Source organism: Corynebacterium sp. H128, from assembly GCF_037482625.1.
Taxonomy (GTDB): Bacteria; Actinomycetota; Actinomycetes; order Mycobacteriales; family Mycobacteriaceae; genus Corynebacterium.
The window spans coordinates 115,344-172,558 of the sequence record NZ_JBBHKW010000005.1 but is presented as its reverse complement, the minus strand read 5'-3'; the positions used below and the strand labels follow the sequence as shown (position 1 = coordinate 172,558).

53 protein-coding genes, 1 tRNA gene and 1 pseudogene (2 of these 55 cut by a window edge) are annotated in these 57,215 nt (G+C 60.0%); 21 read left to right on the top strand and 34 right to left on the bottom strand.

Annotated features, from left to right (window positions below; translation table 11 throughout):
• From WG915_RS06570 to WG915_RS06530, 9 genes are all read right to left on the bottom strand, one after another.
• A protein-coding gene (locus tag WG915_RS06570; protein WP_339564574.1) for an acetylornithine transaminase crosses the window boundary here: on the bottom strand, positions 1-999 show its 5' portion. It extends 186 nt beyond the left edge of the window; 999 of the gene's 1,185 nt are visible here — the first part of the coding sequence; its start codon is at positions 997-999; its stop codon lies off the left edge, out of view.
• Positions 1,000-1,929 carry an acetylglutamate kinase gene (gene argB / locus WG915_RS06565; protein ID WP_339564573.1) on the bottom strand — a complete coding sequence of 310 codons (930 nt, stop codon included), beginning with the start codon at positions 1,927-1,929 and terminating at the stop codon, positions 1,000-1,002.
• Positions 1,930-1,938: 9 nt separating this feature from the next.
• The gene (argJ, locus tag WG915_RS06560; protein WP_339564572.1) at positions 1,939-3,090 is read right to left on the bottom strand and encodes a bifunctional glutamate N-acetyltransferase/amino-acid acetyltransferase ArgJ; all 1,152 of its coding nucleotides are present in this window, start codon (positions 3,088-3,090) and stop codon (positions 1,939-1,941) included.
• 10 nt (positions 3,091-3,100) lie between these two features.
• Positions 3,101-4,135: an N-acetyl-gamma-glutamyl-phosphate reductase gene (gene argC, locus WG915_RS06555; RefSeq protein ID WP_339564571.1), complete on the bottom strand. Its 1,035-nt coding sequence runs from the start codon at positions 4,133-4,135 to the stop codon at positions 3,101-3,103.
• 59 nt (positions 4,136-4,194) lie between these two features.
• Positions 4,195-5,034: a formate/nitrite family transporter gene (locus tag WG915_RS06550; RefSeq protein ID WP_339564570.1), complete on the bottom strand. Its 840-nt coding sequence runs from the start codon at positions 5,032-5,034 to the stop codon at positions 4,195-4,197.
• Positions 5,035-7,527: a phenylalanine--tRNA ligase subunit beta gene (pheT, locus tag WG915_RS06545; RefSeq protein WP_339564569.1), complete on the bottom strand. Its 2,493-nt coding sequence runs from the start codon at positions 7,525-7,527 to the stop codon at positions 5,035-5,037.
• 13 nt (positions 7,528-7,540) lie between these two features.
• Complete coding sequence (gene pheS, locus WG915_RS06540) at positions 7,541-8,575, bottom strand: phenylalanine--tRNA ligase subunit alpha (RefSeq protein ID WP_339564568.1); 1,035 nt, start codon at positions 8,573-8,575, stop codon at positions 7,541-7,543.
• 101 nt (positions 8,576-8,676) lie between these two features.
• Positions 8,677-9,783, bottom strand: a complete 1,107-nt coding sequence (locus tag WG915_RS06535) for a pyridoxal phosphate-dependent aminotransferase (protein WP_339564567.1) — start codon at positions 9,781-9,783, stop codon at positions 8,677-8,679.
• Positions 9,780-10,589, bottom strand: coding sequence for a TrmH family RNA methyltransferase (locus tag WG915_RS06530; protein WP_339564566.1), 810 nt, complete (start codon positions 10,587-10,589; stop codon positions 9,780-9,782). Before WG915_RS06530 ends, WG915_RS06535 begins: the two co-directional genes overlap by 4 nt.
• Positions 10,590-10,838: 249 nt before the next feature.
• Between WG915_RS06530 and WG915_RS06525 the strand changes: the two genes are divergently transcribed.
• A complete protein-coding gene (locus WG915_RS06525; RefSeq protein WP_339564565.1) occupies positions 10,839-11,006 on the top strand; it encodes a hypothetical protein in 168 nt (55 codons plus the stop codon).
• On the opposite strand, the gene WG915_RS06520 is transcribed toward WG915_RS06525, so the two are convergent.
• Genes WG915_RS06520 through infC form a run of 4 tightly spaced genes read right to left on the bottom strand, consistent with a single transcriptional unit; the run spans position 10,981 to position 12,533 of the window.
• Complete coding sequence (locus tag WG915_RS06520; RefSeq protein WP_339564564.1) at positions 10,981-11,325, bottom strand: hypothetical protein; 345 nt, start codon at positions 11,323-11,325, stop codon at positions 10,981-10,983. The two genes, WG915_RS06525 and WG915_RS06520, sit on opposite strands and share 26 nt — an antisense overlap.
• A 48-nt stretch (positions 11,326-11,373) precedes the next feature.
• Positions 11,374-11,757, bottom strand: a complete 384-nt coding sequence (gene rplT, locus WG915_RS06515) for a 50S ribosomal protein L20 (RefSeq protein WP_339564563.1) — start codon at positions 11,755-11,757, stop codon at positions 11,374-11,376.
• A gap of 50 nt (positions 11,758-11,807) precedes the next feature.
• Positions 11,808-12,002 carry a 50S ribosomal protein L35 gene (gene rpmI, locus WG915_RS06510; protein WP_339564562.1) on the bottom strand — a complete coding sequence of 65 codons (195 nt, stop codon included), beginning with the start codon at positions 12,000-12,002 and terminating at the stop codon, positions 11,808-11,810.
• A 27-nt stretch (positions 12,003-12,029) separates the two neighbouring features.
• On the bottom strand, positions 12,030-12,533 hold the full coding sequence (infC, locus tag WG915_RS06505) for a translation initiation factor IF-3 (protein ID WP_339564592.1): 504 nt from the start codon (positions 12,531-12,533) through the stop codon (positions 12,030-12,032).
• Positions 12,534-12,832: 299 nt separating this feature from the next.
• Between infC and WG915_RS06500 the strand changes: the two genes are divergently transcribed.
• A complete protein-coding gene (locus tag WG915_RS06500; protein WP_339564561.1) occupies positions 12,833-14,554 on the top strand; it encodes a DUF2339 domain-containing protein in 1,722 nt (573 codons plus the stop codon).
• On the opposite strand, the gene uvrA is transcribed toward WG915_RS06500, so the two are convergent.
• The gene (gene uvrA / locus WG915_RS06495) at positions 14,551-17,382 is read right to left on the bottom strand and encodes an excinuclease ABC subunit UvrA (RefSeq protein WP_339564560.1); all 2,832 of its coding nucleotides are present in this window, start codon (positions 17,380-17,382) and stop codon (positions 14,551-14,553) included. The genes WG915_RS06500 and uvrA overlap by 4 nt on opposite strands.
• A 53-nt stretch (positions 17,383-17,435) precedes the next feature.
• Here uvrA and WG915_RS06490 point away from each other — a divergent pair, with 53 nt between their 5' ends.
• From WG915_RS06490 to WG915_RS06480, 3 genes are all read left to right on the top strand, one after another.
• Entirely contained in the window at positions 17,436-18,032 is a 597-nt protein-coding gene (locus tag WG915_RS06490) for an MBL fold metallo-hydrolase (protein WP_339564559.1), read from the top strand.
• A 90-nt stretch (positions 18,033-18,122) separates the two neighbouring features.
• A complete protein-coding gene (locus tag WG915_RS06485; protein WP_339564558.1) occupies positions 18,123-18,905 on the top strand; it encodes a DoxX family protein in 783 nt (260 codons plus the stop codon).
• 67 nt (positions 18,906-18,972) lie between these two features.
• Positions 18,973-21,093 carry a HelD family protein gene (locus WG915_RS06480; protein WP_339564557.1) on the top strand — a complete coding sequence of 707 codons (2,121 nt, stop codon included), beginning with the start codon at positions 18,973-18,975 and terminating at the stop codon, positions 21,091-21,093.
• Here the strand turns inward: WG915_RS06480 and WG915_RS06475 are convergent.
• Complete coding sequence (locus tag WG915_RS06475) at positions 21,090-21,533, bottom strand: universal stress protein (RefSeq protein ID WP_339564556.1); 444 nt, start codon at positions 21,531-21,533, stop codon at positions 21,090-21,092. The genes WG915_RS06480 and WG915_RS06475 overlap by 4 nt on opposite strands.
• 56 nt (positions 21,534-21,589) lie before the next feature.
• Positions 21,590-23,665, bottom strand: a complete 2,076-nt coding sequence (gene uvrB / locus WG915_RS06470; protein ID WP_339564555.1) for an excinuclease ABC subunit UvrB — start codon at positions 23,663-23,665, stop codon at positions 21,590-21,592.
• A gap of 97 nt (positions 23,666-23,762) precedes the next feature.
• Here uvrB and WG915_RS06465 point away from each other — a divergent pair, with 97 nt between their 5' ends.
• Positions 23,763-24,872, top strand: a complete 1,110-nt coding sequence (locus tag WG915_RS06465) for an HNH endonuclease signature motif containing protein (RefSeq protein WP_339564554.1) — start codon at positions 23,763-23,765, stop codon at positions 24,870-24,872.
• Here the strand turns inward: WG915_RS06465 and WG915_RS06460 are convergent.
• From WG915_RS06460 to rpsA, 3 genes and pseudogenes are all read right to left on the bottom strand, one after another.
• A complete protein-coding gene (locus tag WG915_RS06460) occupies positions 24,841-25,320 on the bottom strand; it encodes an FABP family protein (RefSeq protein ID WP_339564591.1) in 480 nt (159 codons plus the stop codon). The genes WG915_RS06465 and WG915_RS06460 overlap by 32 nt on opposite strands.
• Positions 25,315-25,869: pseudogene (coaE, locus tag WG915_RS06455) on the bottom strand (dephospho-CoA kinase); the annotation flags it as partial. The pseudogene coaE and the gene WG915_RS06460, both read right to left, overlap by 6 nt.
• A gap of 63 nt (positions 25,870-25,932) precedes the next feature.
• Positions 25,933-27,387 (bottom strand): 30S ribosomal protein S1, encoded by a 1,455-nt coding sequence (gene rpsA, locus WG915_RS06450; RefSeq protein ID WP_339564553.1) that lies wholly within the window; start codon positions 27,385-27,387, stop codon positions 25,933-25,935.
• 175 nt (positions 27,388-27,562) lie between these two features.
• On the opposite strand from rpsA, the gene WG915_RS06445 reads away from it, so the two are divergent.
• Positions 27,563-28,288 carry a class I SAM-dependent methyltransferase gene (locus WG915_RS06445; protein WP_339564552.1) on the top strand — a complete coding sequence of 242 codons (726 nt, stop codon included), beginning with the start codon at positions 27,563-27,565 and terminating at the stop codon, positions 28,286-28,288.
• Here WG915_RS06445 and WG915_RS06440 read toward each other — a convergent pair.
• Positions 28,285-28,872: a GNAT family N-acetyltransferase gene (locus tag WG915_RS06440; RefSeq protein WP_339564551.1), complete on the bottom strand. Its 588-nt coding sequence runs from the start codon at positions 28,870-28,872 to the stop codon at positions 28,285-28,287. The genes WG915_RS06445 and WG915_RS06440 overlap by 4 nt on opposite strands.
• 10 nt (positions 28,873-28,882) lie before the next feature.
• Positions 28,883-31,492, bottom strand: coding sequence for a DNA polymerase I (gene polA, locus WG915_RS06435; protein WP_339564590.1), 2,610 nt, complete (start codon positions 31,490-31,492; stop codon positions 28,883-28,885).
• Between the two features lie 78 nt (positions 31,493-31,570).
• Here polA and WG915_RS06430 point away from each other — a divergent pair.
• Positions 31,571-31,644 (top strand) — tRNA-Leu (locus WG915_RS06430).
• A gap of 305 nt (positions 31,645-31,949) precedes the next feature.
• Here WG915_RS06430 and WG915_RS06425 read toward each other — a convergent pair.
• Positions 31,950-33,551 (bottom strand): L-lactate permease, encoded by a 1,602-nt coding sequence (locus tag WG915_RS06425; RefSeq protein WP_339564550.1) that lies wholly within the window; start codon positions 33,549-33,551, stop codon positions 31,950-31,952.
• Between the two features lie 391 nt (positions 33,552-33,942).
• Between WG915_RS06425 and WG915_RS06420 the strand changes: the two genes are divergently transcribed.
• The 10 genes from WG915_RS06420 (at position 33,943) to WG915_RS06375 (ending at position 43,432) form a co-directional block, all read left to right on the top strand.
• Positions 33,943-34,728: a (Fe-S)-binding protein gene (locus WG915_RS06420; protein WP_339564549.1), complete on the top strand. Its 786-nt coding sequence runs from the start codon at positions 33,943-33,945 to the stop codon at positions 34,726-34,728.
• Positions 34,725-36,248: a lactate utilization protein B gene (locus WG915_RS06415; RefSeq protein WP_339564548.1), complete on the top strand. Its 1,524-nt coding sequence runs from the start codon at positions 34,725-34,727 to the stop codon at positions 36,246-36,248. The genes WG915_RS06420 and WG915_RS06415 overlap by 4 nt, the downstream gene beginning before the upstream one ends.
• Positions 36,245-36,889: a LutC/YkgG family protein gene (locus tag WG915_RS06410; protein ID WP_339564547.1), complete on the top strand. Its 645-nt coding sequence runs from the start codon at positions 36,245-36,247 to the stop codon at positions 36,887-36,889. Before WG915_RS06415 ends, WG915_RS06410 begins: the two co-directional genes overlap by 4 nt.
• Before the next feature lie 117 nt (positions 36,890-37,006).
• Positions 37,007-37,915: an ABC transporter substrate-binding protein gene (locus WG915_RS06405; protein ID WP_445227790.1), complete on the top strand. Its 909-nt coding sequence runs from the start codon at positions 37,007-37,009 to the stop codon at positions 37,913-37,915.
• A 3-nt stretch (positions 37,916-37,918) separates the two neighbouring features.
• Positions 37,919-38,827: an amino acid ABC transporter permease gene (locus WG915_RS06400; RefSeq protein WP_339564545.1), complete on the top strand. Its 909-nt coding sequence runs from the start codon at positions 37,919-37,921 to the stop codon at positions 38,825-38,827.
• Complete coding sequence (locus WG915_RS06395) at positions 38,824-39,588, top strand: amino acid ABC transporter ATP-binding protein (RefSeq protein ID WP_339564544.1); 765 nt, start codon at positions 38,824-38,826, stop codon at positions 39,586-39,588. The genes WG915_RS06400 and WG915_RS06395 overlap by 4 nt, the downstream gene beginning before the upstream one ends.
• 117 nt (positions 39,589-39,705) lie before the next feature.
• The gene (locus WG915_RS06390) at positions 39,706-40,638 is read left to right on the top strand and encodes an ABC transporter substrate-binding protein (protein WP_339564543.1); all 933 of its coding nucleotides are present in this window, start codon (positions 39,706-39,708) and stop codon (positions 40,636-40,638) included.
• Complete coding sequence (locus WG915_RS06385; RefSeq protein WP_339564542.1) at positions 40,639-41,655, top strand: FecCD family ABC transporter permease; 1,017 nt, start codon at positions 40,639-40,641, stop codon at positions 41,653-41,655.
• Entirely contained in the window at positions 41,652-42,638 is a 987-nt protein-coding gene (locus WG915_RS06380) for a FecCD family ABC transporter permease (RefSeq protein ID WP_339564541.1), read from the top strand. Before WG915_RS06385 ends, WG915_RS06380 begins: the two co-directional genes overlap by 4 nt.
• On the top strand, positions 42,635-43,432 hold the full coding sequence (locus tag WG915_RS06375; RefSeq protein ID WP_339564540.1) for an ABC transporter ATP-binding protein: 798 nt from the start codon (positions 42,635-42,637) through the stop codon (positions 43,430-43,432). The genes WG915_RS06380 and WG915_RS06375 overlap by 4 nt, the downstream gene beginning before the upstream one ends.
• Here WG915_RS06375 and WG915_RS06370 read toward each other — a convergent pair.
• From WG915_RS06370 to WG915_RS06330, 9 genes are all read right to left on the bottom strand, one after another.
• Positions 43,427-44,563, bottom strand: coding sequence for an HNH endonuclease signature motif containing protein (locus tag WG915_RS06370; protein WP_339564539.1), 1,137 nt, complete (start codon positions 44,561-44,563; stop codon positions 43,427-43,429). The genes WG915_RS06375 and WG915_RS06370 overlap by 6 nt on opposite strands.
• Before the next feature lie 62 nt (positions 44,564-44,625).
• Positions 44,626-45,366, bottom strand: coding sequence for a sulfite exporter TauE/SafE family protein (locus WG915_RS06365; RefSeq protein WP_339564538.1), 741 nt, complete (start codon positions 45,364-45,366; stop codon positions 44,626-44,628).
• Positions 45,367-45,406: 40 nt separating this feature from the next.
• The gene (coaD, locus tag WG915_RS06360; RefSeq protein ID WP_339564537.1) at positions 45,407-45,880 is read right to left on the bottom strand and encodes a pantetheine-phosphate adenylyltransferase; all 474 of its coding nucleotides are present in this window, start codon (positions 45,878-45,880) and stop codon (positions 45,407-45,409) included.
• A complete protein-coding gene (locus tag WG915_RS06355) occupies positions 45,871-46,449 on the bottom strand; it encodes an RsmD family RNA methyltransferase (RefSeq protein WP_339564536.1) in 579 nt (192 codons plus the stop codon). The genes coaD and WG915_RS06355 overlap by 10 nt, the downstream gene beginning before the upstream one ends.
• Entirely contained in the window at positions 46,446-46,658 is a 213-nt protein-coding gene (locus WG915_RS06350) for an acetyl-CoA carboxylase biotin carboxyl carrier protein subunit (RefSeq protein WP_339564535.1), read from the bottom strand. The genes WG915_RS06355 and WG915_RS06350 overlap by 4 nt, the downstream gene beginning before the upstream one ends.
• A gap of 10 nt (positions 46,659-46,668) precedes the next feature.
• Positions 46,669-48,783 carry an ATP-dependent DNA helicase RecG gene (locus WG915_RS06345; protein ID WP_339564534.1) on the bottom strand — a complete coding sequence of 705 codons (2,115 nt, stop codon included), beginning with the start codon at positions 48,781-48,783 and terminating at the stop codon, positions 46,669-46,671.
• A 3-nt stretch (positions 48,784-48,786) separates the two neighbouring features.
• Positions 48,787-50,343: a DAK2 domain-containing protein gene (locus WG915_RS06340; RefSeq protein ID WP_339564533.1), complete on the bottom strand. Its 1,557-nt coding sequence runs from the start codon at positions 50,341-50,343 to the stop codon at positions 48,787-48,789.
• Between the two features lie 121 nt (positions 50,344-50,464).
• Positions 50,465-51,094 carry a uracil-DNA glycosylase gene (locus WG915_RS06335; protein WP_339564532.1) on the bottom strand — a complete coding sequence of 210 codons (630 nt, stop codon included), beginning with the start codon at positions 51,092-51,094 and terminating at the stop codon, positions 50,465-50,467.
• A gap of 3 nt (positions 51,095-51,097) precedes the next feature.
• Positions 51,098-52,060, bottom strand: coding sequence for a thiamine-phosphate kinase (locus tag WG915_RS06330; RefSeq protein WP_445227789.1), 963 nt, complete (start codon positions 52,058-52,060; stop codon positions 51,098-51,100).
• Positions 52,061-52,103: 43 nt separating this feature from the next.
• On the opposite strand from WG915_RS06330, the gene WG915_RS06325 reads away from it, so the two are divergent.
• Positions 52,104-53,045, top strand: coding sequence for a DUF3515 domain-containing protein (locus tag WG915_RS06325; RefSeq protein ID WP_339564531.1), 942 nt, complete (start codon positions 52,104-52,106; stop codon positions 53,043-53,045).
• A gap of 186 nt (positions 53,046-53,231) precedes the next feature.
• Positions 53,232-53,654 (top strand): YjdF family protein, encoded by a 423-nt coding sequence (locus WG915_RS06320; RefSeq protein WP_339564530.1) that lies wholly within the window; start codon positions 53,232-53,234, stop codon positions 53,652-53,654.
• A 14-nt stretch (positions 53,655-53,668) separates the two neighbouring features.
• Here WG915_RS06320 and WG915_RS06315 read toward each other — a convergent pair whose 3' ends face one another.
• Together WG915_RS06315 and WG915_RS06310 are read right to left on the bottom strand one after the other, a co-directional pair.
• A complete protein-coding gene (locus WG915_RS06315) occupies positions 53,669-54,751 on the bottom strand; it encodes a D-alanine--D-alanine ligase family protein (RefSeq protein ID WP_339564588.1) in 1,083 nt (360 codons plus the stop codon).
• Between the two features lie 14 nt (positions 54,752-54,765).
• Positions 54,766-55,764, bottom strand: a complete 999-nt coding sequence (locus WG915_RS06310; RefSeq protein ID WP_339564529.1) for an NAD(P)H-dependent glycerol-3-phosphate dehydrogenase — start codon at positions 55,762-55,764, stop codon at positions 54,766-54,768.
• A gap of 141 nt (positions 55,765-55,905) precedes the next feature.
• On the opposite strand from WG915_RS06310, the gene WG915_RS06305 reads away from it, so the two are divergent.
• Positions 55,906-56,919 carry an NUDIX hydrolase gene (locus tag WG915_RS06305; RefSeq protein ID WP_339564528.1) on the top strand — a complete coding sequence of 338 codons (1,014 nt, stop codon included), beginning with the start codon at positions 55,906-55,908 and terminating at the stop codon, positions 56,917-56,919.
• 6 nt (positions 56,920-56,925) lie between these two features.
• Here the strand turns inward: WG915_RS06305 and leuD are convergent, their stop codons facing one another.
• Positions 56,926-57,215, bottom strand: the end of a protein-coding gene (gene leuD / locus WG915_RS06300; RefSeq protein WP_339564527.1) for a 3-isopropylmalate dehydratase small subunit. 298 nt of this gene lie beyond the right edge of the window; the window shows 290 of its 588 coding nt (coding positions 299-588); its start codon lies beyond the right edge, outside the window; its stop codon occupies positions 56,926-56,928.

Genomic DNA, 57,215 nt, shown 5'->3' with positions numbered 1-57,215 from the left:
GCCCAGCATCAGACCACGGCCTCGGACATAGTCTACCTGCTCGATCTTGCTCAGCTGCGCAGCGAAGGCGGTGCCTTTTCGATCCACCTCCGCAACAAAGTTGTCGTCGATGATGTCCAGCACCGCATTGCCGGCCGCGCAGGCAACCGGGTTGCCACCAAAAGTGGTGCCGTGGGTGCCAGGGGTAAACAGTTTCGCCGCCGCGCCGTGCGCCAAGCACGCCCCGATCGGTAGGCCACCGCCGAGTCCCTTCGCCATGGTCACTACATCTGGGATGACCCCATCATGTTGGTGCGCAAAGAAGTCACAGGTACGACCGATCCCGGTCTGTACCTCATCGACCACGAACAAAATCCCATGCTCATCACACAGTTGACGCACCTGGTACAGGAAACCTTCTGGAGCCGGGATCACACCGGTTTCCCCCTGAATTGGTTCCAGGATGATGGCTGCCACGTCGCTTGGGTTCATCTCGACTAGTCTGCGCAGGTAATCGATGTCCCCGAAGGGGTAGAACTCTACGCCAGCAGGCAGTGGCTCGAAGGCCTTGCGTTTATCTGGTTGACCAGTCATCGCGAGCGAGCCCATCGTGCGGCCGTGGAAGCCGTGCTCGGCCGCGAGGATACGACGCTTTCCGGTGAGACGTGCCAGCTTGAAGGCCGCTTCATTAGCCTCCGCACCCGAGTTGCAGAAGAACACGCGTGTTTGGGCAGCCAGCTCGGTGTCCTCGGCGGCAAAACGTTGGATGAGCTTAGCCCCCAGTTCCAGGACGGGATCGGTCTGGAAGAGATTCGAGGTGTGCGCAAAGTTGGCCACCTGCTCCGAGACTGCCTTGACCACTGCGGGGTGGCCGTAGCCGAGGGAGTTCACCGCAATTCCGGCTAGCAAATCCAGGTGCGTGCGCCCTTCAGAATCGCTCAGGGTGGAACCCGCAGCGCTCACGATCTTCAGCGCCGGGGTGCCGTAGTTGTCCATCAGCGTGCTTGACCATTGCGTCATTTACTTGTCCTTCCTGAACACGGTGCCATCCGGGTAGTTTTCGCGGTCGTAGCCATCCGGCAGCACCATCGTTCCGATACCACCCATAGTCAGCAGCTCAAGCAGGACCGAGTGCGCAATGCGCCCGTCAATGACGTGCGATGCCGCCACGCCCTTATCGACGGCGGCCAAACACGACTCCATCTTAGGGATCATGCCGGAATCCAACCCCGGCAAAATCTCCCGCAGCTTGGAGGACTTGATCGCACTGACCAGTGAATCCTTGTTCGGCCAGTTGGTGTACAGGCCTTCCACATTGGTCAGGATCACGAGGCGTTCCGCCCCGAGGGCGCCGGCGAGAGCTCCTGCTGCGGTATCGGCATTGATGTTGTACACCTCGCCGTCATCACCTGGTGCCACGGTGGAGACCACGGGGATCCTGCCGGCGTCGATGATGTCCATGATCGTGTTGGCGTTGACTTCGGTGATGTTGCCGACGAGTCCGATGTCGGTGGCAACGCCGTTGACGTCGACAAGCCGCTTTTCGGCGCGGAACAGCCCGCCGTCCTCACCGGACGTGCCGACTGCGTAGGGGCCATGCGAGTTGATCAGGTTGACCAGATCCCGGCCTACCTGGCCAAAGAGCACCATGCGGACCACTTCCATGACCTCCGGAGTGGTCACACGGAAACCGCCCTTGAATTCGCCGTCCAGGTCGAGCCTTCGCAACATCGCGGAGATCTGGGGGCCACCGCCGTGCACCACCACCGGTTTTACCCCAACGGTGCGCAGGAATACCATGTCAGCTGCAAACGCAGCCTTGAGGTTGTCATCCACCATGGCGTTGCCGCCGTATTTCACCACCACGATCTTGTCGCGGTAGTGCTGCAGCCAGGGCAATGCCTCGGCGAGGACGTGCGCCCGCTCAGCAGGGTTGAGATCGGTAGTCATGACTAGCTCCTAGCTGGAGTATGCCGAGTTGATCTCGACATACTCATGGGAAAGGTCAGTGGTGCGCACGGTGGCGGTTCCCGGTCCTGCGGTGCCGAGATCAACGAGGACGTCGATGTCGGAGCCCGAGAGATCTACCTCGCGCGCACTTGGGGTACCGGTGGTCCGCTCGCAGACGGCGTGACCGTTGAAGAACACGGAGATGTTCTCCGGGTCCATGTCTGCATCCGCCATGCCGACGGCCGCCAACACGCGCCCCCAGTTCGGATCGGAGCCAAACATCGCGCATTTGAAGAGGTTGTCCCGGCCAAGAGTGCGTGCAGCCGCAAGAGCTTGCTCGTTCGTGCTGGTGCCCTGGACAGTGATCTTGACCCGCTTGGTCACGCCCTCGGCATCACCTTGCAGCTGGTCGGCGAGGTCGGAGCATGCCTGCAATACGGCCGCTTCAAACTCCGCAACAGTCGGGGTCACACCGGACGCGCCGTTTGCCATCAGAATGACGGTGTCATTGGTTGAGGTAGAACCATCGATATCCAAAGTGTTGAATGTGAGGTTGCAGGCCTTCACGAGGGCTTCCTGGGCCACCTGTTGCGATACAGCCGCGTCGGTGGTCAGGCAGACCAGCATTGTGGCCAGGGATGGCGCCATCATGCCAACGCCTTTACCCATGCCACCGAGCTGCCAGCCCTCCCCCGCGACCAACACTTCTTTCTGCACCGTGTCAGTGGTCATGATGGCCCGCGCGGCCGCAGCACCATGATCACCGAGGTTATCCGCAAGCGTTGCGACGCCGGCGAGCACCTTCACCATGGGCATGGGCTCTCCGATGATGCCGGTAGAACAGGCCGCGACATCGCCTGGCGCAACTCCAAGTGCCGCAGCTACCGCAGCGATACTCTCCTGGGCATCTTTCTCACCTTGGATACCATTGCAGGCATTGGCGTTTCCAGAGTTGTACAGGATGGCGCGCAATTGGCCGTCGGCAAGCGCCTGCTTCGACAGCTTTACCGGCGCAGCGAAGACCCGGTTGCGGGTGAAAACGCCGGCCGCCGTGAATTCCGGGCCCTCGTTCACAACGAGCGCCATATCGGGGTTTCCAGATGGTTTGATTCCGGCGGTCGTTGCTGCGGCCAGGAATCCCTGTGGCGTGGTGATTGACATTAGTCCTCCTTTAAGGAGCCAGGCCGCTAAGAGGCAGACCAGCGGTTTCGTGGTATCCGACAGCCAGATTCATGCACTGCACGGCGGCACCGGCGGTGCCCTTGGTCAGGTTGTCGATAGCGCTGGTTACCAGCAGCACGCCAGCATCCTTGTTCGCCTCGACTTGGATGTGGACTGAGTTAGAACCAACCACGTTCTTCGTCTGTGGCTGCTCACCTTCCGGTAGCACGTGGATGAACGGCTCGTCTTGGTAGAACTGCGAGTAGATCGCGTGCGGATCTTCCTCGCTGAGCAGCGGCGCGGTAATGGTGGTGAGGATTCCACGTGGCATCGGTGCGAGCACCGGCGTGAAGCTCACGCTCACCTGTTTGTCCGTCACCTCGGCCAAATTCTGCGTGATCTCGGGGGTGTGCCGGTGCTTACCAGCAGTGTTATAGGCCTTGACGTTGCCCATGGTTTCCGCGCCGAGCATGGCAACGCTGGCCTTCTTGCCCGCACCGGACACGCCGGTGATAGACACCACGTTCAGGGTGGGCTCCACCAGCTGCTTTGCGACGGCAGGAAGCGCCGCGAGCGTAGCCCCCGTGGGGAAACACCCGGGGACCGCTACCCGCTTCGCGCCGCGGATTTGTTCCCGGTGTCCGGGCATCTCCGGAATACCATATGCCCAGGTGCCTGCATGCTCGGTGCCGTAGAACTTTTCCCAATCCGCAGCGTTGTGCAGCCGGAAGTCGGCGGCGCAGTCAATCACAATGACCTCTGGGCCAAGCTGCCGGGCGATCTCCGCAGAGAATCCATGCGGCAAGCCCAGGAACACCACGTCGTGGCCTGCAAGGGTATCTTTGTTGGTATCAACCAGACGTCGTTGACGCAGTTGTGGCAGGTGTGGCATCAAGTCGCCGAGTAGCTGGCCAGCATTGGAGCTGCCAGTCAGGGCGCCGATGGTCAGTTCCCCAGAAGCATACGCCGGATGATTGAGTAGCAGGCGGAGAATCTCCCCGCCTGCGTATCCCGAAGCACCAGCGATGGCCACATTAATAGTCATGCGGACCAGGATAGCATACTATGCATAGTTTTGGAAAGTATGCAGTGAGTGTTGTGCCCCTATGCGTGATGGGCGCGCTCACGATGCCAGTAGGCCATACCTAGCGCGATGATCGAACCACCAATGAGATTGCCGATGGTCACCGGCACCAGGTTATGAATCAGGTAGCTAGAAATGGTCAGACCGCTGATATCGGTGCCCGCCATCGCTTCCATTACCGCCGGATCCGCCTGCCCCTTGAGCAACAGGGCCAGCGGGATCATGAACATGTTAGCCACAGAGTGCTCAAAGCCGGTCGCCACGAAGGCACCGATCGGCAGGGTCAGGGCCAAGACTTTATCGGAGACGGTCTTACCAGCGTAGGCAAGCCATACCGCCAAACACACGAAGATGTTACACATGATGCCAAGGCAGACAGACTCACTAAAAGAGTGACTGGTCTTGGATAGCGCGGTGTTGATCACCACTGCGCCCCAGCCACCGTGTCCTTGATGCGCAGTGCCACCGAAGAAGATGAACAGCACGATGAGGAAGGCCCCCAGCATGTTGCCCAGGTACACCACCACCCAGTGCAGCACCATTTCCACCGGGCTGATCAGTTTGTCCTTCAGCAGGATCGGGGTCATCGAGGTGGAGGTGAACAGGTCAGCACCGGTGATCACCACTAGGCCGAGGCCTACGGAGAACACAATGCCGCCAACGACCTTTGCTAGCCCGTAGGGCATGCCCGCCGAACCGTTCTGGGAGGTGACATAGAAAACAAAGCCGAGCGCGATCATCGCGCCAGCAAACATCGCCGACGTCACCTTTGTAGCCAGCGGGGCTTTCGCCTTGTGTAGCAAGGCATCCTTGGCTACATCAACGATCTCGGCGGGGGTATTACTAATTGTGGTTGACATTTATGCTCGCAGTCTTGCGTTGAACTTGGCCTCAGCGGCCTTTACAGCGGCCATTCTGGCCTCGGAACATTCATCGTCCGTCAGCGTGCGATCCGTGGCGCGGAACACCAGGGAGAACGCCAAGGACTTTTTGTCCGCACCGAGTTGCTCGGAGCGGTAGACGTCGAAAAGCTCGACCTTTTCCAGCAGGTCACCGGCAGCCGCTTCGACTACGGCGCGTACGGCCTCAGCCGGGGTATCTTCAGTGACCACCAGGGCAACGTCCTGCAACAGCGCAGGGAACGCGGACAGCGTTGGTGCCGGGAAAGATGGCTCGAACGGCAGCGCGGAGATATTCAGCTCCATGGCGCAGGTGCGGGCCGGCAGCCCGGCACGCTCGAGAACCTGCGGGTGCAGCTCGCCGGCGTAGCCCACGACTTCACCATTCACCGACAGCTCGGCGCACCGGCCCGGGTGCCACGGCAGCATCTCTGCATTGGCGACCTCGAGCTGCACGTCGGCGGCACGCGCCACCATGCGGGCGGATTCGATGGCATCGGCGTAGGTGTAGGCGCGCCCCTCACCCCATGGCCCCTCCGGGACAATCGCGCCCGCACCGACCGTCGCCACGTGCAGCGGCTGGTACGGCAGGGACTCAATCAGCTCAGCGATGGTTTCCTCCGCAGGCCGCTCGCTAACCGACGGCATCGGCGATACACCGGTGCCCCGAGCGAAGCTCACCTGCTCCACGCCGTAGAGCGTCATATCGCTCTGGCCGCGGGCGACGTTGCGTTTAACAGCATCCAGCATCGAAGGCAGCAAGGTGGTACCGAGGATCGCATGATCTGATTCCAGCGGATTCTGCACTTTCACCACGCTGCGACGCGGATCATCCGCGTTGAGCCCCCACACCTCGAAGGTGTCATTGGCGATGAATGGGCTCGGTAGGATTTCCAGGTATCCGCTGTATGCGAGGGCGTGGGTGATCGCACGACGGCGGCGCTGCGCCGGGGTCAATCCCTGGCCAGCTGGTGCAGTCGGAACGAGGGAAGGAATAGCCTCCAGGCCTTCGAGCCGCAGCACCTCTTCAACGAGGGATTCCTTGAAGGTCAGGTCCGGGCGCCATGTCGGTGGAGTCACCTGCAAAACTTCCTCGCCGCTCACTTCGCAGCCGACCTCGGATAGGCGGCGTACCACGGTGTCACGGTCGTATTCGACGCCCGCGATCTTGCTTGGGAAGTCAGCCGGCAGCTCCACAGTGGTGGCTGCGGGGACGTCGCCAAGCATGGTGCGACCAGCGGCGACTTGGCCGCCACCGTACTGGACCAGCAAGGATGCAGCGATATCAAGAGCTACTTCACACAGTGTTGGATCGACACCGCGCTCGAAGCGGCGTGATGCTTCAGAGGAAAGCTTGTGTCGGCGGCACGTGCGGGCCACGGTGATGGGATCCCAAATGGCAGCTTCGAAGTACACCTCAGTGGTGCCCTCGCCGATCTCGGAGGTGGAGCCACCCATGACGCCTGCCAGGGACTGGATGCCCTTTTCATCGCAGATCACCACATCTTCGGGATCCAGGTCGCGGTCCACATGATCCAGGGTGCTGAGCTTCTCCCCTGCCTGAGCGTTGCGGATGCGCAAGGATCCCTCGATGCGGGCAGCATCAAAAGCATGCATCGGCTGGCCGAGCAGGATCATCACATAGTTGGTGATGTCGGTTGGGAGGTTGACCAAACGCTGGCCGGAGAGCATCAGCTCGCGCTCCATCCAGAATGGGGTCTTAGCATTTGGGTCGATGCCAGTGACCTTGCGCAAACCGAAGCGAACCGTCTTGGTCGCCGGGTCAATCTCCACCGGCAGCGCCGCGCCGGTGACGGCAGGCACGTTCACGTTAATGCCGGCTACGGAGGGATCCAACGCTGGGTCGGTGTATGCCAGGTCAAATGCGGAAGCAATCTCGCGGGTGAGGCCGCGGGCGGACAGTGCGTAGCCACGATCCGGGGTGACGTTGACATCAAAGACGGTGTCGTTCAGGCCGAGGACAGCGCGGGCGTCGTCGCCTGGCTTGCCTGCGGAGGCAGGTAGCGTGATGATGCCCTTGGTCTGCTTGCTGGCCAAGCCCAGCTCTGCAGCGGAGCAGATCATGCCCTCGGAGACATGGTCATAGGTTTCACGGGCGGCAATCTTGAAGCCTCCGGGCAGCTCTGCACCTGGCAGGGAGACAACCACGGTGTCGCCTACTGCGAAATTGCGAGCGCCACAGACGATGCCCTGCGGTTCCGGGTTACCCACGTTGACCTTGCAAAAGCGGATCGGCTTCTTAAAACCAGTCAGTTCTTCAATATTCTCTACTACGCCGAGCACCAGGGGTCCGGTGGTCTCTTCGATCGGCGCGTAACCCTCGGTCTCGAAGCCGACGCGGACATAACCGGCATCTAGCTCTTCGGCAGTGACAGACCAGCCCTCGTTTCGAGCGCCAAGCAGTGAAGTAACCCAGTTTTGGGATAGCAGCATTTCAAAATCTCCTTTAAGCTTGCACGCCGAATGGCAGGGTGAAACGGACATCGCCTTCGACCATGTCACGCATATCCGACAGGCCGTTGCGGAACTGCAGGGTGCGCTCAAGGCCCATGCCGAAGGCAAAGCCGGTGTACACCTCAGGGTCAATGCCCGCCGCACGCAGTACGTTCGGGTTGACCATGCCGCATCCGCCCCATTCGATCCAGCCTGCGCCACCCTTCTTATTCGGGAACCACACGTCTACCTCAGCCGATGGCTCCGTGAACGGGAAGAAGTTGGTACGCATCCGGGTGCGGGTTTCCGGGCCGAATAGGGTCTTGGCCAGGTGGTCCAGGGTGCCGCGCAGGTGCGCCATAGTAAGGCCCTTATCGACGGCCAATCCTTCAATCTGATGGAACACCGGAGTATGGGTGGCATCCAACTCGTCAGTGCGGAACACCCGTCCCGGGCAGGCAATGTATACCGGCACGTCCCGGGACAACAAGGTGCGCACCTGAACTGGAGAGGTATGCGTACGCAGCACCTGCTTGGAACCTTCGACAGAAACGTGGAAGGTGTCTTGCAGGGTGCGTGCCGGGTGGTCCGGAAGGAAGTTCAGGGCATCGAAGTTGAAGTATTCCGCCTCCACCTCGGGGCCTTCGGCGATCTCCCAGCCCATGCCGATGAAGATGTCGGCGATGTTCTCGGAGAGCTGCGTGATCGGGTGCATAGCGCCCTGACGGCGGGTAGTAGGAACCGTCACGTCAACGCGCTCTTCCACCAATACCTCGGCGTTTCGCTTCTCCTCAAGCACAACCTTGACCTCGGCGAAGGCTTTCTCAGCGCGGCCACGAGCCATGTTCACAAAGCGGCCGGCATCCTTGCGCTGATCCTTAGGGATCGTTCCCAATGCGCGACGCGCCAGGGAAATCGGGGCATCATCTGCCAGGTGAGCCTTGCGAGCCTCCGCCAGCTCATCGAGGTTCTGCGCCTGATTAAACGCAGCGACAGCCGCATCCGCTAAGGCATTGAGGTTAGCTTCGGTCAACTCGATGTCGCTCACCAGTACTTATCCTTTTGGTTCGAAGGGAGACGTTCTAACCCATGTACTATACCGCGCGGGTTAGCAGTCTACTTTCCTGGCCGTGCTCAAACAGCAGAAGACTACTGAGCGATCCGCCGCACCGCTTCAGCTAGTATCTCGTCCTTCTTAGCGAAGGCGAAGCGGACTTTGGTCCGCCACTGTTCCGGATGGTCTGTGAATACCTGCAGTGGGATTGCAGCCACGCCGCTGCGAGCTGGCAGATTCATACAAAAATCGAGGCCATCTTGTCCTACGTCAGCAACGAGGTAGTAGGTACCTGCGGTGTCATGGACGTGGAAACCCGCACGCTTCAGGCCGTCGGCAAGCAAGGCTCGCTTCAGGTCTAGCCCGGCAACCATGTCAGCAACCCACGGCATCTCCTCGCGCAGCGCGTAGGCTACTGCGGGCTGAAAGGGCGTGGCACCGACATAAGTCATGAACTGCTTGGCCTTGACCACGCCTTCCAACAGGTCTGGAGGCGCAATCGCCCAGCCGGTCTTCCATCCGGTGCAGTTGAACGTCTTTGCGGCGGAGGAGACGGTGATGGTGCGCTCCCACATGCCCGGCAATTCCGCGATGCGGGTGTGCGCATGACCGGCGAAAACGAGGTGCTCGTAGACTTCATCAGACAACACGAGCAGGTCGTGCTGCACGGCCAACTCGGCGAGTCCACGCACATCGAGTACTGCGCCGGTCGGGTTATGCGGAGAATTCACGATGATCATCGCGGTCTTAGTGGTGATGGCGGCTTCGATCGCGGCGACATCGACACCCCAGGTGTTACCCTGTGCGACCAGCGGAACGGCCACGCGCGTAGCTCCGGCCAGCGCGATCGCGGCCGCATACGCGTCATAGTAGGGCTCGAGGACGATGACCTCGGCACCCGGCTCAACCAAGCCAAGCACGCTCGCAGTGATAGCCTCCGTTGCGCCGACAGTGATCAGCACATCATCGGATGACACACCCCTGACCGCGGCCACGGACTCGCGCAATTCCGGCATTCCCATGCCAGGTGCGTACTGATTGTTGCCGGCCTGGATCTGCTCCGTCGCAATCTCGAGCATCCGCGCCGGCCCGTCCGAATCTGGGAACCCTTGCCCCAGGTTAATCGCGCCGTGTTTGACTGCCTCCGCAGTCATGGTGGCAAAGATCGTCTCGGCGAAAGGCTGCAAGCGCGCAACTGTCATGAATTTTGTGCCTTGGCAGACTCGTACATGCAGATCGATGCCGCGGTGGCCAGGTTCAGCGATTCCGCGCGACCACGGATCGGGATGCGAATGCGGGCATCGGCTTTAGCCATCAGTTCTTTGCTGAGCCCGTGCGCCTCATTGCCAAACAGCCAAGCGGTCGGCTTCTTCAGCAGTTCGCCGGCCTCATCGAGGCTGACCTCGCCGTCGGCGGCAGTGGCCAGAATCTGCAAGTTGCGAGCCTTCAGGGTGTCAAAGACAGCCTGAAAATTGGTCTCTCGGATCACGGGAATATGGAACAACGAGCCAGCCGAGGCGCGCACGGCCTTCGGCGACTGCGGGTCCACGGTCTCCCCCGCGAACAACACGGCGTCCGCACCGACGGCATCAGCGACGCGGATCAAGGTGCCGGCATTGCCTGGCTCCGAGGTCTCCACCGGCACGGCCACCAAGTTCGGCTTGCCCCGCATGACATCCTTCAGCGGCCACAGCACTGGCTCACATACGGCATAGATACCCGTGGAAGTGACCGTGTCCGCCAAGGACTTTGCGGCCCGGTCCGTGATGGGGTGTACATAGGCATTCATATGTCCTGCCGCGGTGAGCAATTCGGAAAAACGCTCAGCTGCTTTCTCCGTGACGAAGACGTCCCGGGCAGCGCCGGTGGTGATGGCGGCTTCAACGGCGTTCTCCCCCTCGGCCAAGAACACACCCGCTTTGCGACGCCCCGCAGTCTTCAACAGTTTGGACGCGTTTACCACTCGTGGCGTTCGCTCGGTAAATGCCTGTTCAAAGTCGAGGTTCATGCCGTTAAATCTAGCAGGCTTCAGCGGGCAGTAGTGTCACCCAGCCCGAACGTTGTTGACCTGTCTCCGTTATGATCGCTAACTTCGAGACTGCTCAACAATCAGCCTCGCCGTCTTGGGCGCACTCGTGATCTACGCCGGAATGTTCACCCACGGTTTTGTCAGCGAACAGCTCGAACAAGAGAAAATCACCATGCCCGCCGGCGAGGCGATATCGTCACTGCCAAACCAGGAGTCCCGGGACGGCCGATGTCCACCGGCCCGCAGGCTAAGACCAACGGTGCCGCCGAAGCCGAGGTGCAGCAGCTCAGCGATACCCGCGACACCCTTGTCCAAGGCAACACCCTCCGTGGCATCCTCCTCAGCGCCTATGGCTGGTGGCTGGTCGGATTCACCGTCCTGCGGGAGAAGAAGTAACGTTGTAGCGTTCCGCTGCCTCGTTGGCTAAGACAATGATGGGCACCTCCGCGATCACGGCACCAGCCAATACAAGTAACAAAAATGATTGCTCCGGATGCCCCACAAATATATAGACACAGGCCAAGAGGAGCCCGATACCAATCATCGTGTGGAATGGGGCTACCTTCCGGTGCGCAGCTTGCCACGCTCCCAGGGACGCATTGGTCGTCGGGGTATTCACGCCCGGCATCGCGCGATAGCTGAGGCCGAGAAACTTCCCCTTAGGAGAAATTAGTCCCATAAAGAGGTAGAGGAAGCCCAGGAGCACGAATAGCAAAAAGCCCGCCTGAGTTGTTTAACTCAGTCGGGCTTTTCGAATCAAGCTTTACGCAGCTGCTGGGGCGTTAACGTCCTCAGGCAGAGCAGCCTTAGCGGCATCGCAGATTGCGGAGAATGCAGCGAAGTCGTTCACTGCGAGCTCAGCGAGCATCTTGCGGTCAACCTCGATCTCAGCAAGGCGCAGGCCCTGGATGAGACGGTTGTAGGTGATGTCGTTCATACGGGCTGCAGCGTTGATGCGGGTGATCCACAGGCGACGGAACTCGGACTTGCGCTTACGGCGATCGCGGTAAGCGTAGGTCATGGAGTGGAGCCACTGCTCCTTGGCCTTACGGTAGAGACGGGAGCGCTGACCACGGTAGCCCTTGGCGGACTTCAGGATCTCGCGGCGCTTCTTCTTGGCGTTCATTGACCGCTTGACACGTGCCATTGAAATACTTCCTTAACTGTCTAAAAAGTTTATGGGGTGAAAAGTGGTTATTAGGCCAGGCCCAAGAGGCGCTTCATGCGCTTCTCGTCAGACTTTGCAACATCCGTGGAGCCCTTGAGGCGACGGGTGCGGGTGGATGGCTTACCTTCGAGCAGGTGCCGGCGGTTAGCCTTCTCGCGACGCAGCTTGCCAGAACCGGACAGCTTGATGCGCTTAGCGGCACCCTTGTGGGTCTTGTTCTTCATTTTTATAAGTCCTTATGAAAGAGTCGGTTACTTCTTGCCTTTACGCAACGGCCCAATGACCATGGTCATGTTGCGGCCGTCTTGCTTCGCCCGTGCTTCGATGGTGCCGAATTCGGCCACATCGCCGGCAAGGCGCTCCAGGAGGCGGTATCCAAGCTCCGGGCGAGATTGCTCACGACCGCGGAACATGATGGTCACTTTGACCTTGGACCCCTTCTCCAGGAATCGGATCACATTATTCTTCTTCGTCTCGTAATCGTGATCGTCGATCTTGGGACGAAGCTTCTGCTCCTTGACCACAGTCTGCTGCTGGTTCTTGCGAGCTTCGCGGGCCTTCTGGTCCTGCTCATACTTGAACTTGCCGAAGTCCATGATCTTCACTACTGGTGGCTTCGCGTTAGGTGCAACCTCGACGAGGTCGAGATCTGCATCGTAAGCAAGCTTGCGCGCGTCTTCAATGCGGACGACGCCGACCTGTTCTCCGTTTGGACCTACAAGACGTACCTCGGGAACCCGGATACGTTCATTGATGCGAACTTCAGCGCTGATGTGTACTCCTCAAGTAGCAGTAAATAATGTGGTACCGCATGGCTTGAAGTGTCGATTCCCCCGAGCTGCCACGACAAAAACCCGTACGACGTTGTTCGTCGCACGGGAGATCCGTGAGCAAAGCTCTTCTTTGACCATTATCCAACCCTAGCGGGCGGCTTCTGGTGGGAGGGACCTCCACTTGCGGCCTGTGGTTTCATCAGATAATTCAACCACTAGGCGGTAGCTTGGCAAGAATAACATGTGCGCAGTACAGATTCAAAATCATTAGACTGCAAGTTATGAAAATAAGTCGCGCCGAACAGGAGACCCTAGAAAGGGTCGCACAGCGGTTAAATACTGCGGAGTCCTTGCTCAAGGAGGTGCGTGAATCCTTGTTCGAATTGTACGAACAGTCAGAGCGATCCGAGGCACCAGTACAGCAGTCTGTGGCCCCGGTCGCGACCCCGGTCGTCGAGAAGCGCCCAACACCGCCACCAAAGCCACGCCTTTCGCGGGAGAAGCAGATCATTCGCGCGGTGGCAGTCGGCGGTGTACTGATCACCTTGGCGGGCGTCAGTCTCCTCATCGCATTGGCTATCCAATCCGGCTGGCTCGGCCCACTCGGCCGCGTCATCGGCGCCTGGGTTGTTGCCGCATTGCTGCTCGGCGGCGCTTTCCTTGTCAAAGCCCGCGGTCTAGCTAAGGAGGGATTCCTCGCGCTGACCACCGCCTCACTGCTCACCAGCATCCTGACGGTGATGGCAACGGTCAGTGTGCTGCACTGGTGGCCCCCGATCTTCGGTGCGGTGGCCTTACTGACCCTCCTGGCGCTGTTCTCGGGGCTTGCTCGCTGGTGGGACGACGAGCTGATGCTGAACATCACCATCGTCTCCAGCTTCGTGTTGTTCTACCTCTACATCATGTCGGGCGACTTCTTCGCCTTCCCGGTAATCGCAACGGGTCTGTTCATGGCAGTGACGTCGATGCAGAAGCGCTGGTTCACCTCCCGCAGCATCGCTTCAGTCATCGGGCCACTGGCGATGCTCGCCGCGCTTATCGACGACCCCAGCATCGTCGTCAACAGCTTCCCCATCTCCTTGACGGTCGTCATCGGCGTTGCCGTCTTCTTGGCGGTCGCGCTCCTGGATGAATGGCAACACAAATCCGATCAGCATCTTGGGTTCTACGCCCCTATGGCAATGCTCGCCATCGGTGCGCTGGGGGCTAACTCCTTTAGTGAACTGACCATCATGTTCGCGGTAATCATCGGCTTCGTGGCGCTGTCGCTCCAGTTCCACGGCGAGCTTGCCGCTTGGCCGCTGGCAGTTATCCCCTTGATGTACGTGCAGTGGTGGTCTCAGGCTCCCGCGCTGGGCTCCGGCTCCTGGTTCGAGCGCCCTTATCTTGTCGCACTGTTCTTCGTGGCCTTCGGCGGTTTCGCCTGGTGGCTGTCCCGCAATAACCGCTTCACCGGGCTGCCGTGGGCAACGATGATCATCGCCGCGATCCTCCTCAGCGGTGAGCTCGCTAAGGCTGTCCTGCTCAAGAAGCCACTGTGGCTGACGGACAACATCGCGCTCCTGCAGGTCCTGACGATCCTGGGGTTCATGGTGGTGCTGTACCTAGTTCGAAATGCCTTCCGTGGCTTCGAACTGTCGGCGCAGATATTGATCGGTCTGGCCGCATTACACCTGAGTGCCATGGTCTTGGTCACCGCCACCACGTATCTGTTTGGGTTGGGTGGTGAAACCGGCATGTGGCTGGGCTACCTCGTCGGCCATGCCTTGGTCTCCATCTCCTGGATGCTGGTCGCTGCCTACATCCTGGTGATCTCGAAGGCCTTCACTGCGTCGACGTCACTGACGATCGGGCTAGTGCTGGCGGTTGCAGCCGTCGTCAAGCTGGTGTTCTTTGACCTGGGGACGCTGGAAGGCGTGCCGCGAGTCCTCGCCTTCCTGATCTCCGGTGGCGCTTTGCTGCTGATCGCATCGCTGCGCTCGAAGAAGGCAAACCAGCTCTAAAGCAGCTGCTTGAGGAAGCCGCCGGTGTAAGAACCTGCGGTGGCGGCAACCTCCTCCGGGGTGCCTTCCGCGACCACGAGGCCTCCGCCGGAGCCGCCTTCTGGTCCCATGTCGATCACCCAGTCAGCCGCCTTGATCACATCAAGGTTGTGCTCAATGACGATCACCGAGTTCCCTTTGTCCACCAGCCCCTGGATGACCTGCATCAGCTTGCGAATGTCCTCGAAGTGCAGACCAGTTGTTGGTTCGTCCAAAATGTAGATGGTGCGTCCCTTGGATCGCTTCTGCAGTTCGGAGGCGAGCTTCACGCGCTGCGCCTCACCGCCAGAAAGCGTCGTCGCTGCCTGGCCGAGGCGAACATAGCCAAGACCCACTTCCACCAGTGTGTTCAGGTAGCGGTGGATGGTGGTGATCGGCTCGAAGAAGGTGGCTGCTTCCGAGATCGGCATGTCCAACACCTCTGCGATGTTCTTCCCCTTGTAATGCACTTCTAGGGTCTCGCGGTTATACCGCGCCCCCTCGCACACCTCGCAGGGGACATAGACGTCCGGGAGGAAGTTCATCTCAATTTTCAAGGTGCCATCGCCGTGGCAGGATTCGCAGCGGCCGCCCTTGGTATTGAAGGAGAAGCGACCAGGTTTGTAGCCACGCACTTTCGCCTCGGAGGTTTCTGCGAACAGCGTGCGGATCTTGTCGAATACGCCCGTGTAGGTTGCCGGGTTGGAGCGCGGGGTGCGACCAATAGGGCTCTGATCCACCTGGACGAGTTTGTCCAGCTGCTCCATGCCTTCGACTCGCTTGGCGCGTCCGGGCACCTGGCGGGCACCATTGAGTTCATTGGCCAAGGTCTTAGCCAAAATCCGGTTGATCAGCGTGGATTTTCCGGAGCCAGACACTCCCGTGATACAGGTCAATACGCCGAGCGGGATCTCCACATCGATGTCATTGAGGTTATTCTCACGTGCTCCGATTATCTTCAATGTGCGGTCGGGATCGATCTGCCGGCGTTGCTCAGGCACTCCCAGCACGCGACGACCAGAGAGATAGGCGCCCGTCAGCGACTCCTCCGCCTTGAGGATGCCCGCAGGCTCCCCCTGGTAGACCACTTCACCACCGTATTCGCCTGCGCGTGGCCCGATATCAACTAGCCAGTCGGCGGCATTGATGGTGTCTTCGTCATGCTCGACCACGATCAGCGTGTTGCCGATATCCCGCAAGCGCTGCAGCGTGGCGATTAGTCGCTGGTTATCGCGCTGGTGTAAGCCAATCGACGGCTCATCCAGCACGTACAGCACGCCGGCTAGGCCGGAACCGATTTGGGTAGCCAAGCGGATGCGCTGCGCCTCGCCACCGGACAGCGTTCCTGCCGACCGCGACAGCGTCAGATATTCCAGGCCAACGTCAAGTAGGAACTGCAGCCGAGCGTTGATTTCCTTCAGCACCGCGCCGGCAATGATCGTGTCGCGCTTGCTCAGTTCCAGAGTGTCCAGGAATTTCGCGGCCTCGCCAATAGAAAGCTCTGTCAGTCCCGCGATGGACTTCTCCCCCATCGCTGATGCAATGCGCACCGACAGAATCTCCGGTTTCAGCCGGGCGCCACCGCAAGCATCGCAGGGTACCTCCCGCATGTAACTCTGGTAGCGATCCTTCGACCACGCGCTTTCCGTCTCATCGGACTTGCGGTGCAGGAATGGGATCACGCCTTCGAAAGGCGCCGACCAATTCCGTACCCGCCCATAGCGATTCTTATAGCGCACTGACACAACTTCCGCGGAGCCGTGCAGTACCTTCTTCTGCTGTGCCTTGGTTAAAGAAGAATAAGGAGTGCTCGGATCCACGCCAATAGACTCGGCGAAGCCAGAAATCAGCTTGTCAAAGTACTTGTTGTTGGGACTGGAGGTCCAGGGTTGAATCGCAGCGTTGAGGGGCGCGTCTGGATCAGGAATGATCAGGTCAACGTCCACTTCCTGCCGAGTTCCTAGCCCATCGCAGGTAGGGCACGCACCATAAGGCGAGTTGAAGGAAAAGGCCCGCGGCTCCAGTTCATCCACGGTGAGGGTATGGCCGTTGGGGCAGGACATCTTTTCCGAGAACCGGCGGATCTCGCCAGAATCGATGAATTCCATGGCCACGACACCATCAGCCAGTTTCAGCGCGGTTTCCACCGAATCGGTCAGGCGCTGCTTTTGAGAGGACTTCACCTGTAGGCGGTCCACCACCACGTCGATGTCGTGTTTGATCTGCTTTTCCAATTTCGGCGGGCTGGAGAGTTGATGCACCTCGCCGTCGACACGCACGCGGGAATAGCCTTGCGCCGCCAAGTCGGCGAACAGGTCCACAAACTCACCCTTGCGGGTACGCACCACTGGCGCAAGGACCTGGAATTTCAGCCCCTGTTCCATCTCGAGCACTTGGTCCACGATCTGCTGGGGTGTCTGCCGCTCAATGCGGGCGTCGCACTCCGGGCAATGCGCAGTGCCAGCGCGAGCAAACAGCAGGCGGAGGTAGTCATAGACCTCGGTGATGGTGCCAACGGTGGAACGCGGGTTGCGATTGGTGGATTTCTGATCGATCGAGACCGCGGGTGAGAGCCCATCGATGAAATCGACATCGGGCTTGTCCATCTGCCCCAGGAACATCCGCGCATAAGAGGAGAGGGACTCGACATAACGTCGCTGCCCCTCCGCGAAAATCGTGTCGAAGGCAAGCGAGGACTTGCCCGAGCCCGAAAGCCCCGTGAAAACGATCATCTTGTCGCGCGGGAGATCAAGGTCAACACCTTTCAGGTTGTGTTCCCGTGCCCCGCGAACAATAAGGCGATCTGCCACCGTGGATACCCTTCATCCGTTGACCAGTACTCAAACAACAGTACCCTTTTGGTATGAACCTCATTTTGGACACCGTCTCTGTTTCCGACATGGACAATAACTGTTACCTGCTCGTCGCCGGCAATGAGGCGCTGCTAATCGACGCCGCGGACAACGCCCCCGCCCTGCTCGCACTCGCCGAAAAGCACAAAGCTCGCATCACACACGTCGTGACCACCCATCGTCACTCCGATCACGTGCGCGCGCTGCCCGAAGTCCTCGCGGCCACCGACGCTACTCATATCGCGTCTTTCTTGGACTCCCCGGCGCTGCCTGCCCCAGCGGACATCGAGCTGAACCACGGCGACACCTTCGAGTTTGCCGGTCACACCTTTAGCGCCATCATTTTGCGGGGGCACACCCCCGGTGGCCTCGCCTTCGCAGCCACCATCGATGGGCAAACGCATCTTTTCGTGGGCGATAGCCTCTTCCCTGGTGGGCTCGGCAAGACCAACAACGAGAACGAGTTTTGTCGCCTTTTCAAAGATGTAACCGAACGGTTATTTGAAGTTTTCCCAGATACCGCGATTGTGCACCCTGGCCACGGAAAACCCACCACCCTCGGTGCCGAGCGTCCGAGCCTTTTGCAGTGGCAGGAGCGGGGCTGGTAACGCCCTGCAAGTAGCACAGCTGACAAGCCAGGTTGAAAATCTCGCTATGCTGGAACCTACAGCTTTAGCCTAGAAAGAAGGAGTTACTTAATGATTCGCAAGATCGCTCGCCCAATGCTCGCCTCTGCTTTCGTCGCCTCCGGCGCAGATATGGTGATGAATACCGAGCAGCACCGCGAGGGCACCAAGGAGATGCTCGCGAAGCTCCGCGCCGTCATTCCGAACGAGTACGCACAGTACATTCCGAAGGATCCTGACACCGTCACCAAGGCTCTCGGTGGCACCCAGGCAGCCTCGGCTTCCCTGCTGGCGCTGGGCAAGGCACCGCGCCTGACCTCCGCAGCACTTGCCGCAATTACCATTCCTTCGATGCTGTCTCGCTACGCCTTCTGGGAGACCCAGGACGCCAAGGAAAAGCAGGAGCGCCGTAATGGCCTGATCACCAACACTGCCCTTCTGGGCGGCCTGATGATCGCCTCTGCAGATACCCAGGGCAAGCCGGGTCTGGCTTGGCGCGCGGAGCACGCTTCCAAGACCGCCAATAAGAAGATCCAGGCGGCGCTGCCAACCAAGTCCGAGCAGGAGAAGCTGGCAGATAAGTTCTCCGGCTATGTCGACGATGCCACCAAGTACGTCGATGACAACAAGGATGACTGGCTGGAGCGTGCGCAGCAGAACTCCAAGGCCGCTAAGTCCAAGTTCGTGAAGGTTGCCTCCGCGGCGCAGGATAAGGCGCAGCAGCTGCAGGAGCGGGCCGCTGAAGAGGCTGGTCGCGCGCAGAAGAAGGCCGCAAAGAACGCTAAGGTTTATCAGAAGAAGGCCGACAAGGCCACCAGCAAGGCGCAGAAGAAGCTGAAGAAGTACGACATCTAATTGTCAGTTTCCTCGCTAGCCGTCGCGCCTCCCGGGTGCGGCGGCTTTTGAGATCTAAGAAAGAACAATGGATAAAATCGCCGCCGAACAGGCTTATGTAGACGAGCTGTTTCGACGCATCGATGACGACGTCACGCAGTCAAACGCCAAGCTCAAAGCAGTCATGCTCCGGGTGGACAAGGATGTGGAAGACGCCGAAGCCCTCGTAGAACGTGAGACGGAATACCATGCGCTGAACGCGAAACTGGATAAGCTCACTCTCGCTCAGCTCGGATTGGTTTTTGGCCGCATCGACATCGCGACGGCAGATCCGGAGAACCCGGTCCCCGGCCGCCCCGATTTGGAACGCCGCTACATCGGCCGCATGGGAATCGACGCCCGGGAAGACAACTACCGAACCTTGTTGTTGGACTGGCGCGCTCCCATGGCACGCCCGTTCTACTTGGCTACCACTGCGCAACCTGAGGGCGTCGAAACGCGGCGGCACATTCGCACCAAAGGCCGCACCGTGGTTGCCGTGGATGATGAGCACCTCACCGAAGCGGCAGAATCTGCCGGCGTGGCCAGCGAGTCAGCACTGGTGAAGGCGCTGAACGCGGCCCGGGGCAGCCACATGAACTCCATCGTGGAGACGATCCAGCGCGAACAAGATGACATTATCCGCGACCCCACGCGAGGCGTCATGGTGGTCGAGGGCGGACCAGGCACCGGCAAGACCGCCGTGGCCCTCCACCGGGTGGCCTACCTGCTGTACACCTGGCGGGAGCAGCTCGCTAAGACCGGCGTATTGATCATCGGGCCTAATCCCGTGTTCCTCGAGTACATTTCGCATGTGCTGCCTGAACTGGGCGAGACCGGCGTGGTGCTCGCGACGGTCGGTGACCTCTACCCCGGTGTTTGCGGTACCGCACCGGAATCGGACATCGCCCGCGAGGTCAAAGGCAGCCTGGAGATGATTCATATCCTCGGCGAAGCGGTGAAAAGCTACCAACGAGTTCTTCCAGATGCGCAGCTGCGCGTGGGCAGCCTCAGGATCACCTGCACCGCCGCGATGATGAAGAAGGCGCGCACCCGGGCCCGCCGCTCCCGACGCCCGCACAACGACGCCCGCCCGATCTTCACAGATGCCCTGCTCGAGCAACTGGCACACGCCCTCGCGCAACAGATTGGTGCGGACCCGCTGGGTGGCCAGAATCTGCTTTCCGCGGGTGATGTTGCCGAGCTGCATGATGAACTAGCTACCGAGCCGGCCGTCAGCGAATTGTTAGACCAGCTGTGGCCCTGCATTGAGCCCACCACGGTGTTGCGTGACCTGCTGGGCAGCCGAGAGGCCATCGCCGACGCCGCGCGGGAATACGACGAAGAAACCCAGGACGCGCTCTACCGCGACAGCGCCGAATGGGCCGCCTCCGATGCGGCGCTCCTGGATGAGCTAGCCCAGCTAATCGGTGTCAGCGATGCTGAAACCGCCGACGAAGACTGGGCGGCGAAGATCGAGGAGGCACAGGAGGCCCTCGACATCCTAGAGGGCTCCGCGGTGCAGGACATCGACGATGGTTTTGATGCTGAGGTCCTGCTCGCTCACGATGTCATCGATGCGGAGGCACTCGCCGCGCGTCAGCAAACCCGCGACTTTCGCTCCACCGCGCAACGCGCGCGGGAGGATCTGAGCTGGGCGTACGGCCATGTCATCGTTGATGAGGCCCAGGAACTCTCCCCCATGGAATGGCGCATGGTGATGCGGCGCTGCCCCGCGCGGTGGATGACGCTCGTAGGTGATACCGCCCAGACTGGCTCGCCGGCCGGGGTGGACTCCTGGTCCGAAACCCTGGAGCCTTTCGTGGGATCGCGTTTCGTGCGTCGCCAGTTGACTGTGAATTACCGCACTCCTGCTCCGATTAGCGAATATGCGGCGGAAATCATGGGTGTGTCTGCGGGGACGTCGATACGCGATGGCGCAGCTGTTCGCTTCGGCAAAGTCGCCGACCTCGCCGATTGCCTGCCTAACGACGGCCGTTCCTATGTCATCATCGGCCCCGGGCACACGCCGGTCAGGGACGTGAAAGGCCTGGAATTCGACCACGTAATTGTGGTGAAACCAGGCCAGATTCTCGCGGGCACGCAGGGGCCGCAAAACCTTTATGTTGCGGTAACGCGCGCCACGCAGACGCTCACGATTGTGGATTAACCGGCGACGGTGTGCACAATCATGACGTCGCAGTTGGACTGACGTGCTACGTCTGCAGGAACAGAGCCGAGCAGACGACCGGTGAGGGAGTTGATCCCGCGGTTGCCAACAACCAGCAGGTCAGCGTCATTTTCGGTCACGATTGCCATGAGCGCCTCAACTGGGGTGCCTGGCTTCACAGCCGTCTGGATGTTTTGTGCGCCGATTGCACTGGCGGCCTCGGATGCCTTCTGCAGATTCTCGTGTGCAGGATCATCACCCAGAACGGTGACGGAGTCCTGACGCAGGGTCTTGTTGGCGTCTTCCTTGGATGCGTAGTACGCACAGCCGATGATCAAGGTTGCGTCAAAAGCTGCTGCGATCGCTGCGGCACGTTCCACGGCCAACAGGGATGATTTGGAACCATCAGTTCCGACGACAATCTTGGAGTACTGGCTCATGCTTAAACCTCTTTTGGGTAGTGGTTGTATTTAGAACAAGTTTACATAAGGTGGCGCTAGATTCCCGCTTCGCTCAATCCGCGCAGCTCCTTTTTCAGATCAAGTATCTCATCACGCAGCCTGCCAGCCAATTCGAACTTCAGCTCGCGGGCCGCTTCCCCCATTTGCGCACTGAGGTCCTGGATCAACTTGCTGATCTCTGCCTGCGCCATCGTCGAGGTGTCCCGCTTTTCGACGACCACAGCCGCGTCCCCCTTATCGGTGTCCTCCACCATTTCGAGGATGTCCGCGATCTTCTTGCGCAGCGGCTGCGGGTCAACCCCGTGCTCGGTGTTGTAGGCGATCTGCTTCTCGCGGCGACGTTCCGTCTCCTCGATCGCGTATTGCATGGAGTCCGTGATCCGGTCGGCATACATGTGAACCTCGCCGGATACGTTGCGGGCAGCACGGCCGATCGTCTGGATGAGCGAGGTAGTAGAGCGCAGGAATCCTTCCTTATCGGCGTCGAGAATGGCCACCAAGCTTACTTCTGGCAGGTCTAGTCCCTCGCGCAGGAGGTTGATGCCCACCAGCACGTCGTAGTCGCCCAACCGCAGCTGGCGCAGCAGCTCCACGCGCTGCAGCGTATCAATGTCCGAGTGCAGGTAGCGCACCCGCACGCCGTTTTCCAGCAAGTACTCCGTGAGGTCCTCGGACATCTTCTTAGTGAGCGTGGTGACCAAGACGCGCTCATCTTTCTCGGTACGCAACCGGATCTCGTGGATGAGGTCGTCGATCTGCCCCTTGGTGGGTTTGACCACAATCTTCGGATCGACCAGGCCGGTCGGGCGAATCACCTGTTCTACGAACTCGCCACCCGTGGCTGCCATTTCATATTTTCCTGGGGTGGCCGACATGTACACGCATTGTCCCTTGCGTTCATCGAATTCTTCCCAGGTCAGCGGGCGGTTGTCGAGGGCGCTCGGCAGGCGGAAACCGAATTCCACTAGGTTCCGCTTTCGGGAGGCATCGCCTTCGAACATCGCACCGATCTGGGGCACTGTGACGTGGGATTCGTCAATGATCGTGAGAAAGTCATCCGGGAAGTAGTCGATCAAGGTTGCCGGGGCGGAGCCTGCGGGGCGGCCGTCGATATGCCGGGAATAGTTCTCGATGCCACTGGTGAAGCCAACCTGCTCGATCATCTCGATGTCGTACTCGGTACGCATGCGTAGGCGCTGCGCCTCCAGCAATTTGCCCCGATTCTCAAAGTCCGCCAGGCGATCGGCGAGCTCCTCCTTGATCGCCGCGATGGCCTTCTCCATCCGCTCCGGGCCGGCAACATAGTGCGTCGCGGGGAAGATCCGCAGCTCACTGACCTCGCGAATCACATCCCCGGTGAGCGGATGGATGTAGTAAAGCGTATCGATCTCATCGCCGAAGAACTCCACGCGCACCGCAAGCTCCTCATACGCCGGAATGATGTCCACGGTATCGCCCTTAACCCGGAAGGTACCGCGTGTGAAGGCAACATCATTACGCGCGTACTGGATGTCCACGAGCAGGCGCAGGAACTTGTCGCGCTCGACTTCCTCACCCGTCTGCAGCATCACAGAACGGTCCAAGTAGGACTGTGGGGTGCCAAGGCCATAAATGCACGACACCGAACTCACCACCACCACATCACGGCGGCTGAGCAGGCTGGACGTCGCGGAGTGTCGCAGGCGCTCCACATCCTCGTTGATCGACGAGTCCTTCTCAATGTACGTATCGCTCGAAGCGATATACGCTTCCGGCTGGTAGTAGTCGTAGTAGCTCACAAAGTACTCGACAGCATTGTTCGGCAACAGCTGCCGCAGCTCATTCGCCAACTGCGCAGCCAAAGTCTTATTCGGCGCCATCACCAGTGTCGGACGCTGCACCTTCTCAATCAGCCACGCTGCCGTCGCCGACTTGCCAGTACCCGTGGCGCCCATGAGCACCACATCCCGCTCACCCCGCTGCAAACGCTCGCGGAGTTCCGCAATTGCCGACGGCTGATCCCCGCTCGGCTCAAAATCCGAAATAACCTCAAATTGACCGTCACTGCGCTCAATATCCTCGGGTCGGTGCTCAGAAACAGGGATCAGGGGGTGCTCAGCTGGAAAAGCCATGTCACAAGAATACCGCCAATGTGGAAAACTCGACCTATCCACATTCCCAGCGCCCTAACACGTTAACCGAGCCCCGAATGCAGATAGCGTGTCAGCCATGTTCTCCGAATTCGCCGCCGCTCATGCACACGGGATGGCCATCCTCGCCGACTGCGCCCGGCTCGTGCGGCTGCACGGAATATCCGAACTGGCTGCCCAATCCGGGCTGCCGGAAAGCACAATCCGCGCCCAAGCAGCAGCACATAAGCAGCTGGGCGCACACGCAGCACTCGCAACCGGCATCCCGGTGGACAATCTGATCCTGGTTTCGCGATGGTCTAAGAAAGTGCTTCCCGACGATATCCCCATCCTGCTTCAGGCAGTACACGGCGCCAGCTACGCGGAAGCCGAAGACCATCTGCGAGCCGCCGTGAGAGAACTGACCAAAGGATCGCGGCAGCGGCCCCCGCGGGGGACGGTGGCCGTCGCAAAGCGGGCGGACTTCTGGAACCGGCGCCGTATCACCTTCTACCTCAGCGACGCAGAATACGCGCAGCTGCGCGCGGACTCGCAAGCCTTCGTCGATGAGGCTCGGAAGAAGGACGAAACCCTCACCCACGGGCAGGCACTGCACCAGTGGCTCACCCGCAAACTCACTACGCCCGGTCAGCAATCAGAGCACTCCTACAAACCCGTGCTGCTGATGCCCGTGGACTCTTCGCTAGCGTGGGACCGCGGGCACCTCGTCACCGCAGACGGGGCGCGCGTCAACCCGCTCGAGTTACTGGAAGCACAGCTAGAAGACACCGGCTGGGCACTACAAACAGCGCTAGACGACGACGGTGTTGCGCACGCCATCACAGTGGCGCGCATCCAAAACACCCGTAACTCCACCGGAGAGCACCGCATGATCGCGGCGCTAGAAACTCTCGTGTGCGCGTGGCCCGGATGCCATCGAGTGGCTGCAGAATGCCAAGCCCACCACATTCAAGCGTTCAGAGAGGGCGGCGAAACTTCGTGGGACAACGTCACGCCACTTTGCGCCGTACACAATGGCATGAACGATGATGTTCCCGAACGGGTAGCCAACGGGCGAATAGTGCGTGGAAACGGCGGCTACCCTGGGCGCCAACGAAGACCCGGAGATCCCGTCCGCTACTCGGCAAATGACCTCCTGACCTCCGGGTGGCGCGGACTCACTTATGACTACTACGCCGCAACTCGCTAGCCAAATGCTGCTGCATTGGCTCATTTACGGCTGCCATATGGAACTCGGTGTACAGTGAGTCGCCGCTGAGGTGGTAGATACGCTGCGTCTGGTCTACTCGCTTCGCGGTGCTCGAGTTGGTTACTGTGCTGCGCCGAAAGTCGAGCACGATGTCTTGCTTATCGCGCTTAATAACGCCCTCTAATAGCTCGGTCTGCCCTGTCGGCTGGGCGATGGTGAATTCAACCCGTCCGGGCTCGCCGCGCCGCAGAAAACCTGATTCGCTATGCATCGGGCCGTTCGGGCCCACAGTCTTCTGGGTGTACACGAGAAATGGTTTCCCCGGTATTTGCTTAAAGGTAAGCGTTTCCTCGTAATCAAAGGTGGCGATTGTTGGGTAGTCGCCGCGGCCTCGCCCCTGCCAGGTTCCAGCTAGCGTGGCGATATCGGGGCGCAGGAACTCTAGCAAGCTGCTAACGCGCGCCTCCAGCTGCGCTACGGTGCCGTTATTATCGATCAACACATCCGCCGCAGCGTTTCTTTCCGCGTCGCTGATCTGGGCAGCGATGCGGCGCCGAGCGTCGTCGGCAGTGAGACCGCGTTGGACTAGTCGCTGCACGCGTTCTTCAGCATCAACGGTCACCACCACAGTGACATCCATGCCTTCGTTGAGCCCGAGGTCCACCAGTAATGGCATGTCATACACCACATCGCCGGGGGCTGCTTTGATGCGCCTGTCGGTTTCTTGCCTAATGCGCGGATGCATGATGCTGTTGAGGAGCTCGGTTTGTTCGGGTGATGCGAAGGCCACTTCTGCGAGCCGTTGGCGGTTGAGTCTTTCGCCGTCGAGGATTTCGGTGCCGAAGGCGTCGACAAGCTCATGCAGGGCGGGCTGCCCTGGTTCGACCACTTCGCGCGCGATCTGGTCGGCGTCTACAATATGGAAGCCGTTTTCGCGGAGCAGGCCCGCGACGGTGGATTTGCCGCTGCCGATTCCACCGGTCAGTCCAATAATCATGTCTTTGATGGTACAGACAAAAAGCCCGCCCCACAGGTGGGACGGGCTCAGTGTGACTAGCTACTAGTTGCCAGCGAGCTTCTCGCGCAGAGCAGCGAGCTGCTCGTCGGAGGCGAGGGAACCAGCGGACTCTTCAGCTGGGGCTGCCGCCTCGGAAGCAGGTGCCTCAGAGGAGTAGTTAGCTGGGGTCTCAGTTGCCTCTGCGGCTGCAGCGGCACGGTTCTTCTCGATCTGCACGGTGTGCAGCTGGTGGCGACGCTCGGACTCAGCGTAACGAGCTTCCCAAGCAGCGCGCTGCTCTTCGAAGCCTTCGAGCCATTCGTTGGTCTCTGGGTCGAAGCCCTCAGGGAAGATGTAGTTACCCTGCTCGTCGTAGGAGTCGGCCATGCCGTACTTGGATGGGTCGAACTCTTCGGTGTAGTCCTCGTCTGCCTGCTTGAGGGAGAGGGAGATACGGCGACGCTCGAGGTCGATGTCGATGACCTTGACCATTGCTTCATCACCAACGGTGACAACCTGGTCTGGAACCTCGACGTGGCGCTCAGCCAGCTCGGAGATGTGGACGAGGCCCTCGATGCCCTCTTCAACGCGTACGAATGCGCCGAATGGAACAAGCTTGGTGACCTTGCCTGGCACGATCTGGCCCACAGCGTGGGTGCGTGCGAAGACGCGCCATGGGTCTTCCTGGGTTGCCTTCAGGGACAGGGAGACGCGCTCGCGCTCGAGAACAACGTCGATGACCTCAACGGTGACTTCGTCGCCAACGGAGACGACCTCAGATGGGTGATCGATGTGCTTCCAGGACAGCTCGGAAACGTGAACCAGGCCGTCGACACCGCCGAGATCGACGAATGCGCCGAAGTTGACGATGGAGGACACGACGCCCTTGCGGACCTGGCCCTTCTGCAGCTGTGCGAGGAACTCGGAGCGGACCTCAGACTGGGTCTGCTCGAGCCATGCGCGACGGGACAGGACCACGTTGTTGCGGTGCTTGTCCAGCTCGATGATCTTAGCTTCGATCTGCTGACCGATGTAAGGGTCGAGGTCACGGACGCGACGCATTTCGACGAGAGATGCAGGCAGGAAGCCACGCAGACCGATGTCCAGGATCAGGCCGCCCTTGACAACCTCGATAACGGTACCGGTAACTGGCTCGTCCTTCTCCTTGAGCTCCTCGATGGCACCCCATGCACGCTCGTACTGTGCGCGCTTCTTGGACAGGATCAGACGACCTTCCTTGTCCTCCTTGGTGAGGACCAGTGCGTCGATCTCGTCGCCGACCTTGACAACATCGTCTGGGTCAACGTCGTGCTTGATGGAGAGCTCGCGGGACGGAATGACACCTTCGGTCTTGTATCCGATGTCGAGCAGGACCTCGTCGTGATCAACCTTGACGACGGTGCCTTCGACGATGTCACCATCGTTGAAGTACTTGATGGTTGCGTCGATCGCGGCGAGGAAATCCTCAGCGGTGCCGATGTCGTTGATGGCTACCTGAGGAACGTTGTGGTTGGGCATGTTTTAATAGCTCCGAAAGCTTATAGGAAATCGAAAATGGACAGGGTCTTTACGCGCCTATGCTGCAAGAACGAGACCCTAATGCTTTCCTATAGAGCACTGGGTACACGCTTATGCTGACACGCCCCACGTACTTTAGCCCCTTTTACCTGCATAATCAAATAGAATCTTTTGCATGCCCGCAACTTTCTCCGCCGCCAATCGCAGCTGGTGGGATCACGATGCTCAGAATTACCACCAGTCACATTCTGAGTATCTTTCCTCCTTCTACTGGTGCCCCGAAATGTTGCACGAAAAGGACGCGCAATTGCTTGGCGACGTCACCGGAAAACACATCCTGGAAATCGGCTGTGGCTCCGCACCGTGCACCCAGTGGCTGCAAGACAAAGCGGAGCTCGCTGTCGGTTTCGACCTCTCAATGGGCATGCTGCGTCACGGCAGCGGAAACTTAGTCCAGGCAGACGCGCTAGCGATGCCATTCGCGGACAACTCCTTCGATGCGGTGTTCTCCGCCTTCGGCGCGATCCCCTTCGTGGAATCTTCGCAAGCAGTTCTCCACGAGGCGGCCCGCGTCCTACAGCCTGGCGGTCGATTCGTCATGTCCATCAATCACCCGATGCGGTGGATCTTTGCGGACGACCCGGAGAGTTTTGCGGTGCACTACAGCTATTTCGACCGCTCCGGATATACCGAGGAGGAAGACGGCCGACTCACCTATGCCGAGCAGCACCGCACGCTCGGCGACCGCATCCGTGAGCTCTTAGCCGCCGGTTTTGTGCTGGAGGATCTTCTCGAGCCGGAGTGGCCGGCGGACCTGAAACAGAACTGGGGGCAATGGTCACCCACACGCGGGCGGGTCTTCCCCGGGACCGCGATTTTCCTCGCGCACCTGGGCAGTTAGTCTCGCAGCATTCCGATCTGCACTGGAGCTCCATTGCCGGGGGCGATCCGCAAGCAGCCGCGAAATCCGAAACGCTGGTAGTACGGCACCAAGGCTTCTTCGCATTGCACGTAAGTCACTGGTGCGAATAGGCCCCGCTGCAACAAGGCAGCGCCCACCCCAGCGCCTTGCGCTTCTGGCAAGACCGCTAGCGCTGCCAGATACTCGTGGGGCATTTTCGGGTGCGCGGCGCGTGCCGCAGAGTCCATCGCGGGGCCACGCTCGCCGAACTGTTTCAGCTCTGCTCCGCGTAAGGAGCGGATGATCGTCGGAAAGCTGCGCAAGCCCCGCCAACGCGGCACATCCAGCTTGGATGAAGGAAGCCAGGCGGCGCCGCCCACGATCGAGCCGTCGACAATTGCGACGGTGAGCCGGCCGTGCTTGAGCACGTGGCCGAACATCGGACGGAAGAAGGCCGGCAGTATGCGCTCCCGGGCTGTGGCGTTGGGGATGATCCACTCCCATTGTGGGGTGCCATGAAATGCCCGCCCAAATACCTCAGCGAGTTGCTCTAAATCCTGCCGAGTAGCGGCGCGAAGTTCCATGCCTTAAATACTAGTGCGCTGCGAGGTCCCAATTCTCGCCAAAACCAGCAGAAACTTCCAAGGGAACTGACAAAGTTATGGCAGCGTTCATCTCGCGTTCCAGAATCTCGGTTACCTCTTTGAGTTCGCCGGTTGCGACCTCAACCACCAGTTCGTCGTGGACCTGGAGCAACATCCGCGATTTCATTCCAGTCAGTGCGGCAGCAACGCGAATCATGGCGACCTTGATGATGTCCGCGGCCGTGCCCTGAATCGGCGCATTTAACGCTGCCCGCTCCGCGTTTTCACGCGCCACGCGGTTATCAGACATCAGCTCCGGCAGGTAGCGACGCCGCCCGAACAGCGTCGACGTGTAGCCATCCTTGCGGGCCTGCTCGACCACCGTTGACAGGTAGCGTTGCACGCCACCGAAACGCTCGAAGTAGGCCTCCATGATCTTCTTCGCTTCGCCCGGCGAGATGTCCAACTGGCCGGCCAGGCCAAAAGCGGAGAGGCCATAGACCAGGCCGTAGGACATGGCCTTCACACGACGGCGCAGCTCCGGAGTCACTTCGGAGACGGGCACATCAAAGACCTTGGAGCCGACGAAGTTGTGCAGGTCCTCCCCTGCCTCATAGGCCGAGATGAGCCCGGGATCCTCGGACAGGTGCGCCATGACGCGCATTTCAATCTGCGAATAGTCGGCGGTGAGCAGCGTCTCGTAGCCCGCCCCGACTTCAAAGGCCGCCCGAATGCGACGCCCCGCTGGGGTGCGCACCGGAATGTTTTGTAGGTTCGGTTCGGTAGAAGAAAGCCGGCCAGTGGAGGCCACCATCTGGTTAAAGGTGGTGTGAATGCGCCCATCCGAAGCCACTGACTTGATCAAACCGTCCAGGGTGGTCTTCATCTTCTGGTATTCGCGGTGCGCCAGCAGGTGATCGAGGAATGGGTGCGGATGATTCACCGCGAGCGCCTCGATCTCCTTGGCGGCGGTGGAATAGCCGGTCTTCGTCTTCTTGGTCTTCGGCATTCCTAACGTTTCAAAGAGCACCACCTGCAGCTGCTTCGGCGAAGACAGATTCAGCGTCGGATCTCCAGCGAGTTCGCGCGCGGCAGTCTCCTCGTCGGCCACCATCTCCACGAAGGTGTCCCGCTGTTCTTCCAGTGCCGCGATGGAAACTGCAATGCCTGCGGCCTCCATGCGCGCCAAGATGGCAGCCAAGGGCAACTCCAGGGACTGGTAGAGCTCGTAGGACTCGATTTCCTGCAACTCCACAGTCAGCGCTTCCGCTAGCTCCCAGATCGCCGCAGCATGGTCCACCAGTTCGGTGTTGTCGGAGAGCAGCGATAGCTGCTCGGATTCCGCCGTCAGCTGCTTCTTCAGGTGGCGCTGGTACACATCTTCCAGCGCGTAGGTCCGCTGGCCTGGGCGCAAGAGGTAGGCGGCAAGCGCAGTGTCATGCGCAATGCCGTCCAACTCATAACCGCGCCCGGCAAACATGTGCCAGGCGGCCTTCGCGTCGTGCAGGAACTTCGGTTCTGGGGAGGCCAGCCACTCAGCGAAGGCCTTGTCATCGGCCTCGTCGAGCTCCGCGAGGTCAACGAGTAAGGCGTGGCGGTCGGCGTCGACAAGCGCCACCTGGTGCGCATCCCCGGCCGCCGGCTTTGCGACGCCCCGCACCGCCACCGCTAGCGGCCCGCGCGGGAGCCACTCATGCAGCGGCTGCGTATCGACGACTAGCTCCGCCACCTCCACCGCCGGCGCGGCCGAGTGCTCCGCATTCACCACAGCCAGGACGCGCTCGCGCAGATTCGTGCCAAACTGCAGGTCATCGAATCTCTCCGCGATGGCGCTGACATCCGCCTTCCCCAGCTCCAACTGATCTGGGCTCAGCGGCAGCTCCATATCGCGAATCATCTCGGTAAGCTCGCGATTCATCTTCACTTGATCGAGGCGTTCGCGCAGGTTATTGCCCACCTTGCCCTTGATCTCCGCTGCATGCTCGATCAGGTTATCGATGGTCTGGTACTGCTGGATCCACTTCGTCGCGGTCTTCTCCCCCACGCCCGGAACGCTCGGCAGGTTATCGGAGGGGTCGCCACGCAGCGCCGCGAATTCCGGGTACTGCTGTGGCGTCAGGCCATATTTCTCCTCCACGGCCGCAGGCGTGAAGCGATGCAGTGTGGAAACCCCGCGCATCGGATAGAGCACCGTGGTGGTGTCATTGACCAGCTGGAAGGAATCTCGGTCACCGGTGACAATGAATGTGTCAAAGCCCAGGGGCTGCGCCGCCGTCGCCAACGTGGCAATGATGTCATCCGCCTCAAAGTTCTCCTGCTTCAACGTCTGGATACCCAGGGCGTGCAGAATCTCTTCAATCAGCTCCACCTGGCCGCGGAACTCCTCCGGGGCTGCTTCGCGCTGCGCCTTATACTCCGGGAACTTCTCCGTGCGGAAGGTCTTGCGTCCAACATCGAAGGCAACGGCTACGTGGCTCGGCTGCTCCTCGCTGAGCAGATTGGCGAGCATCGAAAGAAAGCCATACACCGCGTTCGTATGCTGCCCCCCGGTGGTGGAGAAATTCTCGGCAGGCAGGGCGTAGAACGCGCGGAAGGCCATCGAGTGGCCGTCGATTAGCATCAGTTTTTGCTCAGTCACGCTGCCCAAGTCTAGGCGATTTCTTTTGTGGGCCGACTATCGGCTAATATTTCTTGCCAGGCCCCTGTATCCCAATTGGCAGAGGAAACGGATTCAAAACCCGTGCAGTGTGAGTTCGAGTCTCACCAGGGGCACCGTTAGACCCCCTACAGCTTGCAAACATGCAGGTCGTAGGGGGTCTTTTATGTTGCAAGTAGACCCCAGCGCAACGGGCTTGGGGGTTTAAATACCCTTCCTATGGGGTTCAAGGTGTTGGATAAGTGTTGGATTTGTGCCGTCTAATGCATGTCGCGTCGCAACGGGCCCCAACCGGCTCTAGCACTTAGAGTCCGTGGTCCCCTACCGAAACAAACAAGCACTGCCGAACACGTTTCCTGAATCCCAAAAAGCCAGGCAAGAAATGTAACTTCCTCGCCTGGCTTTACTTATGCCCCGCGCGCTATGCGAGCAGGAATACGAAGGCGCACATGAAGGCCAGCAGGCCGAGTGAGAATCCGAAGACGGCGCGCATGATGGTGGCTTCGCCGTTTTCCATCTTCACCGCAGCCGCGGCAATGGCGACGGTCTGTGGGGAGATCATCTTACTGGTCACAGCGCCACCGGAGTTGGCGGATACCAGAAGCGTTGGGTCAACGCCGATCTGGTGCGCCGTGGTGGCTTGCATCTTGGCAAACAGTGCATTGGAGCTGGTTGCCGAGCCAGTGACCGCGGTGCCGACCCATCCGAGCATTGGCGAAAGGGCTGGGAAGATGGAGCCGGTAGCAGCGAGTGTGGCGCCGATGGCGGCGGTCTGGCCGGAGAAGTTCATCACGTATGCCAGTCCCATCACGGTGGCGATGGTGAGGAAGCTGAACTTCATGCGGTTCAGGCCCGCAAAGAGTTCGCCGATGCCGGTGCCGAAGGTGAAGTTCTTGTCGGCGCTGGCGTAGATCAGGACCGTCGCCAAGCCGCAGAGCAGCAGCAGCGTGCCAGGACCGGACAGCCAGTTGAAGTTGAACATGGTGCCGTTGGAGGCAATCTTGCCGTGCAGGCCTGGCCATGGCACCTTGACGTCGGTGGCGGCCAGGGCGGCCGGGATGTCAATGCCGAGCTTCCACAGCTTGGCGACGGCAAAGACCACCACAACCAGCAGATATGGGAACAGTGCCAGGGTGATCTGCTTGCCGGAGAGCTTTTCGCTCTTGGCCAGGGATGCTTGATCTTCCGGCGTGGTTGGTGCCCACACCTTGAGGAAGCCGATGCCGATGCCGAGGGATACCAGGCAAGCCACCACGTTGGTCAGCTCGTAGGTGAGGTAGTTGGAGCAGACAAACTGGCCGGCGGCGTAGGTCAGGCCAAGCACGATGGCCATTGGCCAGATCTGGCGCAGGCCGCGCATGCCGTCCATGATCAGGCACAGCAGCAGTGGAACGAAGAGCGCGAGGCTGGCCATCAGAATGCCGGTTTGCGCCGCAACGTCTTTCACCGGCAGTTCGGCAAGCAGACCGGCGGTGGTGACCGGAATTGCCATTGCGCCGAAGGCAACAGGGGCGGTATTTGCTACCAAGGTGGCCAGGGCTGCCTTCAGTGGCTTCATGCCAATAGCGAGCAGCATTGCTGCCACGATGGCCACAGGAGCGCCGAAACCTGCGAGTGCCTCTAGCAGGCCACCGAAGGAGAATGCGATGAGTAGCGCCTGGACGCGCATGTCGCCGCGGCCCAATGCGGAGAAGATTTGACGAAGGTCGTCGAAACGCCCGGATTTCACGGTGAGGTCATAGATCCACACCGCCATCCAGATGATGAACACAATGGGGAACAAACCGAAAGCTATACCTTCGCTCATGGACAGCAGCGTCAGGTCCACCGGCATGCGGAAGCCGAGGATCGCTATCACAATAGCTAGCAGCAGGGACAGCAGCGCTGCTGTGTGTGCCTTGAGCTTGAAGGCCATGAGAAAGATGAAGAACGCTGCGAGTGGGCTAATGCCGGCGAGCGCACTAAGCACCTGGCTGCCGCCAATAGCGTCAGTAGCAGGCGCGAAAGATTGGGCGAGGTACATAGAACCCTTTCTGAATCGAATAAGAAAACACAGTTACAGGCTCTTTCCACACATTCCCACACATGAAGGTGTCAAAGTGCCAGGATATCTTCCACAACCGTACATTTTCTTACCCCCATTCGTAAGGTTCCGGCAAAAGTGCGTACTTTGTCACATTCACCCACACCACCACACCACTCTTCCACCTGCGAAAAAGTGAATTAAGAAACATAAGTGTTTCCGAATTCCTCAATAAGATGCTGGTCACAGTGGGTAAATCGATACAGATAGCGTCACTAAAATCGGGTACGCTAAGGGGCAGACCCATAATGCAAAACCAAAAATCAGACTCGATTCAATGTCCGATTAAGCGTTGTTGCGATTCCCTCTAGCGATACGAAATGGAGAACACATGCGAGTAGCGCTATTTTCAACGTGCATCGGAGACGTCATGTTTCCGGACGCGATCAAGGCCTCCGCGGTGATCCTGTCCCGTCTGGGATACGAGCTCGTTTTCCCACCCGAGCAATCCTGCTGCGGCCAGATGCACGTCAACACCGGCTACCAGCGGGAAGCAATCCCGCAAATCAAGAACTACGTTGATGCCTTTGCAGACCCATCCATCGACTATGTCGTTTGTCCTTCGGGTTCCTGCACCGGCGCAGTTCGCGAGCAGCATGAACACGTAGCCAAGCGCTACGGCTCCCCTGCCCTAGCTGATGGTGCGAAAAAAGCTGCCGCCAAGACCTACGATCTGTCGGAGTTCTTGATTGACATTGCGGGCGTCGATAAGCTTGGCGCCTTTTTCCCACACCGCGTGACCTACCACGCTTCCTGCCACTCCCTCCGCTTCATCGAGGTCGGCGAGCGGCCACTGCAGCTCCTACGCAACGTCGAGGGCATTGACCTCGTCGAGCTGCCAAACTCTGAAGAATGCTGTGGCTTCGGCGGCACCTTCTCGGTGAAGAACCCTGAGGTTTCGGCAGCGATGGTCAGCGATAAGGTCCGCCATGTGCGTGAGACCCAGGCTGAATACGTCACCGCTGGCGACGCGTCCTGCCTCATGAACATCGGCGGCGCACTCTCACGCCAGCACTCCGGCGTCCGGGTGCTGCACCTGGCTGAGATCCTCGCATCCACCAAAGAACACCCTTGGACCCCAACGTCCGCTGTCTACGGCAAGGAGGCAATGCTGTGAAAATCGGTCTTGGAACCCCAACCATGCCGCCTCGCGCTTCGAGCCAGAGTCTGTTGTCGGGCACTCGGAGTTTCCCACAAGAAGCCCACGAGTCCCTCTACAATGCCACTCAGCGCCGCAACCTCAACAAGGCAACCACCACGATTCGTGGCAAGCGCCAAAATGTGGTTGATGAACTCGATGACTGGCAGGATTTGCGCGAAGCCGGCTCAAACATCAAGCGCGATGTGATGGCTCGTATGCCGGAACTGCTCGAGCAGTTTGAGGCAGCCGTCACCGCACGCGGCGGTCACGTGCACTGGGCACGCGATGCCAAGGAAGCCGGCGAAATTGTTACCCGCCTGGTTCAGGACACCGGTGAGACCAAGGTCGTCAAGATCAAGTCCATGGCCACCCAGGAAATTGACCTGAACAATCAGCTCCGCAAGGCTGGCATCGAGGCTCGCGAAACTGACCTCGCCGAGCTGATCGTCCAGCTGGGTCACGATAAGCCTTCTCATATCCTGGTTCCCGCGATTCACCGCAACCGCGCCGAAATTCGAGACATCTTCCTCCGCGAGATGCCGGATACGGACGAGTCGCTGTCCTCGAATCCAGCCGACCTCGCCGAGGCATCACGCATGTTCCTGCGCAAGCAGTTCATGGAGGCTAAGGTAGCCATCTCCGGTGCCAACTTCGGTATCGCCGAGTCCGGCACCATCACCATCATGGAATCTGAAGGCAACGGCCGCATGTGCCTGACGCTGCCTGAAACCCTGATCTCGGTGATGGGTATTGAGAAGCTCCTCCCGACCTACAAGGATCTCGAGGTCTTCCTGCAGCTCCTGCCGCGCTCCTCCACCGGCGAACGCCAGGCCCCATACGTATCCACCTGGTCTGGTGTCACGGAAGGCGACGGCCCACAGAACTTCCACGTCGTGCTCGTCGATAATGGCAGGACCGCCGTGCTTGCCGACGAAATCGGCCGCGAAGCCCTGAAGTGTATCCGCTGCTCTGCATGCCTGAATGTCTGCCCGGTATACGAGCGCGCTGGCGGCCACGCCTATGGCTCTACTTACCCTGGTCCAATCGGCGCAATCTTGTCGCCACAGCTGACTGGCTTCACCAGCCACCACGACCCAAACGCCTCCCTGCCTTATGCCTCCACCCTGTGTGGTCGCTGCAACGAGGTCTGCCCGGTGAAGATCCCTATCACCGACGCCCTCCTGGAGCTGCGCCACAAGAAGATCGAGACGGATAAGCCAAAGATCGAGGGCGCGATGTTTGCTGGCGTCGGCCTAGCCTTCGGCAACCAGCACATGTGGAGCCTGATCACCCGGATGATCTTCCTTGGCCGCATCATGGGCGGCTTCGACGGCAAGATCACTCACTTGCCAAGCTTCCTGGCGGGCTGGACCGACCACCGCGACACTGCGGTGCCACCAAAGAAGTCCTTCCGCACCTGGTTTAACAGTGATGAAGGCCAACAGCTGCTCTCCGACGCTCGTGGCGAAGGTATTCAGAAAGGAAGTCAGCAATGACGGATCGCAACCAAGAGGCGAAGCGTGAGATTCTGGAACGCATCCACAATGCGCACGCTTTGACTAACACTCCCGCTGGACCGCACCCCGTGCCACGGAACTACCACACGGAGTTCTCCCACACCCCGGAGCAGTTGAGCGAGATCCTTGAAGACCGCTTGGTGGACTACAAGGCCATCGTGAAGCACGCGGAGGAAGCAAACCTCCCGAGCACCATCGCTAGCGTGCTGGCGGAGCTGGGTGCGGCGCACATCGCCTACGCCCCCGGCCTGGATACTGCCCTGTTTGCAGAATTCGATGGCGTTGCGGAACCTGATAGCCCGGAGCGCGATCCGCGCACCCTGGATGAGGTCGACGCTGTGGTCACAGATTCCCACGTCTCCTCGGCACAAACCGGAACCATCTGTCTGCAGGCTGGCCCGCTCTGCGGTCGGCGTGCGCTGACACTGGTACCAGACATGCACGTGTGTATCGTGCGCAGCCAGTCCGTGGTGTACTCCGTACCGGAGATGGTGGCCCGGCTGGACCCAGCCGTACCGAACACGATGATCTCCGGACCATCGGCAACCTCTGACATCGAGCTGAACCGCGTCGAGGGTGTCCACGGCCCACGCACGCTGCTTGTGATCATGGTTTCCTAGCTGTCATTTGCAGCTTGCTATGACGCCAGAAACTGCATACATTACTTGTATATGAAAATTATTCAGGGGTGCAGCATCACCCAGGTGCTGCACCCCTGAATAAGTCAATGTCCAAGGATGAAACGTATGCATCTTCTCAAGCGTTCCCGCGCCGTCACCGGCGCGTGCGCTGCCATCGCGCTGGCCGCCACGCTCAGCGCCTGCACCACCAATGAAGAGACCGGGAATCCGGAGGGCTGGGAGGACATCAAACCAGCTGTAGTACCGGAGGTTCAGGCTCTCGTGCCGGCGGATATTCAAAAGCGCGGCACAATCAGCATGGGCACGAACCCACCGTTTGCCCCCATGGAATTCAAGGATTCCAACGGCACCATCATAGGCATCGACGTTGACCTCGCCCGCGCTGCGGCTGCGACCATGGGGCTCGAGCTAGTGGTGCAAGAACAAGACTTCAGCTTGATCTTGCCGTCGATTAGCGCCGGCACCGTCGACTTCGGCGCCGCCGGATTTACCGACAATGAAGAGCGCCGCAAGAACTACGACTTCGTCAACTACCTCAGCGCGGGCCTACAGTGGGCCCAGCAGACCGGGGAGAACGTCGATCCAGACAACGCCTGCGGGCTGACCGTAGCCGTGCAAAAAGGCACCGTTTCTGAGTCCGATGACGTAGCCGTCCGCTCCGAAGAGTGCGTGAAGCAGGGCAAGCCGGCGATCACGATGCTGTCCTACGAATCTTCTGACCAAGCTTTCACCGCGCTGGTGCTCGGCCGCGCTGACGCCGTCTCCGCAGACTCGCCGGTCACTGCCTATGCTGTCACGCGTGCCGACGGCAAAATCGAGAAAGCTGGCCGCATTTACGAGGCGGCTGATTACGGCTGGCCGGTGCCGAAGGACTCAGAGCTCGGCCCCGCGTTGAAGGCAGCCCTGCAGCACCTCATTGACACCGGCGACTATGCCAAGACACTGCAGCCCTGGGGCGTCACCGAGGGCCTGAAACCACAAGCAACGATTAACGGCGAGGAATAAACCATGACTACTCCCAATGAGATTAAGGCGAAACCGCTTCGCCATCCTGGCCGCGTGGTGGCCGCCGCGATCCTGCTGCTGCTGGCCGCAGTGTTCGTGATCAGCTCTGCGCGCAATGAAGCCTACGGCTGGGACACCTACTTCAAGTACTTGTTTGACACCCGCATCGCCACGGCTGCGCTGCACACCATAGCGATCACGGTGCTGGCAATGCTGATTGGTGTGGTGCTAGGCGCCCTGCTCGCCGTGCTGCGAATGTCCCCCAACCCAGTGATGCGCGGCGTTTCTTGGTCCTATCTCTGGATCTTCCGTGGCACGCCGGTCTACGTGCAGCTAGTGTTCTGGGGCTTGATCAGCGCTATCTACCAATCCATCAACCTCGGATTCACAGAGATCAGCCTGGAATCTGCGTTCAAGAATGCTTTCCTCCTCTCCGTGTTGGGCCTGGGGCTCAACGAGGCCGCGTATATGGCGGAGATCGTGCGCGCTGGCATTCAGGCGGTCCCGGAAGGACAGGTTGAGGCCTCAAAGTCACTCGGTATGAGCTGGTGGCAGACGATGCGTCGCACGGTACTTCCGCAGGCGATGCGCATCATCGTTCCCCCTACCGGTAACGAATTCATTTCCTTGCTGAAGACCACCTCCCTGGTCATCGCGATTCCTTACGCCGGCGAGCTGTACGGCCGGGCGATGGATATCTCCAACGCACTCTTCGAACCGGTTCCGATGCTGCTGGTCGCCGCCACCTGGTACCTGGCTATCACCTCAGTACTGATGTTCCTGCAGAGCTACGTGGAAAAGCACTATGAGAAGGGCGCGACGCGTCAGCTCACCACCCGTCAACTTGCCGCGCTTGCCGACGCCGAAGGCCGGCTTCCTGGCAACGTCGAAATCACCGAGGAGCACAAATGAGCGATCTGATGATCGACGCCCAGAGCATCCACAAGAACTACGGGCAGCTAAAAGTCCTCAAGGGCATTAATCTCCAGGTGCCTCGCGGCACGGTGACCTGCTTGATCGGCCCATCCGGCTCGGGCAAGTCCACGATCCTGCGCTGCGTGAATCACCTGGAGAAGATCTCCGCCGGGCGGTTATACGTCGACGGCGAACTCATCGGCTACCGCGAGAAGGATGGGGTGCTGCATGAGATTTCGGAGAAGGATGCCGCCCGGCAGCGCGCAGACATTGGCATGGTGTTCCAGCAGTTCAACCTGTTCCCGCACCGCACCGTGTTGGAGAACATCATCGAGGCGCCGGTGCTAGTGAAGAAGGTGCCGGAGGCGGAGGCCCGTGCCCGCGCGATGGAGTTGCTGCGCCAAGTCGGACTCGAGCACAAGGCAGATGGCTACCCAGTTCAGCTCTCCGGTGGCCAGCAGCAGCGTGTTGCTATTGCCCGCGCAGTAGCGATGGATCCGAAGCTGATGCTCTTCGATGAGCCGACCTCCGCGCTCGACCCCGAATTGGTCGGAGAAGTCTTGCGCGTGATGCGGGAGCTGGCTGCCGGTGGCATGACAATGCTGGTGGTCACGCACGAGATGGGATTCGCACGAGAGGTCGCCGACCAGGTTGTGTTCATGGACAAGGGTGTGGTCGTAGAATCCGGTACTCCTTCCGAGGTACTTGACAACCCGAAACATGAGCGCACCAAGGCATTTCTGTCGAATCTGCTCTAGTTGCCAGAGCTCTTGACACTGCCGATACCCCAGGATAACTTTAGCAAGGCTAACCTTAGTAAGGTCTGCCTAAATTATTCTTCTTGGTATCGTCAGAATGGAAATCTCATGGTCCGCATGATCAAATCTGCGCTCTGCGCGACCGCTGCCCTGGTCCTCACCGCCTGCTCCACTACTCACACAGAGGCGGAAGGCGGGGCACTCGTGTTTGAGCACCCAACGCTGGAAGGCGTGAGCGTCAACTTTGAAAAGCAGCCTGAGAAGGTGGTGATGGATTGCTACACCTACAGCTCGCTCGCTGATTACCAGCTGAAGCCCCTCGCCTTGTATGGCTATGACTGTGACAACAAGAATGTAATGGGCGACCTCGACATTTCCGAGTTTGAAATCATCGGCCAGAGCGCCGAACTCAATGTAGAACGCCTCGCAGAACTTCGACCAGACGCCATCGTCGGCCACGGGAACGAAAAGGGCGCCTCCTGGCTGGATGACGATGTGAAAAACCAAGTCAGCCGGGTCGCCCCATTCATTGCACTGCCCAGCGCCCCCACGGTTGATGAAGACATCCAAGCAACCCGAGAACTAGCCCAGTTCCTCGGCGGCGAGGTGGATTCCGAGCAAATCAAGAAGGATGACCGCGACTTCGCCGCTGCGAAAGAAACCTTCAAGCAAGCGATGTCCGCTAAGAACCTCAACGTCGCGCTGGTATCCCCAACCAAGGAAACCCTGTACACCGCCGTAGGCTTCAAGCAGGCAAAGTTGCTAGCCGAAAACGGTGTCACCATCGTCGGCCCAGAAAAGCCAGCCACCGGGAACCCTTGGGGCAAGGTCGCTTGGGAGGACGCATCGACGCTTCAGGCTGACCTCCTCCTCTCGGAATCCTACAATCCAGCCGAACCTTTCCGCGCTGAGCTGTGGGATAGCCTCCCCGCAGTCAAGGAAAACCAGGTGCTCGGCTGGAGTTCGAAGGGCCAGCAGACATCGGGCTACTATGCACAGTGGCTCAACGAATTGGCTGCTACTGCAGGCTCCTACAAAAAGCTGAGCTAGATGATCTCCCCGCTGAAACCCATGGTACTGAGCCGGGCGGCGGGAATGGTCCCGGCTGCATTGCTATGCCTGGCGGCTTTGGCCTTCAGCCTGTGCGTTGGTGCCCGTGATATTCCGCTGGAGGAGCTGCTTAAGTACTTGCGTTTTCCGGCACCAGAGGATCCTGTCTCCCAAGTTGTCTGGTCTTCGCGCGTTCCCAGAACCGTCTTGATTCTTCTCGGTGGCGCCGCCTTCGGTGTCGCTGGGGCGCTCATGCAGGCGGTCACCCGAAATCCTCTTACGGATCCCGGCATTCTCGGGGTGAATGCTGGCGCATCGCTCGCCGTTGTGCTCGGACTCGCATTCTTCGGGCTCAGCGACGTGAACCATTACATGTGGTGGTCATTAGTCGGCGCATTAGTGACTTCGGTGGCGGTGTTTGCCATCGGCAATTCCGGGCAGGTGCGTGGGAACCCGATCAAGTTCACCCTCGCTGGTGTAGCTCTCGGCGCGGTAATGGGCGGCTTGAGCAGAGCGATCTTGCTGAGCGATTCCGCGTTGCTCGAGCGGATGCGCGGTTGGTCCGCTGGAACTACAGCCTCACAGTCCTTAGCCAATACGCTTACGGTCGCCCCAGTGATCGGGGTTGGTTTGTTGCTTGCGCTCGCGCTGTACCGCGCGCTTGATGTGTTAGCGCTCGGGGATGCTAGTGCGATTGCAATGGGGGCGAAGCCGGTGCGTATTCGGCTATTGTCCCTGTGTGCAATTGCGTTGCTCGCCGGTGGCGCTACCGCCGTTATGGGGCCAGTGGGATTCATCGGGCTGCTCACGCCGCACTTGGCTCGACTGCTCGTTGGCCCACACCAGGGCTGGATTCTCACTTACTCGATTCTGTTGGCCCCCACTATCCTCGGGTTCGCCGACGTGTTGGGCCGGGTGGCGGTGGCGGGTGAGATTCCGGTTGGGGTGGTCACGCCTTTCATCGGCGGCCCGCTGCTGGTCTACTTGGTGCTCAAGATGCGGGTGAGTACGTCATGATTCGGCGCATTGATCTGCGGGCTTTGCTCGTTGCCTGTTGTTGCGCGTTGCTGGTGGTTGCATTGGCGGTCTATGCGCTCCTCACTGGCGGCGCCAGCATTTCTGTTGGCGAGGTGCTCGCAGCGGCCGTGGGACGGGCGGACCCCTTCGTCACCATGATCGTTGTGGAATGGCGTGCGCCCCGCGTGCTCATTGCGGTGGTCCTCGGCGCTGCGCTCGCACTATCTGGCGCAATTTTTCAACAATTGACCAACAATCCTTTGGGCTCGCCTGATGTGATTGGTTTTCAAACTGGTTCTTTCACTGGCGCGCTGGTCGTGATGTTGCTGCTTCATGGCAGTGGCACCGCGGTCATGGTCGGCGCACTGCTAGGCGGCTTAGCGACGGCGCTGGTGGTCTTTGCCCTGGCGATGACGAACACGGTTCGGCTGATCATAGTCGGCATCGGTGTGAGCGCGATGCTCGCTTCGCTTAACACTTGGTTGATGCTCAGCGCCACTGTAGAAAACGCCATCATGGCTGGGCTCTGGGGCGCGGGCAACTTGGCCGGCAGTGATTGGGCGGATCTGACCTTGGCGGCAATCGGCAGTGGTGTTTTGACTGTGGTTGCGTGCTTCTTGGCGCGCCCGTTGCGTGTTGCTCAGATCGGTATCCCCTTCGCTACTGCGCTGGGCCAGCGGGTACGCCTGGTTCAGATGGCTGCGATTGCGGTGGGAATCGGCCTCACCGCTGTTTCTACCGCGACCATTGGTCCGGTTGCGTTTATTTCTTTGGCGGCGCCGCAAATTGCGCGTCGTTTAGCCCGCACCGATGGCCTGGACGTCCTGACCACGGCTGCGGTTGGTTCTGCCCTGCTGTTAGCGGCGGATGTGGTTGCGCAGCGCGTGTACCCACCTTCGCCCTTGCCGGTGGGCATCATTACGACATCTATCGGCGGCCTCTACTTCCTGTGGCTGCTCCTGCGAGAAAGGAAAGGCACATGAGCCGACTGGGCGCACATGGCGCAAAGTTCAACTATGGTGAGCGCACTATTTGCCCGCAGGTGGAAGTGGCTATCCCGGACGGTGTCATCACCGTAATAGTGGGCCCGAATGCGTGCGGAAAATCGACGCTGCTCAAGGGCTTGTCCCGTCTCATCGCTCCGGAGCAGGGTTCCGTGCTTCTCGACGGCGCAGACATCCACACTCTCCCCACGAAGGAGCTAGCAAAGCACATCGGGCTTTTGCCGCAGGGCCCAGTAGCACCCGATGGTGTCCGGGTGGTCGATTTGGTTAGTAGAGGGCGTTACCCGCACCAGCGTTTGTTCTCTCCTTGGCGGGCGGAAGATGAGGAGGCAGTGGCCCGGGCGATGGCGTTGACGGGAACGACTGAGCTTTCGGGGCGCTTTGTCGATGAGCTTTCCGGTGGCCAGCGCCAGCGCGTGTGGTTGGCGGTCGCGTTGGCCCAAGATACGGACATCCTGTTGCTTGACGAGCCGACCACATATCTGGATGTCAAGCACCAGATCGAGGTGCTCGACCTGTGTATGAAGCTGAATAGAGATCAGGGCACAACCATGGTGGCTGTGCTGCATGATCTGAACCAAGCGGCCCGTTACGCCGATACCATCATCGCGATGAAGGATGGGGAGATCGTGGCGATGGGTGCCCCGCACGAGGTGATCACTGAGGCTACCGTCCAGTCGATTTTCGACGTGGCTGCCCGGGTTATCGACGACCCCGAAACTGGGAAGCCGTTGATGGTGCCCTGCTGGAATCACCTGCCAGTGCGGTCATAGATCTTCGAGTCGGAAGCGGCCTGCCCTGCGGGCCCCGGGAGATTTGTTGCGCGTGCGAGCACCATCACTGGCAACGAGAACGGCGCGCCCCAGTTCCATCTCAAAATGTGTTTCTACCCAACTATCGTCGTTCCGGCGGTGGTGACGTCGGCACACTAGCACCAGGTTTCCGATCTCGGTGCCGCCACCGCGCGCCCACGGCAACACATGATGCGCGTCGCACCGGCTTGCCGGCTCACCACAGCCTGGGAATTGACACACGAGATCCCGGGCAACTAGCCCCATACGCTGGTAGAAGCTAGCAGTCCGCTCCCCTGTCACCAGGGATTTCACTGCGCCGTGATGATCGTGAACCACGATGTAATCTGTCAGCCGATCACCTGCTAGCTGTGTAATGTCAACCAGGCTCAAATCGATCCCGACGTTCGAAGCGAACCGAGCCCGCCAATCAAACTCATCGGATTCGGAAACGGAGACCACCAGGGAACAGTGGCCGGTAGCTCCCACCCGATTTGAGGAGGCCCACCGCAGAACCTGATCAAAAGCATCCATGCTGCGCTGCGACACTGTCCGGCACTCATTTGCTTCCTCTTTCGACTCGGCGTGAAAGGCCCGGTCCACCATCGCTTTCAGCAATGCCGCTGTGGCAGCCGGAGCGTAGCCGTAAAAGGAGCAGCCGCCGTGTTCATCCTGCGAGCGCATACTGAAGCGACGCTGCCGAAAGGCCTCCGCTGGATCCTCCGCCAATGCCTGATTCTCCTCACGGACGAGTCGCTTGGCATACTCGTGGGTTTGTTGGACGGAAGAATCGGGGGCTGCTTGCGCAGCTAGATCATAAATCTCACCCCTGCGCTTCGAGGCCCCAGACAATCGCTGCAGGGCGGAGAGGATCACGTCCTGGTGTTCCACGGGGACGCTGGGGTACCACACGTTCGCTGCCCGGCGGGCAATACGAGAAGAAGCAGGCCGAGATGCCCCAGCCTGCTCCAATTCGTAGCGTTCCCGTCCGTGCGCCATTTCGGTTTCAAGGCGGGCAACAATCTCTTTAAGATCCATTAGTTCGCTAAAAGAATCGAAACTAGCGCCGTCGACAAGCGCACGGCCAAGCAATTCTTTAGCTGCTGCGATCATTCCCCACCCCCGTAGTTTCTACCTCCATTATAGCAAAACGAAAATAGAACACAAGGGCGAATCTACAGTGCCATTGCCCCGCGGACCAGCGCAGAAAAACCTCCGGCCGACGCCAAGCCGAGCGCAAGTTTGTGTGCTCGGGAACGAGAAATAACGCGCGACAGCCGCGTCCCTAGGAAAATTCCGATGAACATCCCGAGCACCCCGACTGGCCACACACACACCGAGGTATCGCTAATATTTCCCGCCCCCATCAGCGTCTTCACGATGAAAGAGGTGCCGCCAGAGATGACAAAGAGCGGCTGTAGGGTTGCCGAAAACGAACGATGGTCCCACTTCGCGGCCTGCGCATAGACTGTGATCACTGGCCCCGCCACTGCTGCCAGCGTATTGGTGAAACCACTGATCACGCCGGTCACCAAGAGGGGCGCGGTGCCGCGTGGCGTGGGCATCCGGCCTTTGAGGACGGTCACTAAGAACAGCGCCAACAAAATCAGCACGCCGAAAATGATCAGCAGGAGTGCATTCGATACCGACTTGATCAGCAACGCGCCCGCGACCGAACCGACCACCATGACGCATCCGATTGCGCCGCAACGCCGCCAATTAATGAATTGACGCACGGAAATCGCGGTCAAAAAAGCGTTGATCATGGCCAGCACGTTAACCACCATCACACCCTCAACCGGCCCCATGACGAAGGCAAGAATCGGCGCCGCGATGAGGCCAAGGCCCATGCCCGCTACGCGTTGCAGACTCGATCCGAGGGCAACAATAAACAGAATCAATACGAGTGTGGCCACTCACATAAGAGTACGCGCCTAGCGCTAGCGGGGATAAAGATCAGCGCTTGATTTTTTCTTGCAGCGCTGCCATCACATCACGCGGGACCAGTCCGGTGAGATCACCGCCGAACCGTGCCACCTCCCGGCACAGAGTGGAAGAGATGTAGCCGAACTCGGGGTCCGTCATCAGGAAATTGGTTTCCACGCCGGAAAGCCGTTTATTCATCTGCGCCATCGGCAGTTCATACTCATAATCCAGGGAGGATCGCAATCCCTTCACCAGCACGGGAATGTCATGGGCGGTGGTGTAATCCACCAACAACCCGGACCAGGAATCCACGGAGACATTAGGCAGGTGCGCTACCTCGGCCCGGATTAGCGCTACGCGCTCTGCGGCGCTGAAAGTACCTTGCTTGTTTGGGTTGTAGGTAACCAAGACCACCACCTCCTCGTACAGGCTGGCAGCCCGCTCGAAAATGTTGAGGTGGCCGAGGGTCACCGGGTCGAAAGAACCGGGGCAGGCTACTCGCATGGGATCTCCTTGTGGAATACGGCCATGTCCATCCGCGCGATCCCGTAGGTGCGCTTCTTAAGCTTCTGAGTGGTCGGCACAAAGCAGGTCGGCCACGCTGTTTCGGGCGAGTCTACCTGCCTCTCGACGACCACGGCCGCGCCGTCGACAAGCGTGGGCACCAGCGCATGCAGCATTTCGACGACAGCTTCGTCGGCAAGATCATAGGGAGGATCCGCAAGCACCATGTCAAAATGCTCACGGGGCGCCCCTGCTAAATAGGTGGAGGCTTTAGCCTCGACAATCGTGACGCCAGGATGCCGCACTACCCCAGCGTTGTGCCGCATAATCTCGCAGGCGGCAGCGGACGCATCCACGAGGACCACTGACTCCGCACCTCGCGAGGCTGCTTCCAACCCGAGGGCACCTGAACCAGCAAACAGATCAAGCACATGTGCGCCCTCGAAACCAAAGCGGACTTGGAGTGAGGAGAACAATCCTTCTCGTGCCCGATCAGAGGTAGGGCGAGTACCCGCTGGCGGTACCTTAATCTTGCGACCGCGGGCTTCTCCCGAGATGATCCTGGTCATTTGGACCCCAATTCCAGCAGCACATCGCCGCCGGTCACATCAGCGAAGTCCTCGAAGGCAAGCTCGCTGACCACACCAGGTCCCGGCGCGAGCACGGGTGCCTCCAGTTTGACGGTCTCCACGATGGCGAGGGTGTCTCCTACAGCCACGGTTGCGCCTGGTGCGGCAACGTAACGCACAATTCCGGCGAAGGGGGCACAAATTTTCATGCCCTCTAGCTTAACTCTTCTCCAAGAAGTCTTGGCCTTCAATCCCCGCTACGAGTCGTTCGGCGAGTCCCCGGTTACGGGCAACCAAGTCAGTTGCGTCGCTGCTTGCGCGCGCGATGATGTCGCCGTCGTGGATCAAACTGAGCATCTTCACCCGGCGTTTTGTGCCAGACTGTGCGGTTCCGAGTACATCGCCTTCCTGGCGTGTGCGCAGATCCAGCTCTGCAAGTTCGAAGCCGTCCGTGGTGGCAGCGACGGCAGTCAGGCGCTCCACTGCGGGGGTGCCGGGTTCCATCGTGGTGTGCAGCAGACACAGGGATTTGAAGGAGCCACGGCCCACGCGACCACGTAGCTGGTGGAGTTGGGACACCCCAAAGCTGTGTGCTTCGCGGACATACATCACGGTGGCGTTGGGTACGTTAATACCCACTTCGATGACAGTGGTGGCCACCAGGATGTCGATGCCGCCTGCGGCGAAGTCCGCCATGGTGGCGTCCTTTTCTTCGCCGCTCATTCGCCCATGGAGCATCGCCACGCCAAGCTCCGGGAAGACTCTGGTGCGCAGCAGCTCGAAGGTCTCTAGGACGCCGCCTTCGCCGTCGATACGCGGGCAGACGACGAAGGCCTGCCGGCCTGCGGTTACCTCTTCGCGGATCCGTTCCCAGGCGCGGGAGACCCACTCAGGTTTGAATTCCGGCACCACGGTGGTCTGAATTTCCTGCCTCCCGCGTGGCAGTTCCCGCAGCATGGAGACGTTCAGGTCCGCGAACGCCGTCATCGCGACGGTGCGTGGGATCGGGGTTGCCGTCATCACCAGCAGGTGCGGGGTGGCCTCAGCGCGTCCCTTAGCGCGGAGGTTGTCTCGCTGCTCCACGCCGAAGCGGTGCTGCTCATCCACTACAACGAGCCCCAGGTCAAAGAATTCCACGGTGTCCTGTATCAGCGCGTGGGTACCAACCACGATGTCGGCCTGGCCGCTGACGATGTCCAACAGCGCCTGTCGCTTGGCACGCACGCTCATCGAACCGGTGAGCACCACCACGCTGGTGGGCAACCCGGCGTCGGCAAGCAGCGTGGTCAGCCCGCGGGCATGCTGAATGGCCAGGACTTCCGTGGGGGCGAGCATGGCGCACTGGCGGCCGGAGTCGATGGCCTGCAGCATCGCGATGAGCGCTACCACGGTTTTTCCGGAACCGACTTCGCCCTGGAGCAGCCTTTGCATCGGGTGGGCCGATTCCAGGTCCTTGCTGACTTCTTCGAGCACGGCTTTCTGGCCCCCGGTGAGCGGGAAGGGCAGCCGCCCCATGAAGTCGGCGCGCAAGCCCTGCTTCGCACGCGGACATACCGGCGCTGTCTGGGCAGCGGTATCTGCCCGGCGCAGCGCTAGGACCAGTGCCAGCGACAGTGCTTCGTTGTATTTAACGCGGTCAATGAAAGGTTTCGGTCCGCGCTCGTCTGGGAAGTGCGCCCCGCGCAGGGCAGCATCGAAATTACTCAGGAACTCCGGTACTTGGTCCAGGGGCTCCGGTATCGCAGGCGTGTGATCCAGCACGTATTTGATTGCGCCCATCATGCCCCATGCGGTGTATCCCTTGCGTGCCGGATAGATCGGGATGTAGTCCAGCTCCGTGAGGAGTTCTTCTAACTCCTCCACCGAGGCGAAAGCCGAGAGATCACGCAGCTTGCCGACGCCCTTCTTAGGCTTCTCCCCCGGCGCCGGCAACACGATGAAAGCGGGATGCGAAACCTCTACATTGCCGCGGTAGTACTTCACCTTCCCCGACACCATGACGTTCACGCCAGGCTGCAGTTGCTTTTCGGCCAGCCAGGAGTTGAAAAACGTAGCCTCTACTTCCCCCATCCCGTAGTAGATCCGAACTTTGGTGAGCTTCTTGCCACTGCGAGTGCGGATCGTGCCGCCGCTGATCACAGTGCCGATCAACGTAACTTGATCGCCTTCCGCGGCATTCTCGATGGAAACGGCACTGCCGTGATGCGAGTAGGCACGTGGGAAATGCGTGAGCAGCTCGCCGCAGGTGGTGTATCCGAACGCTTTGGTGATCTTGTTGGCTTCCTGCGCCGGCAATACCGCCGTCAGTTCCCGCTCGTCCGCCCAGCCCAGCACAAGCTACTCCACGCCGATTTCCACGAGGTTGTCTATGCCTTCGGCCGGGTACAACATGATCTCGACGTCGCCACGCGTGCCCAGCGCAGCACGCAGCTTATCGACGTCCAATGCCTGCGCCGCAGCATCCGTGACCAACAGGGTCACCAGTTCCCCACCGCCCTGCAGCAGACGCAGCACCGTCATATCAACGGCGTCCTGGATGGATTCGGCAACCAACACCGTCTCAGAGGTGGTGCTGACCAAAATATCTCCCCGGGAACAGGGGCCCGCCTGGGTGAGCAGGGCGCGATCAGCCTGCTGCAACACAGCGGTGCGCATGGCGCCGGCTGCCTCCGCCATCGCGTAGGTATCTGCTGCCAGCGGTTGACCCGGATCGTGCACCGCCAATGCCGCAATGCCGGAAACCAGCCGGGCCGTTGGCAGTATGTTCATGGCCGCATCGATCGCGTGGCTAGCCAGCTCCGCGTTCACCAATTCCCCGTACTCGAGCATGCCGTTGGGGAGCAAAATGACCTCGTCGACGGCCGCTGCGCGGACGGTGGCGACGATCTGGGAAACAATGTCCTTTTCCCCACGCGAAATCACGGTAGCCCCGGATTCCTGGTACAGCGCAGCGATCGGCCCCGGTGGCGCAATCGCAAGCACCAGCCGGCTGATCTTTGGCACTGTAGTTACCTCAGGCAGGATTTCGATGCGCAGGTCACTGACCCTACCTGCCGCAAATGCCTGTTCGATGACGGTGCCGGCGGCCCGACTGTGGATGTGCACCTGCCCGCTGGTCTCCGAGTCTCGCGCCAACAGCAAACTATTGCCCAGTGGGCTCAGGATGTCCGACAACACATCGAGCTGCGCCCCCTCGATGTAAAACATCACTTCCAGCTCTGCCGGCTGACTATGAGAGTGATGAGGGAAAACAGCACTGGATTGCGCCCAGTCCGTCCCGGCGACCTCATCGGCGAGGGATTCCAGCAAAATCACGAAGCCCTGACCGCCAGCGTCTACCACTCCCGCTTCTCGCAGCGCCTCTAGCTGAGAGGGGGTCTTCTTCAGCGCAACCCGCGCGGCATCGACGGCAATGCGTACCACGATCTCCAGCTCACTATCTGGTGTATCGTTCACTGCTGCGACAGTAGCCCGCAATACCGTGACCACGGTGCCGTCGACTGGATCGATGATCGCACGGAGAACCATTTCAAGTGCCACATTAAGGGCTTCCCGGATGGCTGCACCATCAAGTTCGCCACCCACGGTTGCCGTCGCAACGCCGCGCAGCACCTGGCTCAGTACCACCCCGGAATTGCCACGTGCCCCACGTACCGCCCCGGCCGCCAATGCAGCCGACACAGTGGCAACGTCCTCTTGCTCTGACTCGCTGAGGCTCAGCGCCTCGGACAATGCAGATTCCATGGTGTGGGACATGTTGGAGCCGGTGTCCGCGTCAGGAACTGGGAAGACATTGAGCGCGTTGATCTCCGCACAGCGATCGGTCAACAACGAAACCGCGCGGCTTGCCCAGTTGATCAGGCCGCGCCCACCGAGCTTCGTTGCAGTAGACATAGTTGTTTAGCTTACAGCTCCCGATAATGAAGGTCTGCACTCATCCTAAACCTAAGGCAAAATAGCAGCTAAAACTTATGGGTTACCGTGTGTCAGCTGTGTCCATGAGCCAACCGCATCCCTAGAGCTCCCAGTTCACCGGCTCCGCACCTAAAGCACGCAACTGTTCATTCGCACGCGTGAATGGTCGCGAGCCAAAGAATCCCCGGCGCGCCGACAGCGGCGAAGGGTGCACGGATTCAATGACGGGGCAATCCCCAAGGAACGCTTTTGCCGTTTGCGCATCCCGCCCCCACAGGATGGCCACGAGTGGCTGATTGCGAGCGGCCAAGGCTCGCACCACATGCTCAGTGATTGCTTCCCACCCGAGGCCGCGGTGCGATCCGGCTTGCCCAGGGGCTACCGTGAGTACCCGGTTGAGCAACATGACTCCTTGTTCTGCCCACGGGGAAAGATCCCCGCAGGTTGGAATGGGTAACCCGAGGTCAGTGTGGTATTCCGCAAAGATGTTGTTGAGGCTGCGAGGCAAAGGGCGGACATCAGGTGCGACTGAGAATGACAACCCCATGGCATGGCCCGGCGTTGGATAAGGATCTTGACCGATGATCAACACCTTTACCTGATCAAAGGGGGTTTGGAAGGCGCGGAACACCGCCGCTTCGGGCGGCAAGTAGTGCTCTCCCACTGTGGATCGCATGGCGATGCACTCAGCTTTGATCGGAGCAAACACGGGTTCCCAAGACGGATGCATGGTCTAAAAGCTTACCCAGCCGCTGGTGGATTGTGGGGGTTGGGCGTCGATAAGCACGCCGTTGCTGCCGGCCTTAATCACGCGCCCGATCGGCCGGAAACCGCTCGGCACGGCGTGGGCGGTGGTGGCCAGCAGGGTGTGGTCTTCCCCGCCGCTGAGCACCCACAGCCATGGGTCGGTGTCCAGGAGCTCGCCCGCCTTAAGGAGCAGACTATCCGGCGCGATGGCCTCGCGGTCGAGATCGATGGTGACGCGGGAGCGCCCCGCAATGGTCCCCAAATCAACAATGAGCCCATCCGAGTTGTCTGTCATACAGGTCGCCCCGGTAGCGCGGGCAATGACGCCTCGCCCCGGCTGCAGGATAGGAGAGACGAAGGCCTTCACCAGTGGCTCAAGTTCCGGTGGCACGTCCGCACGGCCGAAGGCCTGCAACAGCGCTAGGCCAGCGCCGGAGTAGCCGATTGAACCTGCGGCCACCACTTGTTGTCCGGGACGCGCCCGATCCAGCGTCAGGGGCGCGGCCGAGCCTCCCAGCGAACCGATGGCTGTCACCGAGAGGGTCAGGCAGTCGCCGCCGGTAACGTCGCCACCCACCAGCTCCGAGTTGTAGTGCGCAACTTGGGTCTCCACTCCCCGCGCTATGCCCTCAATAGTCGCGATAGGAGTGTCCTCCGGCGCAGACAACCCCAGCACCGCGGCAACGGGCCGTGCCCCCATGGCTTCAATGTCTGCAAAGTTCTGCAAAATCGCACGTTGGCCAATCTCCTCCGGAGTCGACCACTCCCGGCGAAAATGCCGCCCCTCCACCAGCATGTCTGTGGTAACTACCGTGCGCGAGTTTGGTGCGGGCTGGCCCAGCACGGCGGCGTCATCGCCATTGCGTGACGACGGCGCGACCGCCACAATCCGGGCAATAGTCTCCCGTTCGCCGATCTCACCAATCGTCAGTGGCTTGTTATCCATCATCTTCCTTAAGTCCTTGGAGGGCTGGACGTTAGACTAACTAACTATGAGTGAGTCTGGAGATTCTCAATTTAATACCACCCCCCTGTATATCGCATTGGCGCTAGCAATCTTGCTGGTAGTTGGCGTCTTGATCGGTGCCAAGGTCGTATACACCAGTGCTGCTTCTCAACCCGTGGGGATGACCACCCTCGATGCGCCGGAGGCAGGTTCTCAGGAATGCCAAGATTTCCTGACTGCGCTGCCCAAGAAGGTGCTTGGACACAAGCGCGCAGAGATCGCCGATCCGGCCCCAGAAGGCGCGGCCGCGTACGCATCAAACTCAGTCGAGCAGGTCACTCTCCGCTGCGGTATCTCGCTGCCACTCCAATACACGGAGGTCTCCCCGCTCACGGAGGTCGACGGCATGAAGTGGCTCCAAGTGGTTGACGCCACCCCGGGGTCCACAATGCAAACCTGGTACTCGATTGACACCTTCCCTGCAGTAGCCGTCACTGCGGACGCAGAATCCATCGGCCGTGCCGATAATCCCGTCTCCGACCTCGACGTCGCCATGGGCAAGCTCAAGCAGCAGCACTCCACGCCACACGCAATCCCACTCACTGAGCTGGACGCCCCACAGGCCAACAACGAGCAGTGCCTCGCCCTGCGGCATTCCTTGCCCGCCGAGCTCGGCGAAGGCTATACCCGCGACACCAATGCTCCCGCGGATATTGCTGTGTGGACCAAGCCTGGCCAAGAACCGATCGTCATCCGCTGCGGTGTAACGGATCCTGAGGGCTATACCCCTGGCGCCCAGCTCAACCAGGTCGACCAGGTGACGTGGTTCCAAGACACCACCTTGGCCAATGGCACAACGTCCGGCGCCTATTTCGCGCTCGGCCGTGACATCGTCGTGGCGATGTCCATGCCAACTGGGGCCGGCAACACTGCGATTGTGACGCTGAGCAAGGCAATCGCAGCGAATACTAAGGCTAAGCAAGCTTAGTTTCGCTCCAGAAGGCGGCCAGGATTTTCTGGTATATTCTCTGTTTCATCCTGATGCGCAAACCGCACAGCTCAGTAGGAAGTCTGGGCGTTGCAGCTAGTTGCATCCGTCGCTTCTCCCTAGCGGGTTCCGCCGGGGAAAAGAATCCAGCGTCGTCAGGTTCACTTTGGCGAACCTGGAGACACAATGACTTCCCAATTCACTCTTTTTTACGACGGACAATTCTGGTGCGGTTTGTACGAGATTTCCGAGGACGGCTCCTTGCATGCCCACAAGGTGGTGTTCGGCGCCGAGCCAAACAATGCCGAGTTGTACCACTGGATGCTCAGTAACGGCGCCGAGCTGTGCATAACAACGCGTGCCACGCTGGCCGTTCCCGGTGACATCGCACCACCAAAATCAGGAAACCCGAAGCGGCTCAAGCGACTCGTTAATAAGGCACAACGCACACCGAGCCTTTCAACTCGTTCCCAAGATTGCCTGCATCTGAATCGTGAACTGCAAGCGCAGCAGAGAAAGCAGCAGCTTCGGAAGGTAAAGGAGGACCGACGAGAGGAACGCTTCGCTAAGAAGCAAGAAAAGCGCAAGGCTAAGAAGCGCGGGAAGTAACCGGCTCCCTAGCTCTAGCGCACTCGCACCAGTGCGCGTTGGATCAAGATGTCCAGCAGATCCTCATAGGCGATCCCGGAGGCTGCGAACATTTGCGGATACATCGAGATTGGGGTGAACCCCGGCAAGGTGTTGATCTCGTTAAGCACCGGCCCCTTATCGGTGACAAAGAAGTCCACGCGTGCGAGGCCTTCGCAGTTCATCGCCTTGAAAGTTTCGATGGACAGTGACTGCACCAATTCCAAGTTGGCCGGAGACAGTGGCGCTGGAATATCCGCAGAAACCACGTTGTCTAGGTATTTGGTGTCGAAGCCGTAGAAGCCTTCCTCGGAATCTGCCGTACCGCGCAGTTGAGCCGGGTAGGAGGCTATCAAGGTGCCGTCGGGCTGCTGGAGGACACCACATTCGACCTCGGTGCCAATGATCTCGGCCTCAACGATGACCTTGTTGTCGTGCTCAAAGGCCAAGGCGATGGCCTCGTCCATGTCATCCCAGCTTGTTACCCGGGAAATGCCGATGGAGGAACCGCCGCGTGCTGGTTTCACAAACACTGGCAGGCCTAGGAGCTCCTGTTCCGCTGGCGTCAGGTGGTCGCGGCCGCGCAGGACCACTTCCCTTCCGACGGGCAGGCCTTCGGCAGCCATGAGCTTCTTGGTGTATTCCTTATCCATGCCGTTCGCAGAGCTGAGCACACCTGGGCCCACAAAGGGGATGCCGGAAAGTTCAAAGAAGCCTTGGATGGTGCCATCTTCGCCGAATCGTCCGTGAAGCACTGGGAAGATGACGTCGGCCTTGGCGTAGAGGCTGCCGTCGTCGAAACGCAGCTCACCGGCGTGGGCAGGCGAGGCGGACAGGGCTACCGGCTGGGTCAGGGTGACAGTCGGGAGGACGCGATCCTTGATCACCAAGTTCGCGGGGTCAGCTTCCCCAACGGTCCACTCGCCGGATTGGGTGATTCCGACGGGGATGACCTCGTATTTTTCAGGATCGATGTGGCTCATAATTGCCCCGGCGGAGATGCAGGACACGGAGTGCTCGGAGCTACGGCCACCGTAAACTACGGCTACTTTGATGCGATTGTTGGACACGGGGGAAATGTTACCCCAGTACACTACTCGGACTTCTTAGAACGCCCCATGAGTGCAGAAATCATTTCTGTCACGGCCATATCCTCATGGCAGACGGCGTGCACGGCTTCTGTGATCGGCATGTCAATGTCATGTTCTTGGGCCAGGGCGAATACCGCCTGGGAAGCTACAACGCCTTCGGCTACCTGGCCGTTTGTGGAGACCCGTGCTTGGTCGAGGGATTGGCCGCGGCCGAGGCGCTCTCCGAAGGTGCGATTGCGTGACAGTGGCGAGGAACACGTGGCTACCAGGTCGCCCAGCCCAGCCAGCCCGGAGAAAGTACGGGCATCGGCGCCCAGTTCCACACCGAGGCGGGTGATTTCTGCGAGGCCACGGGTGATGAGCGTCGCCAGGGTGTTCTCCCCTAGTCCCTTTCCGGCGGCCATGCCGCAGGACAGTGCGATGACGTTCTTACAGGCGCCGCCGATTTCACAACCGACCACGTCTGAGTTGGTGTAGGGGCGGAAATACGGGGTGCTCACGGCAGCTTGAATGAGCTTGGCTCGATTCTCGTCCGGGCAGGCAATCACTGTGGCGGCTGGCTGTTCCAGCGCTACTTCTCGGGCTAGGTTTGGCCCCGAGAGCACCGCGATGCGGCTGGCATCTGCCTCCGTGACTTCCGCGATCAACTCGGACATACGCAGATTGGTGCCGCGTTCCACGCCCTTGGCCAATGACAGCAGCGAGGCATCGCCAGGGATGAGTTCCCGCCACGTGGCGAGGTTGTCCCGTAGCGATTGTGAGGGCACCGCCAACACCACGATGTCCGCCCCGTCGAGCGCCGTGTGCGCCGCTGAAGTCGCGCTTATCGACGCCGGGAGAATCAGTGACGGCAAGTACTCCGGGTTTTCCCGGGTCAGTTGGATTCTATGGGCTTGTTCTTCGCGCCGCGCCCACAATGACACCATGTTGCCGGCATCCGCGAAGACCTTCGCGATCGTGGTGCCCCAGGATCCCGCCCCCATGACTGCAACTTTTACCACGATGCTTCTTCTCCCTCTGGTTACTAAAGTGCGCAATCGGGCGTGCCGAACGTGCAACTTGCTACGAACTAGACAAAAATGGTGTCAAATACTGACCTTATCTTAAGAGTTGTCGGCCGAATGTCAGTGAAGGAAGAGATCATGTCGAAGAACCCTGCCAAGCATCGTCACGAAAATGACAAGGATGTGGACAACGATCTCGCCGTCACCGGCCGTTACCAATCCATCAGCGCCGATCCCGCCAAGGAGTACAAGCGCTCCACCCTGGCTGCGGGCGCGGTGCTCTGGCGTGGCGACGTCCATAACCTCGACACCATTGAAGTCGCCGTCATCCACCGGCCTTTCTACGACGACTGGTCGCTAACCAAGGGCAAGGTGGACCCCGGAGAATCACTCCCTGTCACTGCATTCCGGGAAATCAAGGAAGAAACCGGTTACGAGGTGCGCCTCGGCAAGTTGCTGGGCAAGGTGACGTACCCCGTGCTGGACCGGACGAAGGTGGTCTATTACTGGACCGGTGAGGTTATCGGGGGCGAGTTCGTGCCCAATGATGAGGTCGATGAGATCCGTTGGATGTCCATCGCCGAGGCCTCTGAATTGCTGTCTTATGAGGTGGATCGCACGGTGCTCGCTAAGGCCGAGAAGCGCTTCCGACTCCCGGCAACCACTCGTATTTTGTACGTGCGCCACGCCAAGGCGCATGATCGTCGAACTTGGTCCGGTGATGACAATCTCCGCCCGTTGGATAAGAAGGGGCGTCGACAAGCAGAGATGCTCGTGCCGATGCTCCTGCCGTTCCAGCCAACGGCCGTCTATTCCGCGCTCCCCGACCGCTGCCAATCCACCGCAGCCCCGATTGCCGATGAGCTCGGCATCCCGGTACAGGTGGACCCCCTCTTCGGCGATGATGCCTGGCTGGGAGACATGGCGAATGCGCAGCGCAAGTTCGAGGAGATCGTTACTGCCGGCGGGATTTCTGTCATCGTCGCGCAGGGCCTGATCATTCCAGACATGATTGCCGCGATGTCCGCGAAGGGGCGGCTGCCGCTGGAAGATGAGATTGCCTGTAAGAAGGGCTCCGCCTGGGTCTTGAGCTTCAACAACGGCGAACTCACCGGCGCGGACTACCTGGCCAGTCCGCTACCGGTGAAGTAGGTCCTGTTACTGAGTGAGTGGCTTGAAGTTGGGGCGCTGTGCTTCAAAGTCGGAGATGGTTGCTTCATCGCGCAGCGTGAGGCTGATGTCATCTAGGCCTTCCATGAGGCGCCAGCGAGTGTAATCATCGATCTCAAACGGGACTGTGACGCCCTCGGCCTGGATACTGCGGTTTTCCAGGTCCACTGTCAACTGCAGCCCTGGGTTAGCCTCCATGAGCTTCCAGAGGATCTCCACGTCTTCCTGCGAGCACTGAGCTGCCAGTAGCCCAGATTTTCCGGCGTTGCCGCGGAAGA

Bases quoted from the DNA above. Each gene is read 5' to 3' on its own strand.
- argB (WP_339564573.1), bottom strand. From the start codon at position 1,929: ATGACTACCGATCTCAACCCTGCTGAGCGGGCGCACGTCCTCGCCGAG.
- argJ (WP_339564572.1), bottom strand. From the start codon at position 3,090: ATGTCAATCACCACGCCACAGGGATTCCTGGCCGCAGCAACGACCGCC.
- argC (WP_339564571.1), bottom strand. From the start codon at position 4,135: ATGACTATTAATGTGGCCATCGCTGGTGCTTCGGGATACGCAGGCGGG.
- WG915_RS06550 (WP_339564570.1), bottom strand. From the start codon at position 5,034: ATGTCAACCACAATTAGTAATACCCCCGCCGAGATCGTTGATGTAGCC.
- pheT (WP_339564569.1), bottom strand. From the start codon at position 7,527: ATGCTGCTATCCCAAAACTGGGTTACTTCACTGCTTGGCGCTCGAAAC.
- WG915_RS06535 (WP_339564567.1), bottom strand. From the start codon at position 9,783: ATGACAGTTGCGCGCTTGCAGCCTTTCGCCGAGACGATCTTTGCCACC.
- WG915_RS06530 (WP_339564566.1), bottom strand. From the start codon at position 10,589: ATGAACCTCGACTTTGAACAGGCATTTACCGAGCGAACGCCACGAGTG.
- WG915_RS06525 (WP_339564565.1), top strand. From the start codon at position 10,839: ATGTCCACCGGCCCGCAGGCTAAGACCAACGGTGCCGCCGAAGCCGAG.
- rplT (WP_339564563.1), bottom strand. From the start codon at position 11,757: ATGGCACGTGTCAAGCGGTCAATGAACGCCAAGAAGAAGCGCCGCGAG.
- rpmI (WP_339564562.1), bottom strand. From the start codon at position 12,002: ATGAAGAACAAGACCCACAAGGGTGCCGCTAAGCGCATCAAGCTGTCC.
- WG915_RS06500 (WP_339564561.1), top strand. From the start codon at position 12,833: ATGAAAATAAGTCGCGCCGAACAGGAGACCCTAGAAAGGGTCGCACAG.
- WG915_RS06490 (WP_339564559.1), top strand. From the start codon at position 17,436: ATGAACCTCATTTTGGACACCGTCTCTGTTTCCGACATGGACAATAAC.
- WG915_RS06485 (WP_339564558.1), top strand. From the start codon at position 18,123: ATGATTCGCAAGATCGCTCGCCCAATGCTCGCCTCTGCTTTCGTCGCC.
- WG915_RS06480 (WP_339564557.1), top strand. From the start codon at position 18,973: ATGGATAAAATCGCCGCCGAACAGGCTTATGTAGACGAGCTGTTTCGA.
- WG915_RS06475 (WP_339564556.1), bottom strand. From the start codon at position 21,533: ATGAGCCAGTACTCCAAGATTGTCGTCGGAACTGATGGTTCCAAATCA.
- uvrB (WP_339564555.1), bottom strand. From the start codon at position 23,665: ATGGCTTTTCCAGCTGAGCACCCCCTGATCCCTGTTTCTGAGCACCGA.
- WG915_RS06465 (WP_339564554.1), top strand. From the start codon at position 23,763: ATGTTCTCCGAATTCGCCGCCGCTCATGCACACGGGATGGCCATCCTC.
- rpsA (WP_339564553.1), bottom strand. From the start codon at position 27,387: ATGCCCAACCACAACGTTCCTCAGGTAGCCATCAACGACATCGGCACC.
- WG915_RS06445 (WP_339564552.1), top strand. From the start codon at position 27,563: ATGCCCGCAACTTTCTCCGCCGCCAATCGCAGCTGGTGGGATCACGAT.
- WG915_RS06440 (WP_339564551.1), bottom strand. From the start codon at position 28,872: ATGGAACTTCGCGCCGCTACTCGGCAGGATTTAGAGCAACTCGCTGAG.
- polA (WP_339564590.1), bottom strand. From the start codon at position 31,492: ATGCTAATCGACGGCCACTCGATGGCCTTCCGCGCGTTCTACGCCCTG.
- WG915_RS06425 (WP_339564550.1), bottom strand. From the start codon at position 33,551: ATGTACCTCGCCCAATCTTTCGCGCCTGCTACTGACGCTATTGGCGGC.
- WG915_RS06420 (WP_339564549.1), top strand. From the start codon at position 33,943: ATGCGAGTAGCGCTATTTTCAACGTGCATCGGAGACGTCATGTTTCCG.
- WG915_RS06410 (WP_339564547.1), top strand. From the start codon at position 36,245: ATGACGGATCGCAACCAAGAGGCGAAGCGTGAGATTCTGGAACGCATC.
- WG915_RS06405 (WP_445227790.1), top strand. From the start codon at position 37,007: ATGAAACGTATGCATCTTCTCAAGCGTTCCCGCGCCGTCACCGGCGCG.
- WG915_RS06400 (WP_339564545.1), top strand. From the start codon at position 37,919: ATGACTACTCCCAATGAGATTAAGGCGAAACCGCTTCGCCATCCTGGC.
- WG915_RS06395 (WP_339564544.1), top strand. From the start codon at position 38,824: ATGAGCGATCTGATGATCGACGCCCAGAGCATCCACAAGAACTACGGG.
- WG915_RS06390 (WP_339564543.1), top strand. From the start codon at position 39,706: ATGATCAAATCTGCGCTCTGCGCGACCGCTGCCCTGGTCCTCACCGCC.
- WG915_RS06385 (WP_339564542.1), top strand. From the start codon at position 40,639: ATGATCTCCCCGCTGAAACCCATGGTACTGAGCCGGGCGGCGGGAATG.
- WG915_RS06380 (WP_339564541.1), top strand. From the start codon at position 41,652: ATGATTCGGCGCATTGATCTGCGGGCTTTGCTCGTTGCCTGTTGTTGC.
- WG915_RS06375 (WP_339564540.1), top strand. From the start codon at position 42,635: ATGAGCCGACTGGGCGCACATGGCGCAAAGTTCAACTATGGTGAGCGC.
- WG915_RS06370 (WP_339564539.1), bottom strand. From the start codon at position 44,563: ATGATCGCAGCAGCTAAAGAATTGCTTGGCCGTGCGCTTGTCGACGGC.
- coaD (WP_339564537.1), bottom strand. From the start codon at position 45,880: ATGCGAGTAGCCTGCCCCGGTTCTTTCGACCCGGTGACCCTCGGCCAC.
- WG915_RS06355 (WP_339564536.1), bottom strand. From the start codon at position 46,449: ATGACCAGGATCATCTCGGGAGAAGCCCGCGGTCGCAAGATTAAGGTA.
- WG915_RS06350 (WP_339564535.1), bottom strand. From the start codon at position 46,658: ATGAAAATTTGTGCCCCCTTCGCCGGAATTGTGCGTTACGTTGCCGCA.
- WG915_RS06340 (WP_339564533.1), bottom strand. From the start codon at position 50,343: ATGTCTACTGCAACGAAGCTCGGTGGGCGCGGCCTGATCAACTGGGCA.
- WG915_RS06335 (WP_339564532.1), bottom strand. From the start codon at position 51,094: ATGCATCCGTCTTGGGAACCCGTGTTTGCTCCGATCAAAGCTGAGTGC.
- WG915_RS06330 (WP_445227789.1), bottom strand. From the start codon at position 52,060: ATGATGGATAACAAGCCACTGACGATTGGTGAGATCGGCGAACGGGAG.
- WG915_RS06325 (WP_339564531.1), top strand. From the start codon at position 52,104: ATGAGTGAGTCTGGAGATTCTCAATTTAATACCACCCCCCTGTATATC.
- WG915_RS06320 (WP_339564530.1), top strand. From the start codon at position 53,232: ATGACTTCCCAATTCACTCTTTTTTACGACGGACAATTCTGGTGCGGT.
- WG915_RS06305 (WP_339564528.1), top strand. From the start codon at position 55,906: ATGTCGAAGAACCCTGCCAAGCATCGTCACGAAAATGACAAGGATGTG.